Source organism: Streptomyces sp. NPDC029292 (assembly GCF_055569295.1).
On the sequence record NZ_JBVHXR010000003.1, the window covers coordinates 487,512 to 544,040 of the forward strand.

Annotated in this window: 51 protein-coding genes (1 of these 51 cut by a window edge); 37 read left to right on the forward strand and 14 right to left on the reverse strand. The window is 71.0% G+C overall.

The features are described 5' to 3' along the window. Positions 1-176: 176 nt before the first annotated feature. On the reverse strand, positions 177-677 hold the full coding sequence (gene bldD / locus ACZ4WS_RS10485; RefSeq protein WP_067366005.1) for a transcriptional regulator BldD: 501 nt from the start codon (positions 675-677) through the stop codon (positions 177-179). 253 nt (positions 678-930) lie between these two features. Here bldD and pyrR point away from each other — a divergent pair, with 253 nt between their 5' ends. From pyrR to ACZ4WS_RS10555, 14 genes are all read left to right on the forward strand, one after another. Further along, complete coding sequence (gene pyrR / locus ACZ4WS_RS10490) at positions 931-1,521, forward strand: bifunctional pyr operon transcriptional regulator/uracil phosphoribosyltransferase PyrR (protein WP_467979036.1); 591 nt, start codon at positions 931-933, stop codon at positions 1,519-1,521. Positions 1,522-1,614: 93 nt separating this feature from the next. Beyond that, positions 1,615-2,592, forward strand: coding sequence for an aspartate carbamoyltransferase catalytic subunit (locus ACZ4WS_RS10495; protein WP_467979037.1), 978 nt, complete (start codon positions 1,615-1,617; stop codon positions 2,590-2,592). Between the two features lie 4 nt (positions 2,593-2,596). Beyond that, entirely contained in the window at positions 2,597-3,883 is a 1,287-nt protein-coding gene (locus tag ACZ4WS_RS10500) for a dihydroorotase (RefSeq protein ID WP_467979039.1), read from the forward strand. 14 nt (positions 3,884-3,897) lie between these two features. After that, positions 3,898-4,449 (forward strand): PH-like domain-containing protein, encoded by a 552-nt coding sequence (locus tag ACZ4WS_RS10505; protein ID WP_467979278.1) that lies wholly within the window; start codon positions 3,898-3,900, stop codon positions 4,447-4,449. Then, positions 4,446-5,588, forward strand: coding sequence for a glutamine-hydrolyzing carbamoyl-phosphate synthase small subunit (gene carA, locus ACZ4WS_RS10510; RefSeq protein WP_467979041.1), 1,143 nt, complete (start codon positions 4,446-4,448; stop codon positions 5,586-5,588). Before ACZ4WS_RS10505 ends, carA begins: the two co-directional genes overlap by 4 nt. Then, positions 5,581-8,889, forward strand: coding sequence for a carbamoyl-phosphate synthase large subunit (gene carB / locus ACZ4WS_RS10515; RefSeq protein ID WP_467979042.1), 3,309 nt, complete (start codon positions 5,581-5,583; stop codon positions 8,887-8,889). The genes carA and carB overlap by 8 nt, the downstream gene beginning before the upstream one ends. 99 nt (positions 8,890-8,988) lie before the next feature. Continuing rightward, a complete protein-coding gene (locus ACZ4WS_RS10520) occupies positions 8,989-10,095 on the forward strand; it encodes a quinone-dependent dihydroorotate dehydrogenase (RefSeq protein ID WP_467979043.1) in 1,107 nt (368 codons plus the stop codon). After that, a complete protein-coding gene (gene pyrF, locus ACZ4WS_RS10525; RefSeq protein WP_467979044.1) occupies positions 10,092-10,934 on the forward strand; it encodes an orotidine-5'-phosphate decarboxylase in 843 nt (280 codons plus the stop codon). The genes ACZ4WS_RS10520 and pyrF overlap by 4 nt, the downstream gene beginning before the upstream one ends. Before the next feature lie 310 nt (positions 10,935-11,244). Next, a complete protein-coding gene (locus tag ACZ4WS_RS10530) occupies positions 11,245-11,568 on the forward strand; it encodes an integration host factor (protein ID WP_016638838.1) in 324 nt (107 codons plus the stop codon). 37 nt (positions 11,569-11,605) lie between these two features. Further along, complete coding sequence (gene gmk, locus ACZ4WS_RS10535) at positions 11,606-12,163, forward strand: guanylate kinase (protein ID WP_467979046.1); 558 nt, start codon at positions 11,606-11,608, stop codon at positions 12,161-12,163. Between the two features lie 37 nt (positions 12,164-12,200). Next, complete coding sequence (rpoZ, locus tag ACZ4WS_RS10540; RefSeq protein ID WP_003982715.1) at positions 12,201-12,473, forward strand: DNA-directed RNA polymerase subunit omega; 273 nt, start codon at positions 12,201-12,203, stop codon at positions 12,471-12,473. Between the two features lie 116 nt (positions 12,474-12,589). Next, positions 12,590-13,792 (forward strand): bifunctional phosphopantothenoylcysteine decarboxylase/phosphopantothenate--cysteine ligase CoaBC, encoded by a 1,203-nt coding sequence (gene coaBC / locus ACZ4WS_RS10545; protein ID WP_467979280.1) that lies wholly within the window; start codon positions 12,590-12,592, stop codon positions 13,790-13,792. A gap of 240 nt (positions 13,793-14,032) precedes the next feature. After that, positions 14,033-15,241, forward strand: a complete 1,209-nt coding sequence (gene metK, locus ACZ4WS_RS10550; protein ID WP_467979048.1) for a methionine adenosyltransferase — start codon at positions 14,033-14,035, stop codon at positions 15,239-15,241. 451 nt (positions 15,242-15,692) lie between these two features. Then, positions 15,693-17,840, forward strand: a complete 2,148-nt coding sequence (locus ACZ4WS_RS10555) for a primosomal protein N' (protein WP_467979049.1) — start codon at positions 15,693-15,695, stop codon at positions 17,838-17,840. A gap of 97 nt (positions 17,841-17,937) precedes the next feature. On the opposite strand, the gene ACZ4WS_RS10560 is transcribed toward ACZ4WS_RS10555, so the two are convergent. Next, the gene (locus tag ACZ4WS_RS10560) at positions 17,938-18,480 is read right to left on the reverse strand and encodes a hypothetical protein (RefSeq protein ID WP_467979051.1); all 543 of its coding nucleotides are present in this window, start codon (positions 18,478-18,480) and stop codon (positions 17,938-17,940) included. Positions 18,481-18,870: 390 nt separating this feature from the next. Here ACZ4WS_RS10560 and fmt point away from each other — a divergent pair, with 390 nt between their 5' ends. Together fmt and ACZ4WS_RS10570 are read left to right on the forward strand one after the other, a co-directional pair. Next, positions 18,871-19,803, forward strand: a complete 933-nt coding sequence (gene fmt, locus ACZ4WS_RS10565) for a methionyl-tRNA formyltransferase (protein WP_467979052.1) — start codon at positions 18,871-18,873, stop codon at positions 19,801-19,803. A gap of 52 nt (positions 19,804-19,855) precedes the next feature. Beyond that, a complete protein-coding gene (locus ACZ4WS_RS10570) occupies positions 19,856-21,289 on the forward strand; it encodes an RsmB/NOP family class I SAM-dependent RNA methyltransferase (protein ID WP_467979054.1) in 1,434 nt (477 codons plus the stop codon). Between the two features lie 31 nt (positions 21,290-21,320). Here ACZ4WS_RS10570 and ACZ4WS_RS10575 read toward each other — a convergent pair whose 3' ends face one another. From ACZ4WS_RS10575 to ACZ4WS_RS10585, 3 genes are all read right to left on the reverse strand, one after another. Next, positions 21,321-22,502 carry a GDSL-type esterase/lipase family protein gene (locus ACZ4WS_RS10575; protein ID WP_467979055.1) on the reverse strand — a complete coding sequence of 394 codons (1,182 nt, stop codon included), beginning with the start codon at positions 22,500-22,502 and terminating at the stop codon, positions 21,321-21,323. A 149-nt stretch (positions 22,503-22,651) separates the two neighbouring features. Next, complete coding sequence (locus ACZ4WS_RS10580) at positions 22,652-23,221, reverse strand: TetR/AcrR family transcriptional regulator (protein WP_467979057.1); 570 nt, start codon at positions 23,219-23,221, stop codon at positions 22,652-22,654. A 156-nt stretch (positions 23,222-23,377) separates the two neighbouring features. Then, positions 23,378-25,570, reverse strand: a complete 2,193-nt coding sequence (locus ACZ4WS_RS10585) for an MMPL family transporter (RefSeq protein WP_467979059.1) — start codon at positions 25,568-25,570, stop codon at positions 23,378-23,380. Positions 25,571-25,704: 134 nt separating this feature from the next. Here ACZ4WS_RS10585 and rpe point away from each other — a divergent pair, with 134 nt between their 5' ends. The 6 genes from rpe to ACZ4WS_RS10615 all read left to right on the forward strand — a co-directional run bounded on the left by rpe (position 25,705) and on the right by ACZ4WS_RS10615 (position 30,462). Continuing rightward, entirely contained in the window at positions 25,705-26,391 is a 687-nt protein-coding gene (gene rpe / locus ACZ4WS_RS10590; RefSeq protein WP_467979061.1) for a ribulose-phosphate 3-epimerase, read from the forward strand. Positions 26,392-26,501: 110 nt separating this feature from the next. Further along, positions 26,502-27,515, forward strand: a complete 1,014-nt coding sequence (locus ACZ4WS_RS10595) for a sugar-binding transcriptional regulator (protein WP_467979281.1) — start codon at positions 26,502-26,504, stop codon at positions 27,513-27,515. Positions 27,516-27,580: 65 nt separating this feature from the next. Next, positions 27,581-27,997, forward strand: coding sequence for a guanyl-specific ribonuclease (locus ACZ4WS_RS10600; RefSeq protein WP_467979062.1), 417 nt, complete (start codon positions 27,581-27,583; stop codon positions 27,995-27,997). After that, positions 27,994-28,371: a barstar family protein gene (locus ACZ4WS_RS10605; protein ID WP_467979064.1), complete on the forward strand. Its 378-nt coding sequence runs from the start codon at positions 27,994-27,996 to the stop codon at positions 28,369-28,371. The genes ACZ4WS_RS10600 and ACZ4WS_RS10605 overlap by 4 nt, the downstream gene beginning before the upstream one ends. A 107-nt stretch (positions 28,372-28,478) precedes the next feature. Next, a complete protein-coding gene (locus tag ACZ4WS_RS10610) occupies positions 28,479-29,921 on the forward strand; it encodes a GuaB1 family IMP dehydrogenase-related protein (protein ID WP_467979282.1) in 1,443 nt (480 codons plus the stop codon). A 145-nt stretch (positions 29,922-30,066) separates the two neighbouring features. Then, complete coding sequence (locus ACZ4WS_RS10615; RefSeq protein WP_467979065.1) at positions 30,067-30,462, forward strand: hypothetical protein; 396 nt, start codon at positions 30,067-30,069, stop codon at positions 30,460-30,462. Positions 30,463-30,464: 2 nt separating this feature from the next. On the opposite strand, the gene ACZ4WS_RS10620 is transcribed toward ACZ4WS_RS10615, so the two are convergent. Genes ACZ4WS_RS10620 through ACZ4WS_RS10630 form a run of 3 tightly spaced genes read right to left on the reverse strand, consistent with a single transcriptional unit; the run spans position 30,465 to position 33,318 of the window. Next, entirely contained in the window at positions 30,465-31,409 is a 945-nt protein-coding gene (locus ACZ4WS_RS10620) for a GDSL-type esterase/lipase family protein (protein WP_467979067.1), read from the reverse strand. Further along, complete coding sequence (locus tag ACZ4WS_RS10625; RefSeq protein ID WP_467979068.1) at positions 31,406-32,209, reverse strand: SDR family NAD(P)-dependent oxidoreductase; 804 nt, start codon at positions 32,207-32,209, stop codon at positions 31,406-31,408. Before ACZ4WS_RS10625 ends, ACZ4WS_RS10620 begins: the two co-directional genes overlap by 4 nt. Then, positions 32,206-33,318, reverse strand: coding sequence for an LLM class flavin-dependent oxidoreductase (locus ACZ4WS_RS10630; protein ID WP_467979070.1), 1,113 nt, complete (start codon positions 33,316-33,318; stop codon positions 32,206-32,208). The genes ACZ4WS_RS10625 and ACZ4WS_RS10630 overlap by 4 nt, the downstream gene beginning before the upstream one ends. Positions 33,319-33,644: 326 nt before the next feature. Here ACZ4WS_RS10630 and ACZ4WS_RS10635 point away from each other — a divergent pair, with 326 nt between their 5' ends. Both ACZ4WS_RS10635 and ACZ4WS_RS10640 read left to right on the forward strand, forming a co-directional pair. Further along, positions 33,645-35,147, forward strand: coding sequence for an amino acid permease (locus ACZ4WS_RS10635; protein WP_467979072.1), 1,503 nt, complete (start codon positions 33,645-33,647; stop codon positions 35,145-35,147). A gap of 10 nt (positions 35,148-35,157) precedes the next feature. Continuing rightward, a complete protein-coding gene (locus tag ACZ4WS_RS10640; protein ID WP_351148992.1) occupies positions 35,158-35,610 on the forward strand; it encodes an Lrp/AsnC family transcriptional regulator in 453 nt (150 codons plus the stop codon). Positions 35,611-35,721: 111 nt separating this feature from the next. On the opposite strand, the gene ACZ4WS_RS10645 is transcribed toward ACZ4WS_RS10640, so the two are convergent. Continuing rightward, a complete protein-coding gene (locus tag ACZ4WS_RS10645) occupies positions 35,722-36,462 on the reverse strand; it encodes a GntR family transcriptional regulator (RefSeq protein ID WP_467979074.1) in 741 nt (246 codons plus the stop codon). Between the two features lie 211 nt (positions 36,463-36,673). Between ACZ4WS_RS10645 and ACZ4WS_RS10650 the strand changes: the two genes are divergently transcribed. The 8 genes from ACZ4WS_RS10650 (at position 36,674) to ACZ4WS_RS10685 (ending at position 45,534) form a co-directional block, all read left to right on the forward strand. Beyond that, positions 36,674-37,831, forward strand: coding sequence for an ABC transporter substrate-binding protein (locus ACZ4WS_RS10650; RefSeq protein WP_467979076.1), 1,158 nt, complete (start codon positions 36,674-36,676; stop codon positions 37,829-37,831). Next, on the forward strand, positions 37,828-38,748 hold the full coding sequence (locus ACZ4WS_RS10655; protein ID WP_467979078.1) for an ABC transporter permease: 921 nt from the start codon (positions 37,828-37,830) through the stop codon (positions 38,746-38,748). Before ACZ4WS_RS10650 ends, ACZ4WS_RS10655 begins: the two co-directional genes overlap by 4 nt. Then, positions 38,736-39,548 carry an ABC transporter permease gene (locus tag ACZ4WS_RS10660; protein WP_467979079.1) on the forward strand — a complete coding sequence of 271 codons (813 nt, stop codon included), beginning with the start codon at positions 38,736-38,738 and terminating at the stop codon, positions 39,546-39,548. Before ACZ4WS_RS10655 ends, ACZ4WS_RS10660 begins: the two co-directional genes overlap by 13 nt. A 4-nt stretch (positions 39,549-39,552) precedes the next feature. Continuing rightward, positions 39,553-40,626 (forward strand): ABC transporter ATP-binding protein, encoded by a 1,074-nt coding sequence (locus ACZ4WS_RS10665; protein ID WP_467979081.1) that lies wholly within the window; start codon positions 39,553-39,555, stop codon positions 40,624-40,626. A 28-nt stretch (positions 40,627-40,654) separates the two neighbouring features. Next, positions 40,655-42,139 (forward strand): HAD-IA family hydrolase, encoded by a 1,485-nt coding sequence (locus tag ACZ4WS_RS10670; RefSeq protein WP_467979082.1) that lies wholly within the window; start codon positions 40,655-40,657, stop codon positions 42,137-42,139. Positions 42,140-42,352: 213 nt separating this feature from the next. Then, complete coding sequence (locus ACZ4WS_RS10675) at positions 42,353-44,662, forward strand: sensor histidine kinase (protein WP_467979083.1); 2,310 nt, start codon at positions 42,353-42,355, stop codon at positions 44,660-44,662. Beyond that, a complete protein-coding gene (locus ACZ4WS_RS10680; protein WP_467979085.1) occupies positions 44,652-45,143 on the forward strand; it encodes a roadblock/LC7 domain-containing protein in 492 nt (163 codons plus the stop codon). Before ACZ4WS_RS10675 ends, ACZ4WS_RS10680 begins: the two co-directional genes overlap by 11 nt. A 7-nt stretch (positions 45,144-45,150) precedes the next feature. Next, positions 45,151-45,534, forward strand: a complete 384-nt coding sequence (locus tag ACZ4WS_RS10685) for a DUF742 domain-containing protein (RefSeq protein WP_467979087.1) — start codon at positions 45,151-45,153, stop codon at positions 45,532-45,534. Between the two features lie 84 nt (positions 45,535-45,618). Here ACZ4WS_RS10685 and ACZ4WS_RS10690 read toward each other — a convergent pair whose 3' ends face one another. After that, complete coding sequence (locus ACZ4WS_RS10690; protein WP_467979088.1) at positions 45,619-46,173, reverse strand: Repetin; 555 nt, start codon at positions 46,171-46,173, stop codon at positions 45,619-45,621. Between the two features lie 297 nt (positions 46,174-46,470). Between ACZ4WS_RS10690 and ACZ4WS_RS10695 the strand changes: the two genes are divergently transcribed. Continuing rightward, positions 46,471-47,298 carry a carbon-nitrogen hydrolase family protein gene (locus ACZ4WS_RS10695; RefSeq protein ID WP_467979090.1) on the forward strand — a complete coding sequence of 276 codons (828 nt, stop codon included), beginning with the start codon at positions 46,471-46,473 and terminating at the stop codon, positions 47,296-47,298. A gap of 72 nt (positions 47,299-47,370) precedes the next feature. Beyond that, positions 47,371-49,080 carry a flavin monoamine oxidase family protein gene (locus tag ACZ4WS_RS10700; RefSeq protein ID WP_467979092.1) on the forward strand — a complete coding sequence of 570 codons (1,710 nt, stop codon included), beginning with the start codon at positions 47,371-47,373 and terminating at the stop codon, positions 49,078-49,080. 25 nt (positions 49,081-49,105) lie between these two features. Here ACZ4WS_RS10700 and ACZ4WS_RS10705 read toward each other — a convergent pair whose 3' ends face one another. After that, a complete protein-coding gene (locus ACZ4WS_RS10705) occupies positions 49,106-50,035 on the reverse strand; it encodes an LLM class F420-dependent oxidoreductase (protein WP_467979093.1) in 930 nt (309 codons plus the stop codon). Positions 50,036-50,127: 92 nt separating this feature from the next. Then, positions 50,128-50,802 carry a DUF5995 family protein gene (locus ACZ4WS_RS10710; RefSeq protein WP_467979094.1) on the reverse strand — a complete coding sequence of 225 codons (675 nt, stop codon included), beginning with the start codon at positions 50,800-50,802 and terminating at the stop codon, positions 50,128-50,130. Between the two features lie 173 nt (positions 50,803-50,975). Between ACZ4WS_RS10710 and ACZ4WS_RS10715 the strand changes: the two genes are divergently transcribed. After that, complete coding sequence (locus ACZ4WS_RS10715) at positions 50,976-52,079, forward strand: glycoside hydrolase family 6 protein (RefSeq protein ID WP_467979283.1); 1,104 nt, start codon at positions 50,976-50,978, stop codon at positions 52,077-52,079. Here the strand turns inward: ACZ4WS_RS10715 and ACZ4WS_RS10720 are convergent. Next, positions 52,061-53,476, reverse strand: coding sequence for a uracil-xanthine permease family protein (locus tag ACZ4WS_RS10720; RefSeq protein WP_467979096.1), 1,416 nt, complete (start codon positions 53,474-53,476; stop codon positions 52,061-52,063). The genes ACZ4WS_RS10715 and ACZ4WS_RS10720 overlap by 19 nt on opposite strands. 121 nt (positions 53,477-53,597) lie before the next feature. Between ACZ4WS_RS10720 and ACZ4WS_RS10725 the strand changes: the two genes are divergently transcribed. Both ACZ4WS_RS10725 and ACZ4WS_RS10730 read left to right on the forward strand, forming a co-directional pair. After that, entirely contained in the window at positions 53,598-54,863 is a 1,266-nt protein-coding gene (locus ACZ4WS_RS10725; protein ID WP_467979098.1) for an alginate lyase family protein, read from the forward strand. A gap of 93 nt (positions 54,864-54,956) precedes the next feature. Next, entirely contained in the window at positions 54,957-55,418 is a 462-nt protein-coding gene (locus tag ACZ4WS_RS10730; protein WP_467979100.1) for an acyl-CoA thioesterase, read from the forward strand. On the opposite strand, the gene ACZ4WS_RS10735 is transcribed toward ACZ4WS_RS10730, so the two are convergent. Next, positions 55,378-56,529: the 3' portion of an MFS transporter gene (locus ACZ4WS_RS10735; RefSeq protein ID WP_467979102.1), read on the reverse strand. Its footprint extends 60 nt past the window's final position; 1,152 of the gene's 1,212 nt are visible here — the last part of the coding sequence; its start codon lies off the right edge, out of view; it ends in the stop codon at positions 55,378-55,380. The two genes, ACZ4WS_RS10730 and ACZ4WS_RS10735, sit on opposite strands and share 41 nt — an antisense overlap.

Consider the following 56,529-nt stretch of genomic DNA (forward strand, 5'->3'; position numbering starts at 1 on the left):
TCTCCCCCCCCCACACCCCCCCCCCCCCCCCCCCCCCCCCCCTCCCCCCCCCCCTCCCCCCCCCCTCCCCCCCCCACCCCCCCCCCCACCCCCCCCCCCCCCCCCCCTCGCCCCCCCCCCCCCCCCCCCCCCCCCCCCCCCCCCCCCCCACGTTTCTGCTGAGGCGCTGGTTGGGGTCAGCCCTCGTCGTGGGAGACGGCGCGGCGCGCGTCCGCGTCCAGGACACCCCAGCTGATCAGCTGCTCGGTGAGGACCGAGGGCGACTGGTCGTAGATGACGGCGAGGGTGCGCAGGTCGTCCTGGCGGATCGACAGCACCTTGCCGTTGTAGTCGCCGCGCTGGGACTGGATCGTCGCCGCGTAGCGCTGCAGGGGACCCGCCTTCTCGGCCGGCACGTGGGCAAGGCGCTCAAGGTCGAGAACCAGCTTCGGCGGCGGCTCGGCCGCCCCGCCCGGCGTGGTGCCCGGCAGCAGCTCCTGCACCGGAACCCCGTAGAAGTCCGCCAGCTCCGCGAGGCGCTGCACGGTGACGGCGCGGTCGCCGCGCTCGTACGAACCGACCACGACCGCCTTCCAGCGTCCCTGGGACTTCTCCTCGACGCCGTGGAGGGAAAGGCCCTGCTGGGTGCGGATGGCGCGGAGCTTGGCCCCGAGCTGTTTGGCGTATTCGCTGGACATATAGCTCCCCGGACGCTGTATCAACGTGCGGCTCCGCCGCGCGGCTGGTGACTCTTGTGACTCACAGTGAGGTTACGCAGCGTTACTCTTCCCCGTCAAGCCGAATGGTCCGGACCGACCCTCCCGTGGGAGTCACCGGCGGTGGCTTGAAGGGTGGTGATCAGGCGCGTTGCCGGACTGGTACCGTGGATGGCGCAATTCCGACGTCCTTTAATGATCCGTCCCGTGAGGCGGAGAAGGAGGTCCGTTTCGTATGGACACAGAGCAGGACAAGCAGCAGTACGAGTCCGATGCGCGGCCCGTTCTCGAAGGCCCCGACATCGCGCGGGTGCTCACCCGCATCGCCCACGAGATCGTCGAGCGTGCCAAGGGTGCCGACGACGTGGTGCTCCTCGGCATTCCGACCCGAGGCGTCTTCCTCGCCCAGCGGCTCGCCGCAAAGCTGGAGGAGATCACCGACCGAAAGATCCCGGTCGGTTCCCTCGACATCACGATGTACCGCGACGACCTGCGCATGCACCCGCCGCGTGCGCTGGCCCGTACCGAGATTCCCGGTGACGGCATCGACGGCCGCCTGGTCGTCCTCGTCGACGACGTGCTCTTCTCCGGCCGCACCATTCGCGCGGCGCTCGACGCGCTGAACGACATCGGCCGCCCGCGCGCCGTGCAGCTCGCGGTCCTCGTCGACCGCGGCCACCGCGAACTGCCCATCCGCGCCGACTACGTCGGCAAGAACCTCCCCACGTCGTTGCGGGAGACGGTCAAGGTCCAGCTCGCCGAGGAGGACGGTCGCGACACCGTGCTGCTCGGTGCGAAGCGGACCTCCCCGGGCGAGCAGCAGTAGCCCTCCGGCGTACGTCACTTCCGTACGCCTCCCCGGGTGCGCCCCTGCCTGCCCGAATTCTCCCGACCTGAACTGCCTTACGGAGCCTGACAGATGCAGCGTCATCTCATCTCGGCCGCCGACCTCACCCGCGACGACGCCGTCCTGATCCTCGACACCGCCGAGGAGATGGCCAGGGTCGCCGACCGGCCGATCAAAAAGCTGCCGACCCTGCGCGGCCGCACCGTCGTGAACCTCTTCTTCGAGGACTCGACCCGTACCCGGATCTCCTTCGAGGCCGCCGAGAAGCGCCTCTCCGCGGACGTCATCAACTTCACCGCCAAGGGTTCGAGCGTCTCCAAGGGCGAGTCCCTGAAGGACACCGCCCAGACCCTCGAAGCCATGGGCGTCGACGCCGTCGTCATCCGGCACGGCGCCTCCGGAGCCCCGTACCGGCTCGCCACCTCCGGCTGGATCGACGCCGCCGTCATCAACGCCGGTGACGGCACCCACCAGCACCCCACCCAGGCCCTGCTCGACGCCTTCACCATGCGCCGCCGCCTCGTCGGCCGGGACGCCGGGATCGGCCAGGACCTGTCCGGCAAGCGCATCACGATCGTCGGCGACGTCCTGCACAGCCGGGTCGCCCGCTCGAACGTCGACCTGCTGCACACCCTCGGCGCCGAGGTCACCCTCGTCGCCCCGCCGACCCTGGTGCCCGTCGGCGTCGAGACCTGGCCCTGCGAGATCTCCTACGACCTCGACAGCACGCTCTCCAAGTCGGACGCGGTGATGATGCTGCGCGTGCAGCGGGAGCGGATGAACGCGGCGTTCTTCCCGACCGAACGCGAGTACTCGCGGCGCTACGGCCTCAACGGTGAGCGCATGGCGAAGATGCCCGAGCACGCCATCGTGATGCACCCCGGCCCGATGGTCCGCGGCATGGAGATCACCGCCGAGGTCGCCGACTCCGAGCGCTGCACCGTGGTCGAGCAGGTCGCCAACGGCGTCTCGATCCGGATGGCCGTCCTCTACCTGCTGCTCGGCGGCAACGAGCCCGCCGTCACCCACACCCGTACCGAGGAGAAGTAAGACCATGAGCAAGATCCTGATCCGTGGTGCGAAGGTGCTCGGGGGCGAGCCGCAGGACGTTCTGATCGACGGCGCTGTCATCGAGGCGGTCGGTACCGGCCTCTCGGACGAAGGCGCCGAGGTCGTCGAGGCCGACGGCAAGGTGCTCCTTCCGGGGCTCGTCGACCTGCACACCCATCTGCGTGAGCCGGGCCGTGAGGACTCCGAGACCGTGCTCACCGGTACGCGGGCCGCGGCCGGCGGCGGCTACACCTCCGTGTTCGCCATGGCCAACACCTTCCCGGTCGCCGACACCGCCGGTGTCGTCGAGCAGGTCTACCGGCTCGGCCAGGAGCACGGCTACTGCGACGTGCAGCCCATCGGCGCCGTCACCGTCGGCCTGGAGGGCAAGAAGCTCGCCGAGCTGGGCGCGATGCACGAGTCCGCGGCCGGGGTCACGGTCTTCTCGGACGACGGCAAGTGCGTGGACGACGCGGTGATCATGCGCCGGGCCCTGGAGTACGTGAAGGCCTTCGGCGGCGTGGTCGCGCAGCACGCGCAGGAGCCGCGGCTCACCGAGGGCGCCCAGATGAACGAGGGTGTCGTCTCCGCAGAGCTCGGGCTCGGCGGCTGGCCCGCGGTCGCCGAGGAGTCGATCATCGCCCGCGATGTCCTCCTCGCCGAGCACGTCGGATCGCGCGTGCACATCTGCCACCTGTCGACGGCCGGTTCGGTCGAGATCGTGCGCTGGGCCAAGTCCCGGGGTATCGACGTGACCGCCGAGGTCACCCCGCACCACCTGCTCCTCACCGACGAGCTGGTGCGCACGTACAACCCGGTCTACAAGGTCAACCCGCCGCTGCGCACCGAGCGTGACGTGCTCGCCCTGCGCGAGGCGCTCGCCGACGGCACGATCGACATCGTCGCCACCGACCACGCCCCGCACCCGCACGAGGACAAGGACTGCGAGTGGGCCGCGGCCGCCATGGGCATGGTGGGGCTCGAGACCGCGCTGTCCGTCGTCCAGCAGACGATGGTCGAGACGGGGCTGCTCGACTGGGCCGGTGTCGCCGACCGCATGTCCTTCAAGCCCGCCGCGATCGGCCGGGCGAAGGGCCACGGCCGTCCCGTCTCGGCAGGTGAGCCCGCGAACCTCACCCTGGTCGACACGGCATACCGTGGGGCCGTGGACCCCGCGGGCTTCGCCTCGCGCAGCCGCAACACCCCCTACGAGGGCCGTGAGCTGCCGGGCCGGGTCACGCACACCTGGCTGCGGGGCAAGGCCACCCTCGTCGACGGGAAACTCGCGTGACACCTCTGATCTCGATGGCCGCCGAACAGAAGTCGGCGGAAGTGACCGACTGGGCCGCCCGGGTCGGCTGGCTCGTGGGCCTCGCGCTGTTCGTCGCCCTCGTCTACTGGCTGATGCGCGAGGGCTGGAAGTGGCGCGGCACCCTCCAGGGTGACCTGCCGGAGCTGCCCACCGCGCCGTCCGAGCCCGGTCCGGCGAGACTGACGATGAGCGGCCGCTACCACGGCTCCACCACGGCCGGGCAGTGGCTCGACCGCATCGTGGCACACGGCCTGGGTACCCGGAGCCGGGTGGAGCTCACGCTGACGGACGCGGGACTGGACGTCGTACGCCCCGGAGCCGCCGACTTCTTCATCCCGGCCGAGGCACTGCGCGAGGCCCTGCTCGGCAAGGGAATCGCCGGGAAGGTGCTCAGCGAGGGCGGTCTGCTCGTCGTCACCTGGGCGCACGGCGACAAGCTGATCGACTCGGGCTTCCGCTCGGACCGCGCGGCGGAGCACCACGAGTGGGTCGACACCCTGAACAACATGATCAACAAGAGCATCGACACGGAAGGCGCACGATGACGACCTCCACCAGGGGAGCCGCGAAGGTTCCCGCCGTACTCGTCCTGGAGGACGGCCGGTTCTTCCGCGGCCGTGCCTACGGGGCCGTGGGGGAGACCTTCGGCGAAGCGGTGTTCTCCACCGGCATGACCGGCTACCAGGAGACCCTCACCGACCCGTCGTACCACCGCCAGGTCGTCGTGATGACCGCCCCGCACGTCGGCAACACCGGCGTGAACGACGAGGACCCCGAGTCGCAGCGGATCTGGGTCGCGGGCTATGTCGTGCGCGACCCCGCGCGTGTGCCCTCCAACTGGCGTGCCAAGCGCTCGCTGGACGAGGAACTGCGCAAGCAGGGCGTCGTCGGCATCAGCGGCATTGACACGCGTGCGCTCACCCGCCACCTGCGCGAACGCGGCGCCATGCGCGTCGGCATCTTCTCCGGCAACGCGCTGCCCGACGAGGGCACGATGCTCGCCGAGGTGCGCCAGGCGCCCGAGATGGAGGGCGCGAACCTCGCCGCCGAGGTCGCCACCAAGGAGAAGTACATCGTCCCCGCGATCGGTGCGAAGAAGTTCACCGTCGCCGCCGTCGACCTGGGCATCAAGGGCATGACCCCGCACCGGATGGCCGAACGCGGCATCGAGGTGCACGTGCTGCCCGCGACGGCCACCGCCGAGGAGGTGTACGCCGTGAACCCCGACGGCGTGTTCTTCTCCAACGGCCCCGGTGACCCGGCGACCGCCGACGGCCCGGTGGCCGTCATGCGGGAAGTGCTGGCTCGCAAGACGCCGCTCTTCGGCATCTGCTTCGGCAACCAGATTCTCGGCCGCGCGCTCGGCTTCGGCACCTACAAGCTGAAGTACGGCCACCGCGGCATCAACCAGCCCGTGCAGGACCGTACGACCGGCAAGGTCGAGGTCACCGCGCACAACCACGGCTTCGCCGTCGACGCCCCGCTCGACAAGGTGTCCGACACCCCCTACGGCCGCGCCGAGGTCTCCCACGTCTGCCTGAACGACCAGGTCGTCGAGGGGCTCCACCTCCTCGACCAGCCGGCCTTCAGCGTCCAGTACCACCCCGAAGCGGCAGCGGGCCCGCACGACGCGGCCTACCTGTTCGACCGCTTCGTAGAGCTCATGGAGGGCCAGCGTGCCTAAGCGCACCGATATCCAGTCCGTCCTGGTCATCGGCTCCGGCCCGATCGTCATCGGCCAGGCCGCCGAGTTCGACTACTCGGGAACCCAGGCGTGCCGCATCCTGCGCGCCGAGGGCCTGCGAGTCATCCTGGTCAACTCCAACCCGGCGACGATCATGACCGACCCGGAGATCGCCGACGCCACGTACGTCGAGCCGATCACCCCCGAGTTCGTCGAGAAGATCATCGCCAAGGAGCGTCCGGACGCCCTTCTGCCCACCCTCGGTGGTCAGACGGCACTGAACACCGCGATCTCCATGCACGAGCAGGGTGTCCTGGAGAAGTACGGTGTCGAGCTGATCGGCGCCAACGTCGAGGCGATCAACAAGGGCGAGGACCGCGACCTCTTCAAGGGCGTGGTCGAGGCCGTCCGCGCGAAGATCGGGCACGGCGAATCCGCCCGGTCCGTGATCTGCCACTCCATGGACGATGTCCTCAAGGGCGTTGAGACGCTGGGCGGTTATCCCGTCGTCGTCCGGCCCTCCTTCACCATGGGCGGCGCCGGCTCCGGCTTCGCGCACGACGAGGAGGAGCTGCGCCGCATCGCGGGGCAGGGCCTCACGCTCTCCCCGACCACCGAGGTGCTCCTGGAGGAGTCCATCCTTGGCTGGAAGGAGTACGAGCTTGAGCTGATGCGCGACAAGAACGACAACGTCGTGGTCGTCTGCTCCATCGAGAACTTCGACCCCATGGGTGTGCACACCGGCGACTCGATCACCGTCGCGCCCTCGATGACGCTGACCGACCGCGAGTACCAGCGCCTGCGCGACATCGGTATCGCGATCATCCGTGAGGTCGGCGTCGACACCGGCGGCTGCAACATCCAGTTCGCGGTCAACCCGGACGACGGCCGGATCATCGTCATCGAGATGAACCCGCGTGTGTCGCGTTCGTCGGCTCTCGCCTCCAAGGCGACCGGCTTCCCGATCGCCAAGATCGCCGCGAAGCTCGCCGTCGGCTACACGCTCGACGAGATCCCGAACGACATCACCGAGAAGACGCCGGCGTCCTTCGAGCCGACGCTCGACTACGTGGTCGTCAAGGCCCCGCGGTTCGCCTTCGAGAAGTTCCCAAGCGCCGACTCCACCCTCACCACGACCATGAAGTCGGTCGGCGAGGCCATGGCGATCGGCCGCAACTTCACCGAGGCGCTGCAGAAGGCGCTGCGCTCGCTGGAGAAGAAGGGCAGCCAGTTCACGTTCGTGGGCGACCCCGGCGACAAGGCTCTTCTTTTGGAAGAGGCCGTGCGCCCCACCGACGGCCGGATCAACTCCGTCATGCAGGCCATCCGCGCGGGCGCCACGCCCGAGGAGGTCTTCGAGGCGACGAAGATCGACCCGTGGTTCGTCGACCAGCTGTTCCTGATCAAGGAGATCGCGGACGAACTGGCCGCCGCCGACAAGCTGGACCCCGAGCTGCTGGCGGAGGCCAAGCGGCACGGCTTCTCCGACGCGCAGATCGCCGAGATCCGCGGGCTGCGCGAGGACGTCGTGCGCGAGGTGCGGCACGCGCTCGGTGTCCGCCCGGTCTACAAGACGGTCGACACCTGCGCCGCCGAGTTCGCGGCCAAGACGCCGTACTTCTACTCCTCGTACGACGAGGAGACGGAGGTGGCGAGTCGTGAGAAGCCCGCGGTCATCATCCTGGGTTCCGGCCCGAACCGCATCGGCCAGGGCATCGAGTTCGACTACTCCTGCGTCCACGCCTCCTTCGCGCTGAGCGACGCGGGCTACGAGACCGTGATGGTCAACTGCAACCCCGAGACCGTCTCCACGGACTACGACACCTCCGACCGCCTGTACTTCGAGCCGCTGACGCTCGAAGACGTGCTGGAGATCGTCCACGCGGAGACGCTGGCCGGTCCGGTCGCGGGTGTGATCGTGCAGCTCGGCGGCCAGACCCCGCTGGGTCTGTCGCAGGCGCTCAAGGACAACGGCGTGCCGGTCGTGGGTACGTCCCCCGAGGCGATCCACGCCGCCGAGGACCGCGGTGCCTTCGGGCGGGTTCTCGCGGAGGCGGGTCTCCCGGCCCCCAAGCACGGCACGGCCACCACCTTCGCCGAGGCCAAGGCCATCGCGGACGAGATCGGCTACCCGGTCCTCGTACGGCCTTCGTACGTCCTCGGCGGGCGCGGTATGGAGATCGTGTACGACGAGACGCGGCTGTCCTCGTACATCGCCGAGTCGACCGAGATCAGCCCCTCCCGGCCCGTCCTGGTCGACCGCTTCCTCGACGACGCGATCGAGATCGACGTCGACGCCCTGTACGACGGCGAGGAGCTGTACCTCGGCGGCGTCATGGAGCACATCGAGGAGGCCGGTATCCACTCCGGCGACTCGGCGTGCGCGCTGCCGCCGATCACGCTCGGCGGGTTCGACATCAAGCGCCTGCGGGCCTCCACGGAGGCCATCGCGAAGGGTGTCGGGGTCCGTGGCCTGATCAACATCCAGTTCGCGATGGCGGGCGACATCCTGTACGTCCTCGAAGCCAACCCGCGCGCCTCGCGCACCGTGCCCTTCACCTCGAAGGCGACCGCGGTGCCGCTGGCGAAGGCCGCCGCCCGGATCTCGCTCGGCGCCACCGTCGCCGAGCTGCGCGCCGAGGGGCTGCTGCCCGCGGTGGGCGACGGCGGAGAGCTGCCGCTCGACGCGCCGATCTCCGTCAAGGAGGCCGTCATGCCGTGGTCGCGGTTCCGCGACATCCACGGGCGCGGCGTCGACACGGTGCTCGGCCCGGAGATGCGCTCCACCGGTGAAGTCATGGGCATCGACTCGGTGTTCGGCACGGCGTACGCCAAGTCGCAGGCGGGCGCGTACGGTCCGCTGCCGACCAAGGGCCGCGCCTTCATCTCCGTCGCCAACCGCGACAAGCGTTCGATGATCTTCCCGGCGCGTGAACTGGTCGCCCACGGCTTCGAGTTGCTCGCCACGTCCGGCACGGCCGAGGTGCTCAAGCGCAACGGCATCAACGCCACCGTCGTGCGCAAGCAGAGCGAGGGCGAGGGCCCGAACGGCGAGAAGACCATCGTCCAGCTCATCCACGACGGCCAGGTCGACCTCATCGTCAACACGCCGTACGGCACCGGTGGCCGCCTCGACGGCTACGAGATCCGTACGGCCGCCGTGGCGCGGTCCGTGCCGTGCCTGACGACGGTCCAGGCGCTCGCCGCCGCCGTCCAGGGCATCGACGCGCTCAACCACGGTGACGTGGGCGTGCGTTCACTCCAGGAACACGCCGAGCATCTGACCGCGGCCCGCGACTAGCAGCCCTGAGGGGGACATCGGAAACGGTGTCCCCCTCTTCATGAGGCCCCTTCAAGGGGTCGTACGACCCCTTCGTCGGGCTCTTTCGAGGACATGATCATGTACAAGCTCTTCTTCAACCTCGTCTTCAAGCGCATGGACCCGGAGCAGGCCCACTACCTGGCCTTCCGGTGGATCCGCCTCGCCGTCCGCGTCCCCGTCCTGCGCACCTTCATCGCCGCCGCGCTCGCGCCCCGCTACAAGGAGCTGCGCACCGAGGCGTTCGGGCTGCGGATGCACGGTCCGTTCGGGCTCGCGGCCGGCTTCGACAAGAACGCCGTCGCCATCGACGGCATGTCGATGCTCGGCTTCGACCACATCGAGATCGGCACGGTCACGGGGGAGCCGCAGCCGGGCAATCCCAAGAAGCGGCTGTTCCGCCTTGTGCCGGACCGGGCGCTGATCAACCGCATGGGGTTCAACAACGAGGGCTCCGAGGCCGTCAGCGAGCGCCTGGGGGCCCGTACGCCCGTCTTCAAGACCGTCGTCGGCGTCAACATCGGCAAGACCAAGGTCGTCCCCGAGGAGGAGGCCACCGGCGACTACGTGAAGTCGACCGAGCGGCTCGCCCGGCACGCCGACTACCTCGTGGTCAATGTGAGCTCGCCGAACACCCCGGGCCTGCGCAATCTTCAGGCCACGGAGGCGCTGCGCCCGCTGCTGAGCGCCGTCCGTGAGGCCGCCGACCGTGCCGTGACCGACCGCCGCGTGCCGCTCCTCGTCAAGATCGCTCCCGACCTCGCCGACGAGGACATCGACGCGGTCGCCGACCTCGCCGTGGAGCTCGGCCTGGACGGGATCATCGCCACGAACACCACCATCGCGCGCGAGGGACTCGGTTTGAAGTCCGAACCCTCTCTCGTCAAAGAGACCGGCGGACTCTCCGGTGCGCCGCTGAAATCGCGCTCCCTGGAGGTGCTGCGCCGCCTCTACGCGCGCGTGGGCGACCGGATCACCCTGGTGGGCGTCGGTGGCATCGAGAACGCCGAGGACGCCTGGCAGCGCATCCTGGCCGGCGCCACGCTGGTGCAGGGCTACAGCGCCTTCATCTACGAGGGCCCCTTCTGGGGCCGCGCCATCCACAAGGGGCTCGCCGCCCGCCTCCGTACGAGCCCGTACGCCACCCTCGCCGACGCGGTCGGCGCCGACGTGAGGAAGTCCGCATGAGCCTGGAACCCTTCGGCGCACGTCTTCGCCGCGCCATGGACGAGCGCGGCCCGCTGTGCGTCGGCATCGACCCGCACGCCTCCCTGCTCGCCGACTGGGGCCTAGGCGACGACATCGCGGGCCTGGAGCGCTTCAGCCGCACCGTCGTCGAGGCGCTGGCCGAGCGGGTCGCCGTCCTCAAGCCGCAGAGCGCGTTCTTCGAGCGGTTCGGGTCGCGTGGCATCGCCGTGCTGGAGAAGTCGGTCGCGGAGGCGCGGGCCGCCGGGGCCCTGGTCGTCATGGACGCCAAGCGCGGCGACATCGGCTCGACCATGGCCGCGTACGCGGAGACCTTCCTGCGCAAGGACGCGCCGCTCTTCTCGGACGCCCTGACGGTGTCGCCGTATCTGGGCTACGGCTCGCTGAAGCCCGCGGTGGAGCTGGCGCGCGAGAGCGGTGCCGGCCTCTTCGTCCTCGCGCTCACCTCCAACCCGGAGGGCGGCGAGGTGCAGCACGCCGTCCGTGCGGACGGCCGGAACGTCGGAGCGACGATGCTCGGGCACCTGGCCGACGAGAACGCCGGGGAGACGCCCATGGGCTCCTTCGGCGCGGTCGTCGGGGCCACGCTGGGCGATCTCTCCTCGTACGACCTGGACATCAACGGACCGCTCCTCGCGCCCGGAATCGGCGCCCAGGGGGCCACCGCGGCCGATCTGGCGGGCGTCTTCGGAGCGGCGGTGCGCAATGTCGTCCCGAACGTGAGCCGGGGTGTTCTGCGTCACGGTCCCGACGTGGTCGCGCTGCGCGAGTCCGCGGCGGGCTTCGCGGAGGAGATCAGGGCAGCTGTGGCGGCTGCCTGAGTGCTCCGAGAGCCGCGGGACAGTCCTCCGATGAGTGTCTTCGGAGCGCCTCGAGTCCGAATACATCCTCAAATCCGGGGCGGTATGTCGGAAATGTCCGGCTCCAGGGAGGCTGACCAGGACTTTTCCGCTGTTCTCGCTGACTCTGGCGGACTTGCCCGCTAGTCTCCGTCGAGTGGGGGCACCTCCCACGCTTTTAAGGCAGTGGGGGAGAACGGGCAAGCGTGTTGCTCGTAGCTCCCCAGGTGTGGGGCGACTAGGTTCCTCACCGGTCCGTATCCGACAGATCGACATCCGAGGTGACGTAGGCGTGGCTCTTCCGCCCCTTACCCCTGAACAGCGCGCAGCCGCGCTCGAAAAGGCCGCCGCGGCTCGCCGGGAGCGGGCCGAGGTCAAGAATCGACTCAAGCACTCCGGCGCCTCCCTTCACGAGGTCATCAAGCAGGGCCAGGAGAACGACGTCATCGGCAAGATGAAGGTCTCCGCTCTCCTCGAGTCCCTGCCGGGCGTGGGCAAGGTCCGCGCCAAGCAGATCATGGAGCGACTCGGGATCTCCGAGAGCCGCCGCGTACGCGGCCTCGGTTCGAACCAGATCGCTTCCTTGGAGCGAGAGTTCGGCGGCTCCGGCGCCTGAGTCCTGGGCATACCGGGATTGCTGGAATAATCGCTGCATGAGTGAACGTCCGCGGCTGACCGTGCTCTCCGGCCCCTCAGGGGTCGGCAAGAGCACGGTCGTCGCTCATATGCGCAAGGAACACCCCGAGGTCTGGCTCTCGGTGTCGGCGACGACCCGCAAGCCGCGCCCCGGTGAGAAGCACGGAGTCCACTACTTCTTCGTCTCCGACGAGGAGATGGACAAGCTGATCGCCAACGGCGAGCTCCTGGAGTGGGCCGAATTCGCCGGCAACCGCTACGGGACGCCCCGCGCGGCCGTCCTCGAACACCTGGAGGCGGGCGTGCCCGTCCTCCTGGAGATCGACCTCCAGGGCGCCCGGCAGGTCCGGGAGTCCATGCCGGAGGCCCTGCTCGTGTTCCTGGCTCCGCCCTCCTGGGAGGAGCTGGTGCGCAGGCTCACCGGCCGGGGCACCGAACCGCCCGAGGTGATCGAGCGCCGCCTGGAGGCGGCCAAGATCGAACTGGCGGCCGAGCCGGAGTTCGATGTCACCCTGGTCAACACCTCTGTCGAGGACGTGGCGCGTGAGCTGCTAGCCTTGATGGAAGTTGTTTGATCTTTCAGGTCTTTTTCCACCTTTCGGAAGGCAGAGCGTGTCCTCTTCCATCACCGCGCCCGAGGGCATCATCAACCCTCCGATCGACGAGCTCCTCGAGGCCACCGACTCGAAGTACAGCCTCGTGATCTACGCGGCCAAGCGTGCCCGTCAGATCAACGCGTACTACTCGCAGCTCGGCGAGGGCCTCCTCGAGTACGTCGGTCCGCTCGTCGACACCCACGTCCACGAGAAGCCGCTCTCGATCGCCCTGCGCGAGATCAACGCGGGCCTGCTGACGTCCGAGGCCGTTGAGGGCCCCGCGCAGTAGTCACTGTTTGTTTCCTCATCCCAGGCCCGGCGGCGCGACTGTCGGGCCTGTGGTGTGTCATGGAGTCGTACGTCTTCGAGCCGGGGCGTGCGTGTCTCGAGTGCGGGGAGGCCCTGGTGGGCAAGCCGAAGGTCGTTCTGGGGGTCAGCGGTGGCATCGCCGCGTACAAAGCCTGTGAGCTGCTGCGAAGGCTGACGGAGTCGGGCCATGACGTGCGCGTCGTACCCACCGGGTCCGCGCTGCACTTCGTCGGCGCCGCCACCTGGTCCGCGCTCTCCGGCCACCCCGTCTCCACCGAGGTCTGGTCGGACGTCCACGAGGTCCCGCACGTCCGCATCGGGCAGAACGCGGACCTGGTGGTCGTGGCCCCCGCGACCGCCGACATGCTCGCGAAGGCGGCCCACGGCCTGGCCGACGACCTCCTCACGAACACCCTGCTCACCGCCCGCTGTCCGGTGGTCTTCGCGCCCGCCATGCACACCGAGATGTGGGAGCACCCGGCCACCCAGGAGAACGTGGCGACGCTGCGCCGCCGCGGCGCCGTTGTCATCGACCCCGCGGTGGGGCGCCTGACCGGTGTGGACACCGGCAAGGGGCGGCTGCCCGAGCCTTCGGAGATCTTCGAGGTCTGCCGCCGCGTCCTGGCCCGGGGGGTGACCGAGCCGGATCTCGCCGGGCGTCATGTCGTCGTCAGCGCGGGCGGCACCCGCGAGCCCCTCGACCCCGTCCGCTTCCTCGGCAACCGCTCCTCCGGCAAGCAGGGATACGCGCTCGCCCGCACCGCCGCCGTGCGGGGCGCCCGGGTCACCCTGATCGCCGCGAACACCGGGCTGCCGGACCCGGCCGGTGTGGACGTCGTAGCGGTCGGGACCGCGGTGCAGCTGCGCGAGGCCGTGCTGAAGGCCGCCTCGGACGCCGACGCCGTGGTGATGGCGGCGGCGGTGGCGGACTTCCGCCCGGCCGCGTACGCGGCCGGAAAAATCAAGAAGAAGGACGGTCAGGAACCGGAGCCGATCGTGCTGGTCCGCAATCCGGACGTCCTCGCGGAGATCTCGAAGGACCGCGCCCGTCCCGGCCAGGTGGTCGTCGGCTTCGCCGCCGAGACGGACGACGTCCTGGCCAACGGTCGTATGAAACTCGAACGCAAGGGCTGTGATCTCCTCGTCGTGAACGAGGTGGGGGAGCGCAAGACCTTCGGTTCCGAGGAGAACGAGGCCGTGGTGCTCGGAGCCGACGGGAGCGAGACCCCGGTGCCGTACGGACCCAAGGAAGCCCTGGCCGATACCGTGTGGGACCTCGTGACGCGCCGACTGGGGTGAATGTCTCATTCGCCTCAACGGACGCACCAAAGCGCGTGAAAACGGGTGCGGCGCCCCTGGCGGAGGTCGTTCGTGATGGCGCAGAATGCCCGTGCCGCAGGTCACAGCGCTTCCGAGAAGCGAGACAGGGGGACCTGTGGGCGAGCGCGACCGATAAACTGTTCTCGGACGACGCCGAGCGCAGCTCTCGTCCCGTCCGCCAATGATCAGCCAGCAGCCGCTGCAACCACAGGGAGCGTTGTGTCCCGTCGCCTGTTCACCTCGGAGTCTGTGACCGAGGGTCACCCCGACAAGATCGCTGACCAGATCAGCGACACCATTCTCGACGCGCTTCTGCGGGAGGACCCGACGTCCCGGGTCGCCGTGGAGACGCTCATCACAACCGGCCTGGTGCACGTGGCCGGCGAGGTCACGACCAAGGCGTACGCGCCGATCGCCCAGCTGGTCCGCGACAAGATCCTGGAGATCGGCTACGACTCGTCGAAGAAGGGCTTCGACGGAGCCTCCTGTGGCGTCTCGGTGTCGATCGGCTCGCAGTCGCCGGACATCGCGCAGGGCGTCGACACGGCGTACGAGAACCGGGTCGAGGGCGACGACGACGAGCTCGACCGGCAGGGTGCGGGCGACCAGGGCCTGATGTTCGGGTACGCGACCGACGAGACCCCGAACCTGATGCCGCTCCCCATCCACCTGGCGCACCGCCTGTCGCGCCGCCTCTCGGAGGTCCGCAAGAACGGGACCATCCCGTACCTGCGCCCCGACGGCAAGACCCAGGTCACCATCGAGTACGACGGCGACAAGGCGGTCCGCCTGGACACGGTCGTCGTCTCCTCGCAGCACGCGAGCGACATCGACCTGGACTCCCTCCTCGCGCCCGACATCCGCGAGTTCGTGGTCGAGCCGGAGCTCAAGGCCCTCCTCGACGACGGCATCAAGCTGGACACCGAGGGCTACCGCCTCCTGGTCAACCCGACCGGCCGCTTCGAGATCGGCGGCCCGATGGGCGACGCCGGCCTGACCGGCCGCAAGATCATCATCGACACGTACGGCGGCATGGCCCGCCACGGCGGCGGCGCCTTCTCCGGCAAGGACCCGTCCAAGGTCGACCGCTCCGCCGCCTACGCCATGCGCTGGGTCGCCAAGAACGTCGTCGCCGCGGGCCTCGCCTCCCGCTGCGAGGTCCAGGTCGCCTACGCCATCGGCAAGGCCGAGCCCGTCGGCCTCTTCGTCGAGACCTTCGGTACCGCCAAGGTCGACGCCGAGAAGATCGAGACCGCCATCACCGAGGTCTTCGACCTCCGCCCGGCGGCCATCATCCGCGATCTCGACCTGCTGCGCCCGATCTACTCCCAGACCGCCGCGTACGGCCACTTCGGCCGCGAGCTGCCCGACTTCACGTGGGAGCGCACGGACCGCGTGGACGCGCTGCGCAAGGCTGTCGGCCTGTAGGACCGCTTGTGTGTCGGTGAGGCCCGGTGTCCCTTGGGGGGTACCGGGCCTCACCGCGTCACTCCTCGGGCTCCGGGGAGGTTTCTCCGACGTCGACCGTGCCCGCTCGCGCCCGACCGAAGCGCTGCCTGAGCTGGTCGACGACCTCCGACTTGTCATGAGCTCGGGCCAGATCGATGAGCGACGTGATCGTCCGCGTACGGCGCCGTCGGCGGGGGCACCAGATGCTCGAAGGCCGGAGCTGACGTCATGGCTCCCGGTGTGATGGTTGCGGGTACTTCCGGGTGATGTCCCCTGGCAGGTTCGAATCCTGCCGCCGGTCCGGGATCCGGTCCTGGACAGGTATGGCCGAGTGGCCCATGGCAGAAGCCCCCTCAGGGCGTTCGCGATCCGCGGCCGACTTGATCTCGGGCGCGCGGCGGTGTCAGTGGGGTCTGGTAGGAATGTTGCTGTGAGCAGCGCGAATGGGCGGGGTGAGGGTGGTGCGGAGGGTGCGCCGCCCGAGCAGCTTGCGTTGATTCGGGAGGGGATACGGGGGGCCAAGGCACCCAAGGCGAAGCCGCGGACCTGGCGGGGGGCCGCTCTCGCCAAGGAGTTGCCCGTCGCGCGCGTGCTGGTCGACAAGGGCGTGCTGCATCTTGATCGTTACTTCGACTACGCCGTGCCCGAGGAGCTTGATGACGAGGCGCAGCCGGGCGTGCGGGTTCGGGTGCGGTTCGGGGCCGGACGGCATCGGGTGCGGGAGGGACGGCGCGAGGGCGGGGGGCTGATCGACGGGTTTCTCGTCGAGCGGCTCGCCGAGTCCGACTACGCCGGGCCGCTCGCCGCGCTGGCCCAGGTGGTGTCTCCCGAGCCCGTGCTCGGGCCCGAGCTGCTGGGGCTCGCGCGGGCCGTCGCCGATCGGTACGCGGGCAGTCTCGCCGATGTGCTGCAGCTCGCCGTGCCGCCGCGGAACGCGCGGGCCGAGGGGAAGCCCTCGCCCGCGCCGCTTCCCGTTCCCAGCGTGCCCGCGGCCGGGTCCTGGGCGAGGTACGGACGGGGAGCGGCCTTTCTGGAGTCGCTCGCGGCGGGCGGGGCGCCACGAGCCGTGTGGAACGCGCTGCCGGGGCCCGGCTGGGCCGAGGAGATCGCCCGAGCTGTGGGTGCCACGCTCGCCTCGGGGCGGGGCGCGCTCGTTGTCGTACCCGATGGGCGGGCTGTCGCTCGTGTTGATGCCGCGCTTTCCTCGTTGCTGGGGGAGGGGCGGCACGCGGTGCTCACCGCCGAGGCCGGGCCGGAGAAGCGCTATCGGGAGTGGCTCGCGGTGCGTCGGGGGTCCGTACGGGCTGTTGTCGGGACCCGGGCCGCCATGTTCGCACCCGTACGGGATCTGGGGCTCGTCGCCATCTGGGACGACGGGGACGGCAGCCACAGCGAGCCGCACGCGCCGCAGCCGCATGCGCGGGAGGTGCTGCTGCTGCGGGCGGCCCATGACAAGTGCGCCTTTCTGCTGGGGAGTTGGGGCTGCACCGTCGAGGCCGCGCAACTCGTCGAGAGCGGGTGGGCGCTGCCGCTGGTCGCGGAGCGGGAGCAGGTGCGGGGGGCCGCGCCACTCGTGCGGACCGTGGGGGACGGGGATCTCGCGCGGGACGAGGCCGCTCGGGCCGCGCGGCTGCCGACGCTCGCCTGGCAGGTTGTCAAGGAGGGGTTGAAGCACGGGCCCGTGCTCGTACAGGTGCCTCGGCGGGGGTACGTACCGCGGATGGCCTGTGCGCAGTGCCGGGCGCCCGCGCGGTGCCGGCACTGCGCCGGGCCGCTGGAGGCGCACGACGCCGGGGCGTTGCGGTGTGCGTGGTGCGGGCGGGACGAGGCTGCCTGGCACTGTCCCGAGTGCGGTGGCTTCCGGCTGCGGGCCCAGGTCGTGGGGGCGCGGCGGACCGCCGAGGAGCTGGGGCGGGCGTTTCCGGCCGTGCCCGTGCGGACGTCGGGCCGGGAGCAGGTGCTGGACACGGTGCCGGGTGCGCCCGCGCTCGTCGTGAGCACGCCGGGGGCCGAGCCCGTGGCCGAGGGCGGGTACGCGGCCGCGTTGCTGCTCGATGGCTGGGCGATGCTCGGGCGGCCCGATCTGCGGGCCGGTGAGGACGCGTTGCGGCGGTGGATCGGGGCAGCGGCGCTCGTGCGGGCGCAGGGGGCCGGGGGCACTGTGGTGGTCGTGGCGGAGCCGACCTTGCGGCCCGTGCAGGCGCTCGTACGGTGGGATCCCGTGGGCCACGCGGTGCGTGAGCTCGCCGAGCGCGCCGAGCTGGGGTTTCCGCCAGTGTCCCGGATGGCGGCCGTGTCCGGGACACCGGAGGCTCTCGCCGGATTTCTCGCGGCGGCCGAACTTCCTGATGATGCCGAGGTGTTGGGGCCCGTACCACTGCCCGTCACGGACGCCGGGCGGCCGCGTCGGCCGGGGGCGCCTCCTCCGGGGGAGCTGTGGGAGCGGGCTCTCATCCGCGTACGGCCGGGGAGTGGCGCCGCGTTGGCGGCCGCGCTGAAGACCGCGCAGGCGGCGCGGATGGCGCGCGGGGGGAGTGAGCCCGTACGGATTCGGATTGATCCGCCGGACATCGGGTGAGTCAACTGTGGTGGGGGCGTGGGTTTGGGGTCGTGAGCGTGGGGCTGCCTCCCGGGCTTTGCGGCGCCGGGAGGCAGATGCGGATCAGCTGTTGCGATCAGCCGTTGCGCGGGCCCGGGAACGCCGTGGGCCTCACCTCTTCGCGGAGCGTGGGGCTGCCCGCCGTCGGCTGGGTCGGCATGGAGCGGGCCGCGGGGACCGTCGGCACCGTGGGCATACCGGTGTTGACGGCGACCGCGCGGCTGCCCGACGGCTCCGTGGCCCGCTCCGCCTCGGCGGCGGCCTGGGCCGCGGCGCGACGGGCGCCGTAACGGCGGTGCACCGCCTGCTTGGTGACCCCGAGGGCCGAGCCCACCGCGTCCCACGAGAAGCCCAGTGAGCGGTCGAAGTCCACGGCGGCCGTGACCAGGGTCTCGACGCTGTCCCGCAGCTCCTGGGCGAGGCGGACGGTCGGGGCGGGGGCGCGTCCGTAGACGACGAAGCCCGTGGAGGGGCCGGAGCGGCGCGGGCGGTAGACGTTGCCCAGTTGGGCGGTGAGCGTGCGCAGTGCGTCCACCTGCCGGCGGACCCGCTCGATGTCCCGCACCAGCAAGTGCAGGCTTGCCCGAGCCTGGGCGTCGTGGGTTGCGTGGTCGGCCATGAACAAGCCTCTCGAACCGGCGTTGAAAAGGATCGGGCCGCGATTGCGGCCCGATGTGGTCAACTCTTTCTTGACCAACGCGTCTCGGGGTGAGTGGTCACGCTGCGGGGGCGTAAGGGCATATGCACGGGGCGCATTCTGGGGCGTACGCCCCCGCTGAGGGGTTGACTCGCCTCACCCTCCGGCCTTGGCTCATTTGTTCTCCCACTCGCACCGTCCGGAAGAGCGCGGACCGCGGCGGCGTGAGCCCCGTCCGGGCGTGGCGCCGGCAGAACACCCGAGCCCCCGAGGCCGCGTGCCGCTTAGACTGGTGCGCTGCCCCGCACTCCGCTCCAACCGGCATGCGTGCGGGGGGTAAAGAACTCCCGCCCGAGAGGCCAACCGCCACCCATGAAGCTCGTCTTCGCAGGTACCCCCGAGGTCGCCGTTCCCGCTCTGGACGCCCTGATCGCCTCCGGGCGGCACGAGGTGGCCGCCGTTGTCACCCGGCCCGATGCGCCGGCCGGGCGGGGGCGCAGGCTAGTCGCGAGTCCGGTCGCCCAGCGGGCGGAGGAGGCCGGGATCGAGGTGCTGAAGCCGGCGAAGCCGCGGGACGAGGAGTTCCTGGCGCGGCTGCGGGAGATCGCGCCGGACTGCTGTCCTGTGGTCGCGTACGGGGCGCTGCTGCCCCGGGTCGCCCTCGACATCCCCGCCCACGGCTGGGTCAACCTGCACTTCTCGCTGCTGCCCGCCTGGCGCGGCGCCGCCCCCGTGCAGCACGCGGTCATGGCCGGCGACGAGATCACCGGTGCCTCCACCTTCCTCATCGAGGAAGGGCTCGACTCGGGGCCCGTGTACGGGACCGTCACCGAGGAGATCCGGCACACCGACACCAGCGGGGACCTGCTCACGCGACTCGCCTTCGCCGGGGCCGGGCTGCTCGCCGCGACCATGGACGGGATCGAGGACGGCACCCTCAAGGCCGTGCCGCAGCCCGCCGACGGCATCACCATGGCGCCGAAGATCGCCGTCGAGAACGCCCACATCGACTGGGCCGCCCCGGCGCTCCGCGTCGACCGGGTCGTACGAGGCTGCACGCCCGCCCCCGGCGCGTGGACCGTCTTCCGCGGCGAGCGGCTCAAGCTCATCCAGGTGGCCACCGTGCCCGAGCGCACCGACCTCGCCCCGGGTGAGCTGGCCGTCGGCAAGAACAACGTGTACGTCGGGACCGGTTCGTACGCCGTCGAGCTGCTGTGGGTGCAGGCCCAGGGCAAGAAGCCGATGCGTGCGGCCGACTGGGCGCGGGGAGTTCGGATCGCTTCGGGCGAGACCGTCGGCGCGTGAGCGGACGTAGGCTGGACGGGTCGAACCATCCAGGATCCGGAGCACCTTTTTCGTGAGTGAGCAGTCCCGTCGGCCGAGCAAGCCCGGCAAGCCCTACCGCCGCCCCCAGAAGGACCCGGTCCGCATGCTTGCCTTCGAGGCGCTGCGGGCCGTGGACGAGCGGGACGCGTACGCGAACCTCGTCCTGCCGCCGCTGCTGCGGAAGGCGCGCGAGAAGGGCGACTTCGACGGGCGGGACGCGGCGCTGGCGACGGAGCTGGTGTACGGGACGCTGCGTCGGCAGGGCACCTACGACGCCGTCATCGCGGCGTGTGTCGACCGTCCGCTGCGCGAGGTCGATCCGCCGGTGCTCGACGTGTTGAGCCTGGGGGCTCATCAGCTGCTCGGTACGCGGATTCCGACGCACGCCGCCGTCTCCGCCTCCGTCGAACTCGCCCGGGTCGTGCTCGGCGACGGGCGGGCCAAGTTCGTCAACGCCGTGCTGCGGAAGGTCTCGCGGCACGATCTCGACGGTTGGCTGGAGCAGGTCGCGCCGCCCTACGACGACGACCCCGAGGACCATCTCGCGGTCGTGCACTCGCACCCGCGCTGGGTCGTCTCCGCGCTGTGGGACTCGCTCGGGGGCGGGCGTGCGGGCATCGAGGATCTGCTCGAGGCCGACAACGAGCGGCCCGAGGTGACCCTCGTCGCCCGGCCCGGTCGCTCCAGCGCCGAGGAACTCCTCGACGCGCTCGGCGAGGAGTCCGCGCTCCCGGGACGCTGGTCGCCGTACGCCGTGCGGCTCATCGAGGGCGGCGAGCCGGGCGCCATCGACGCCGTACGGGAGGGCCGTGCGGGCGTCCAGGACGAGGGCAGCCAGCTGGTGGCGCTCGCCCTCGCGAACGCGCCGCTCGACGGGCCCGACAAGGCATGGCTGGACGGCTGCGCCGGCCCCGGCGGCAAGGCCGCCATGCTGGCCGGTCTCGCCGCCGAACGCGGCGCCGTGCTGCTCGCCTCCGAGAAGCAGCCGCACCGGGCCGGCCTCGTGGCGAAGGCGCTCGCCGGGAATCCCGGCCCCTACCAGGTCATCGCCGCCGACGGCACCCGTCCGCCGTGGCGGCCCGGCACCTTCGACCGCGTGCTCATGGACGTGCCCTGTACGGGCCTGGGCGCCCTGCGCCGCCGTCCAGAGGCCCGCTGGCGGCGCCGCCCCGAGGACCTGGACGGCTTCGCGCCGCTCCAGCGCGGGCTGCTGCGCACGGCGCTCGACTCCGTACGGATCGGCGGCGTCGTCGGGTACGCGACCTGCTCTCCGCACCTCGCCGAGACCCGCGCGGTCGTCGACGACGTGCTCAAGCACTACGACGGCGGTTCCGCCGAGCTGCTCGACGCCCGCCCGCTCCTGCCGGGCGTACCGGCTCTGGGCGACGGGCCCGACGTACAGCTGTGGCCGCATCTGCACGGCACGGACGCGATGTACCTGGCTCTGATCCGCCGGACGGCGTGAGCCGACGACGGCTCTGATCCGCTGGACTGGCTCAGCTGCGGTCGGTGAAGACGCCGTTGGCGGTGAAGGCCAGCTTGGCGAAGCGTTCGCCGATGCGGCGGTGGGTGGCGGCGTCCGGGTGGAGCTGGTCGGGCAGCGGCAGCTCTGCGGAGTCGGCCTCACCGTAGAGGGCGCGGCCGTCGAGGTAGTGCAGGTTCGGGTCGTCGGCCGCCCGCTGGGCCACGATCCGCGCCAGCTCGTCGCGGATGACGCCCAGGGTCAGTTTCCCGCTCGCGCGCTCCGCCGGATCGCCGGCGGCCCGGAACCGCAGTTGCCCGGTGCTGAGGGCCTCGAAGTCCGGGACGCTGGGGCCGGGCGTGTCTTCGTGGATGGGGCACAGGATGGGCGAGACGACCAGCAGCGGTGTGGTGGGGTGCCCTTCGCGGATGGTGTCGAGGAAGCCATGGACGGCGGGGGTGAAGGCGCGCAGGCGCATCAGGTCGGTGTTGACCAGGTTGATGCCGATCTTGATGCTGATCAGGTCGGCGGGGGTGTCCCGCAGGGTGCGGGCGGTGAACGGGTCGAGCAGGGCGCTGCCGCCCAGGCCCAGGTTGATCAGCTCCACGCCGCCGAGGGAGGCGGCGAGTGCGGGCCAGGTGGTGGTGGGGCCGGCGGCGTCGGAGCCGTGGCTGATCGAACTGCCATGGTGCAGCCACACCTTGCGGCCCAGGTCCCGTGCGGGCTCGATGGGGGCGTCGGTGCGCAGGGCGACGAGTTCGGTGGTCTCGTTGTGCGGCAGCCAGATCTCGACGTCCTTTGCACCGTCGGGCAGATCCGTGAAGCGGAGGGTGCCGACCGGACCGGGCCGGGTCGTGGCGGATCCGGTGGTCATGTCGATGGTCAGGGTGTTGCCGCCGGTCACGCCGGCCTGGCCGGCCAGGCGGCCGTCGACGAGCAGGTCGTACATGCCGTCCGGGCGGGGCGGGGCGCCCACGTAGACCCGCTTGGTGGGCAGCGTGTCCAGTTCGACGGCGGTGGCCCGGGTACGGAAGACCAGCCGTACGCCGGAAGGCTGGGCCTCCGCCATGGCCAGCTGTCCGTCGGCGCACTGGGCGCGGGCCCACGCGGGCAGCCGGTGCGGCAGCACACCATGAGCGGTGCGTTCCAGGTCGAGGGCGCCGCGCAGGATGTCCGCGGTGACGGGCGTGGTGATCCAGTGGTGGTCGGTGTGCATGGTCCCAGCCTGTTGATCAAGTGGTTGGATTGTTCGGATGCGGTCCTGTGCCGATGCGGCCTTGCGGCTCTGCGGTCCTGTGCCGATGCGGTTCCGCGCCGTCCCTGTGCCCTGCGGCCGACAGCCCTCCGGCCGATGCGGGGCCCTGGTCACGGTGCGGGCCAGTTCCGCAGCAGGGCGTCGAGGGCGTCCAGCATCCGTGACCAGGTTTCCTGCGTGTCGGGGGCGCTGTGGCTGAAGCCTCCGCCCATCTCCAGGCTGATGTAGCCGTGGAAGACGCTGCCCAGCATCCGGACCGCGTGGGTCTGGTCCGGCTCCGTCAGGTCGTAGCCGCGCAGGATCGCCCGCGTCATCTGCGCATGCCGGCCGCCGGCACTGGCGGCCGCCGCCTCCGGGTCGAGCCTCAGCTGGGCTGCGGCGTAGCGGCCGGGATGCTCCCGGGCGTAGTCGCGGTAGACGTTCGCGAGGGCGGTCAGGGCGTCCTTGCCGGCCCGCCCGGCCAGGGCGGAGGCGCCCCGGTCGGCGAGTTCCTCCAGGGCGAGCAGAGCGATCCTGGTCTTGAGGTCCTGGGAGTTCTTCAGGTGCGAGTAGAGACTCGCGACCTTGACGTCGAACCGCCGGGCGAGTGCCGAGACGGTCACCTGGTCGAAGCCGACCTCGTCGGCCAGTTCCGCTCCCGCCCGGGTCAGGCGTTCCGTGGTCAGTCCTGCGCGCACCATGCCCGTCCTCCCATTCGGCATAACCGAGTATGCATTTGCCTAACACCTCTAGGCAAATGCACCTGGCCTTTAGGGATTCGCTGACTGAACCGAGAGCTGACTGAAGAGGAGAGCAGGCTGAACCGGAGATCCGTACGGCCTGGGTGGGCTACCTCGTCACCGCTGGTCCGCCGAGGGCCCTCCGGGCCGCGCCGCCGGTTCCGGAACCTCCCGCGGAGTCATCGCGGGCCGCGCCGAGCCGTGCTCGTGCGCCAGGCGGTGCGGCCACCACACCTTCGGCCCGGCGTCCAGGAACAGCGATGTCACCAGGATCGACCGCACGACGAAGGTGTCGAGGAGCACGCCCAGCGCCACCGCGAAGCCGATCTCCGCGAAGGCGACCATCGGGAGGGTGCCGAGGGCGGCGAAGGTGCCGGCCAGGACCAGGCCCGCGGACGTGATGACCGCGCCCGTCGCCGCCAGGCCGGTCACGACGCCCGCGCGGGTGCCCTGGCGGCCCGCCTCCTCGCGGATGCGGGTGGTCAGGAAGATGTTGTAGTCGATGCCGAGGGCGACCAGGAACACGAAGACGAACAGCGGGAAGTCCGTCTGCTCGCCCGCGTAGTCGAAGACGTGCCGGAAGGCGAGCGCGCTGGCGCCCAGCGCTGCCGCGAAGGACAGCACGACCGTGCCGATCAGGAGCAGCGGCGCCACCAGGGCGCGCAGGAGCACGCCGAGGATCAGCAGCACGACCAGCAGGACCGCCGGGATGATCAGGATGTTGTCGTGGGTCGTCGCCGCTTCCATGTCCAGTAGGGCTGCCGTTCCGCCGCCCACCCGTGCGTCGGCGCCGGGCACGGCGTGCACCGCGTCGCGCACGCGCTCCACGGTCTGTTTCGCGGCCTTGCTGTCTGCGGGAGCGGTCATCGTCGCCTCGAACAGCACCTTGCCGTCGTACGAGGGTTTCGTGCCCGCGGGCACGGTGACGCTGTTCGGCACCACACCCTTCGTACCGGCCACCGCGCCGCGGACCTGGTCGCCCTGCGCCTGGCCGGAGACGATGACCAGGGGGTCACCGCTGCCCGCCGGGAAGTACTTCGCGGACACCTCCTGCCCGACGATCGAGTCCGGCTTGTCGGCGAACGCGTCCGCGTTGCTGATCCCGTTCGCGCGGAGTTGCAGCAGGCCGAGGGAGAGAGCCGCCAGGGCGAGGGCGGTGGCGGCCCAGACGACGCGCGGGCGGCGGGCGATACGGCGCCCCATGCGGGCCCAGACGCCGCTCGCGGTCGGGTCGGACGAGCCGAAGTGCGCAATGGCGGGCCAGAAGACCCAGCGGCCGAAGACCAGCAGCAGGGCCGGGAAGAGCGTCAGCATGGCCAGGAGGGCGATGGCCACGCCGATGGCCGCCACCGGGCCCAGGCCCCGCGTCGAGTTCATCTCGGCGGCCAGCAGTACCAGCATGCTCAGGACGACCGTCGCGCCGGACGCCAGGACGGCAGGGCCCGCGCGGTGGAGGGCGAGGGCCATCGCCTCGTGGCGGTCCTCGTGGCGGCGCAGCTCCTCCCGGTAGCGGGCGACCAGGAGCAGCGCGTAGTCCGTGCCCGCGCCGAAGACGAGGACCGTGAGGATGCCCGCGCTCTGTCCGTTGACGGTCAGGCCCGCGTGTTGCGCGAGGAGGTAGATCAGCGCCTGGGCGGTGAACAGCGCGGCGACCACACCGATCAGCGGGACGAAGATCAGGGTCAGGCTGCGGTAGGTGAGCAGCAGCATCACGATCACGACGCCCATCGCGGAGAACAGCAGCGTCGAGTCGATGCCCTCGAAGGCCTTGGAGAAGTCGGCAGAGGTGCCGCCGGGCCCGGCGATGTGCACGGCCAGCCCGTCGCCGCCCCTGCCGACCTGGTCACGGAGGGAGTCGACGGCGGGCGCGATCTCCTCCCAGCCCTTCTTGTCCATCGTGATCGGCACATAGATCTGGGCGGCCTCGGGCGCGGACGCGTTGTCGTAGACCGGTCCGCGTGTCTCGGCGCCGCGCACGCCGTGTGCCGTCAGCCCCTTGATCTGCTGGGCGTCCTGGGCGATCCGCCGCTTGTCCTGGGCGGTCAGCCCGCCCTCGCGGGCGTACACCACTACCGCGGGGATCTGCTCCGGCCGGAACTTGTCGGAGGTGTCGAGGACTTGGGTGGACTCGGCGGAGCCCGGCAGCCAGGAGGCCGCGTCGTTGTCCTGGGCGCCGGTGAGCTTCGAGGCGAGCGGCGCCGCCACCACGAGCAGCACCAGCCACAGGCCGACGATCAGCCACTTGCCGCGCCGCCCGCACACGACGCCGATGAGTCCCCGGCGCACAGGGCGCTCTTTCCCGTCCGTCATGGCCACCCCCGTAGCCGTCACTGGTGCCGGTCGGCCGCCCAGCATGGCATGCCGGACCGTCGGACAACATCCGCAGAACGGCCCAGGTCTGGACCGAGGAGAGCAACCGGCCCGGGACATGGCAGGCTTGGGGCATGGCCGTGCAGATCAACCCCAGCATCCTGTCCGCCGACTTCTCCCGCCTTGCCGAGGAGGCACAGGCGGTGGAAGGCGCCGACTGGCTCCATGTCGACGTCATGGACAACCATTTCGTACCGAACCTCACGCTCGGTGTGCCGGTCGTAGAGTCCCTCGCCCGTGCGACGGACACGCCGCTGGACTGCCATCTGATGGTCGAGGACCCCGATCGGTGGGCGCCCCAGTACGTGGAAGCGGGTGCCGGTTCCGTCACCTTCCATGCCGAGGCGGCGGCCGCGCCGGTGCGACTCGCCCGCGAGATCCGGGCCAAGGGCGCCCGCGCCTCCATGGCGCTCAAGCCCGCGACCCCCATCGAGCCGTACGAGGATCTGCTCCCCGAGCTCGACATGCTGCTGATCATGACGGTGGAGCCCGGCTTCGGCGGCCAGGCGTTTCTTGACATCATGCTTCCGAAGATCCGCCGCACCCGCGAGCTGATCAGCAAGCACGGCCTCGAATTGTGGCTCCAGGTCGACGGCGGCGTGTCGGCCTCCACCATCGAGCGGTGCGCGGAGGCGGGGGCCGACGTCTTCGTCGCCGGTTCGGCGGTGTACGGGGCATCGGACCCGGCCCAGGCGGTACGTGCATTGCGCACCCAGGCTCAGTCGGCGACGGCCCACGCGGCATGGGCGTGCGACCACTGAACCAAGGGAACGTGAACGGGGCCCATCAGGGCTGATCAAGTACGCCGGATCTGCAAGGATGAACGGCGAATCCAGAGTGTGACAGCAGTGAGGAGAGCGCCGTGTCGGGTATGTCGGCGGGCCGGTCAGCCATGCGGATGGGACCCGCTGAGCTGGTGCAGGCGGCGGCCATGGCCCGCCGCTTCTACCTCGAGGGCAAATCCAAGATCCAGATCGCCGAGGAGTTCGGCGTCAGCCGCTTCAAGGTGGCCCGGGTCCTGGAGACCGCTCTCGAAAGGGATCTCGTACGGATCGAGATCCGGGTGCCCGCCGAGCTGGACGCGGAGCGCTCCGACGCGCTGCGCGCCCGCTACGGCCTCAGGCACGCGGTCGTGGTCGAGTCCCCGGCCGAGGCCGAGGAGTCGTCGCCCGACCCCGAGAACCTCGGCGAAGTGGCCGCCGACCTGCTCGGCGAGCTCGTGAACGAGGGCGATGTGCTCGGCCTCGCCTGGGGCCGCTCCACGATCCACATGGCGGCGGCCCTCGACCGGCTCCCGCCGTGCACCGTGGTGCAGCTGACGGGTGTGTACGACGCCGGGACCGCCGAGCGCGGCTCGGTGGAGGCGGTGCGGCGCGCCGCCCAGGTGTCGGGCGGCGACGCCCACCCCATCTACGCGCCGATGCTGCTGCCCGACGCGGCCACCGCGGCCGCGCTGCGCAACCAGACGGGCATCGCCCGCGCCTTCGAGTACTTCGACAAGGTGACGGTCGCCTGCGTGTCCATCGGTTCCTGGGAGCCGGGCATCTCCACGGTGCACGACATGCTCAGCGACGAGGAGCGCGCCCATTACGCGTCCCTCGGTGTCGCAGCCGAGATGTCCGCGCACCTCTTCGACGCCGAGGGCCGACGGGTCGGCCGTGACCTGGGCGAGCGCTGCATCACGGTCGAGGCCGACCGGCTGCGCCGCATCCCCGAGGTCGTCGCGATCGCGGGCGGGCAGCGGAAGGCCGCGGCCATCGACGCGGTGCTGCGGTCCGGGCTCGTCACCAGCCTGGTGACGGACACGTCGGCCGCGGACTATCTGATGACGGCGGGACCGACGCCGCGTCCGGCCCTCAACCGGGCGGACCCGGACGGGCCGTGACCTCTTAGGGCCCTTCAAGGCCCATTGACGCGCCGCTCGGGGGCGGCCGTGGCAGCATCGACGTCATGCTGCTGCGGTCCGTCCCCCGTGCGTTCGCGGGCCTGTTCGTCTGCCTGGCCGTCCTGCTGACGGGCTGCTCGTCGACGGACACCAGTACGTCGTCGGCCGCGTCGCCGGCCGTTTCGCCCCCGTCCTGGGCCGGCGACATGCAGACCGTCCCCGCATCCCGGCTCCCCGCCGAGGCACGCAGGACCCTCGCCCTCATCGACCAGGGCGGCCCCTTCCCGTACGCCAAGGACGGCGTCGTTTTCGGGAACTTCGAGCGGCTGTTGCCGAAGCACCCGCGCGGCTACTACCACGAGTACACGGTCAAAACACCCGGGGAGCGCGATCGCGGAGCCCGGCGCATTGTCACCGGACAGGGCGGTGAGATCTACTACACCGATGATCACTACAAGTCGTTCAGGGCGGTGCTGAGATGACTCACGGGCCCTTCGCGGACGTGTGCCGCGCGGCAGGATGGCAGGTCACCGAGCTCGACCTCACCGGAGTCAGGGACAAGCGCGGCTTCATGGAGCGCTGCGCCCGCGCGCTCGACCTGCCCGAGTGGTTCGGCCGGAACTGGGATGCACTCGCGGACGTCCTGGGCGACCCCGATTTCGGGCCCGCGACCCCGGGCAGACTGCTCGTGGTGACCGGCTGGCGGCCCTACGCGGTCGGGCGGCCCGAGGAGTGGGAGATCGTCCAGGAGGTCCTGGCGTCGGCCGCCGGGCACTACCAGGAGCACGACGCGACTCTGTCCGTGGTCCTCTCCCTTGGAGGATCCGACCAACTGCCCTCTGACCAGCCTGGATGATCTGTCCGGGGACCGCATACCGGATGACATGGGACAATGAAGTACGTGCTCTTCCCCCTGGCTGACCTGTCCGGGGGCCACCTCTGATCGACTGGGATGTGCAGCACGTGCGTTTCCTCAATGACATCCAGCCCCCGTACGACCTGACGTATGACGACGTCTTCATGGTGCCCAGCCGCTCCGCGGTCGGCTCGCGTCAGGGCGTGGACCTCGCTTCCCTGGACGGCTCGGGTACCACGATCCCGCTGGTCGTCGCCAACATGACCGCCATCGCGGGCCGCCGGATGGCCGAGACCATCGCCCGCCGCGGTGGCCTCGTCGTCATCCCGCAGGACATCCCGATCGAGGTCGTCACCGAGGTCATCTCCTGGGTCAAGGGACGCCACCTGGTGCTCGACACCCCGATCGTCCTCGCCCCCCACCAGACCGTCGCCGACGCGCTGGCGCTGCTGCCCAAGCGCGCGCACAACGCGGGCGTCGTCGTGGACGAGGACGGCCGGCCCCTCGGCGTGGTCACCGACGCCGACCTCACCGGCGTGGACCGCTTCACGCAGCTGACCGAGGTCATGTCCCGGGACCTGCTGCTGCTCGACGCGGACATCGACCCGCGCGAGGCCTTCCACAAGCTCGACCACGCCAACCGCCGCTACGCCCCCGCCGTGGACGCGGACGGCAAGCTCGCCGGCATCCTGACCCGCAAGGGCGCCCTGCGCGCCACGCTCTACACCCCGGCCACCGACGCCGGCGGCAGGCTGCGCATCGCCGCCGCCGTGGGCATCAACGGCGATGTCGCGGGCAAGGCCAAGCAGCTGCTCGACGCGGGCGTCGACACGCTCGTCATCGACACGGCGCACGGCCACCAGGAGTCGATGATCAGCGCGGTCCGGACGGTGCGCGCGCTCGACCCGCACGTGCCGATCGCGGCGGGCAACATCGTCGCCGCCGAGGGCGTGCGCGATCTGATCGAGGCGGGCGCCGACATCATCAAGGTGGGCGTGGGGCCCGGCGCCATGTGCACCACCCGCATGATGACCGGCGTCGGCCGCCCGCAGTTCTCGGCCGTCCTGGAGTGCGCCGCCGAGGCGAAGAAGTACGGCAAGCACGTGTGGGCCGACGGCGGTGTCCGCCACCCCCGTGACGTCGCCATGGCGCTCGCCGCGGGCGCGTCCAACGTCATGATCGGTTCCTGGTTCGCCGGTACGTACGAGTCCCCGGGCGACCTCCAGCAGGACGCCGACGGGCGCCTGTACAAGGAGTCGTTCGGCATGGCGTCGGCCCGCGCCGTCAAGAACCGCACCAGCGACGAGTCGGCGTACGACCGCGCCCGCAAGGCGCTGTTCGAGGAGGGCATCTCCACCTCGCGCATGTTCCTCGACCCGTCCCGCCCGGGCGTCGAGGACCTGATCGACTCGATCATCGCGGGCGTCCGCTCCTCCTGCACCTACGCGGGCGCCAACTCCCTCGAGGAGTTCGCCGAGAACGCGATCGTCGGCATCCAGAGCGCGGCCGGCTACGCCGAGGGCAAGCCGCTGCACGCCAGCTGGAGCTGACGCGCTCCGCTCTCGTACGGCCCCTGTTCCCGCCGCCGGGAAGAGGGGCCGTACGTGTGTCCGGCGGTCGGTGCGCTCGGGCTGATGAGCGTCGCTGCCGTCAGGCCCTCTTGACGTCAAGACCGCTTGACGCGACGCTGAAGACATGACGACACCGCAGAACATCGAGCCGCAGTACACCCTGCTGACCGCTGTGGCCCGCCTCGACGAGCTGCGGGTACGGGAGTCGCTCGCCGGGGCCGGCAGCGACGCCGAGGCGCTCGACCGGGGCGCGCTTCTCGAACTCCTGGCGCTGAGCGAGGTGGTGGCCCGCAAGGCGGCGTACGGCCGTCAGCTCACCGTCCGCGCGGCCCGCGAGTCCGGTGCCTCCTGGTCGCAGATCGGCGCGGCCCTCGGCACCAGCAAGCAGGCCGCCTGGGAGGCTCACACCCGCTGGATCGACGCGCAGGCGGCGGCGTACGGGCGGCCCGGGCAGATGGGCTTCGACGAGGAGGACGTGGCGCAGGCGCGGGCCCTGGCCGGGGATCCGGACGAGCGCTGACGTCAGCGGGCCGCTCGCAGGGCCTTCACCACCGCCTCCGCCAGCCGCGCGTGTCCTGCGTCGCCGGGGTGCACACCGTCCACCAGGTGTGCGGCCTCCAGGAGGTGACCTCCGGGCACCACGGGAAGGTCGCGTGCGGCCTGTTCCACCGCCTCGCGCAGGTCCGTCAGCGTGGCGCCGAGGCGGTTCGGGGTCGCGTCCGCGTCCGGGCGTACGACGGGGGAGACCACCAGCAGCGGGACGTGCGGGTGTCCCTGGCGGACCACCGTCAGGAAGGCGCGTGCCGTCTCGTAGAGCAGCGCGGCCGAATGCGGTGGCCGCGCCCAGCAGTTGGTGCCGAAGGCGACGGTGATCAAGTCGGCGTCGAGTGAGGCCAGTTGCTCGGCCGAGGCGAGTTCACCGCGTGCCGCGCCCGCGTAGCCCAGGTTGACCGTGTCGACGCCCAGCGCGCGTCCGGCGATCGCGGGCCAGGCGAGATGCGGGCGGGAGGCCGCCCAGCCCTCGACGATCGAGTCGCCGTAGGCGAGCCAGCGCGGGCGTTCGGGAGCGGGTTCCGTGGTGCCCGTCCCGGCGTCGACGGCACGGATCACCGGACACAGCGTCTCCGGCAGATGGACCGTGAACTCGCCGTCGGAGGAGGGCAGTTCAAGGGTCACCGTGTCGTCGTCCGTCGGGTGTGCCGGGGCCTCGTCCGCCACCTCGTCGCCCGACAGCAGGGTGAAGACGGGGGTGCAGGCGCGGTACGCGTCCGCGAGAGACGGCCCCGTCGCCGCGTACCGGATCCTCAGCGCGGACACCCCGCGGCACTTCAGCTCCAGCCGTACGCCCGCCGGTACGAGCGCCCGCGACCAGGTGTCGGCGGGGAGCCGGTCCCGGTCGGCCGGGTCGGCGCGGAGCGGGCGGCCGTCGTCCGACCACCAGGCGATCCCGCGCAGGAGGTCCTTCATCGCGGGCCCCCGATCGTCGGGTACGGGAACTTGACCGTGACGCCGCCGTCCACGACGAGGGTCTGACCGGTGACGTACGAGGAGAGCGGGGAGGCCAGGAAGAGCAGGGCCGAGGCGATGTCGGCGGGTTCGGCCATGCGGCCGAGCGGGGCGTTCTCGGTGTTGCGGCGGCGGCCCTCCTCGCCGAGCAGCCCCGCGACCCGCGGGGTCCACACCGCCCCGGGCGCCACGGCGTTGACCCGGACTCCGCGCGGTCCGAGTTCCACCGCCGCCGAGCGGACCAGCGACACCAGACCGGCCTTCGCGGCGCCGTACGCGGCGTGCAGCGGTGCCGAGGTGAGGCCGGAGACGGAGGCGACGAACACGAGAGGGCCGCCACCGGAATCGGCGACCGCCGCGCCGCCGTACTGCACGGCGAGCCAGGCGTGCCGCAGCACCATGTCGAAGTGCCAGTCCCAGCTCTGGTCGTCCATCGCGGCCAGGGTTCCGTACTGGGCCATGCCGACGATGTCGACGACTCCACCGACCGGGCCCAACTCCCGTACGGCGTAGGCGAAAAGGTCCCGTACGGCCTCCCGCCGCGTGACGTCGGCGGCGTACGGCACCCCGTCGGTCTCGGCCGCGACGCTCTCCGCGCGTTCCTTGTCCACGTCGACGCAGAGCACCCGCGCTCCCGACGCGGTGAGGGCGTGCGCGGTCTGGCGGCCGATGCCGTTGCCCGCGCCGAGGAGGACGAACGCGCGGCCGTCGAGGCGGAGCATCGAGGCGTAGTCGGGGACAGGGGTGGTGTCCAGGGTCATGACGCCGCCCTGGGGCGGTAGCCCGCCAGTTCCGGGACGACTTCCTTGCCCAGGATCTCGATCGTGCGGCGGATCTCCTGGTGCTCCAGATAGCCCCACTGGACATAGCAGATGAGCTGGTCGATGCCGAGGTCGGCGTAGTGCTTCGCCTTGCGGACGATCGTCTCCGCGTCACCGATGAGGATCATGTCGCCGTCGTTGAACTCCCTTACGGGGACGGTCCCTTGGATGATCGGGTTGAGGAGCGGGAAGGCGCGCTCGCGTTCCTCGGGGGAGAGGTGCGGCAGCTCCCAGTCGAGGGTGAAGCGCGCGAGGTTCTCGTACCACCAGGCGACCGAGTCCCAGACGCGTTTGCCCGGGCGGTCCGTCGCGTGGACGAGGGTGTACGCGGCGACGCGGTTCGTCGTGACGTCCGTGATCGGGTGGGGTGTGCGTGCGGCCTCGCGGTAGGCGGCGACCTGGCGGGCCATCGCCTCCAGCGGCTGCATGATCGAGAAGGACAGCAGGCCGAGGCCGCTCGCGCCCGCCACCTCGGCCGAGCCGGGCGAGGTCGCCGCCATCCAGCAGGGCGGGTGGGGGTCCTGGACCGGCTTCGGGGTGACCATGCGCCGCGGGAAGGCGAAGCGCGGCGACTCGTACGCGAAGTACTCCTCGCGCCACATCCCGGTGACGATCTCGATGGCCTCGCGCCAGTCCTCCCGGGACCTGGGACGGTCCACGCCGAAGGCCGTCTGCTCCATGGGCGTCGAGCGGCCGGTGCCCCACTCCACCCGGCCGTCCGAGAGCACGTCGACGGCGGCGACCTTCTCCGCGATCCGCTGCGGGGGAGTGAAGCCGAAGGGCGTGAGGGTCACACCGAAACCCAGCCGGATGCGCTCCGTCAGCCCGGCGAGGTGGCCCAGCAGCACCTCCGGCGCGGGGCAGTGCGAGCGGCCCTCGCGGAAGTGGTGCTCCACCGCCCACACCGTGCGGAACCCCATCCGGTCCGCGAGCCGGATCTGCTCCACGGCCTCCCGGTACGCCCGCTGCTCGGCCGCGCGCTGACCGTACGGGTGCGGTCCCTTCCAGGGCTTCGGTACGTCGATCTCGTACAGGACATCCAGGTCCATGCCGTGCCTCCCGTATCGAGTGGCGAGCACCATGAAACAGACCTGACGAGGTGTCAATCCATTCGGCTTCCGGAACCGCGCCGTCCCACCGAAAGGCGCCTCACACAACCATCGAAAGGCCCCGCGCAACGAACACGCGCCGAGATGCGATGAACGCAACGATCTTGCGGAGATGCGCAAGGTTGCTGCATTACGCCCGTGAAGGCATGACTCGTAAGGTCAAGCGCTGTACATGGCGTGGCGGGGACCCCGCTCGGTGGGTCCCCGCTCCCAGGGGTGCCGCCGGTCCCCGCCGTCCCGACCGGCAGCGATGAAGGAGCCAGCGCGTGCTCGACCAAGGCGCACCCCCGCAGTCCCGCACACAGACCGCCCCACCGTCCCCGGGCATCGGCGTGCGCCTCATGCGCCGCAAGCCCGTGGAGCGCCTGGTCGCCGAGGGTGGCCAGGGCGAGGGCGGCAGCCTGCGGCGCTCCCTCGGCCTGTGGCAGCTGACCATGATCAGCATCGGTGCCACGCTCGGCACCGGCATCTTCGTCGTCCTCGGTGAGGCCGTCCCCAAGGCCGGTCCCGCGGTCACCCTGTCCTTCGTGATCGCCGGTCTCACGGCGCTCTTCTCCGCCCTCTCGTACGCCGAGCTGGCGGGCACCATCCCGGTCTCCGGGTCCTCGTACTCGTATGCGTACGCAACGATGGGCGAGCTGATCGCCTGGATCTGCGGGTGGTGTCTGGTCCTCGAGTACGGCGTGTCCGTCGCCGCCGTCGCCGTCGGCTGGGGCGAGTACCTGAACGAGCTGCTCGACGGCACGATCGGGATCACCATCCCGGCCGCGCTGTCCGCGCCGCCCGGCGACGGGGGCATCTTCAACCTGCCCGCGCTGATCGTGGTGCTGCTCGCGATGGCCTTCCTGCTCGGCGGGGCCAAGGAGTCCGCGCGCGCCAACACGATCATGGTATGTGTGAAGATCGCCGCGCTGGTGCTGTTCTGCGCGATCGGCATCCAGGGCTTCCGGTCCGGCAACTATGAGCACTTCATGCCGCTCGGCATGGCGGGTGTCAGCGCCGCCGGCGCCACGCTCTTCTTCTCCTACATCGGCTTCGACGCCGCCTCCACGGCCGGTGAGGAGGCGAAGAACGCGCAGCGCGACCTGCCGCGCGCGATCATGCTCTCGCTGGTCATCGTGACGGCGCTGTACGTCGTCGTCGCGGCCGTCGCCGTCGGCGCGAAGCCCTGGAAGCGGTTCAACGACTCGGAGGCCGCGCTCGCCGAGATCATGAAGAACGTCACCGGGCAGACCTTCTGGGGCACGCTGCTCGCGGCCGGTGCCGTCATCGCGATCGCCAGCGTCGTCCTGACCGTGCTCTACGGTCAGACCCGCATCCTGTTCGCCATGTCGCGCGACGGGCTCGTGCCCAAGGTCTTCTCGCGCGTCCACCCGAAGAGCGGAGTACCGCGCGCCAACACGGTCATCGTGTCGCTGTTCTGCGGAGTGCTCGCCGCCGCGATCCCGCTCGGCCAGCTCGCCGACGCCACCAGCATCGGCACGCTCTTCGCCTTCGCGCTGGTCAACATCGCCGTCGTGGTGCTGCGCCGGACGCGCCCGGACATGCGGCGCACTTTCCGGGTGCCGCTGTCGCCGGTGCTGCCCGCGATCGGCTTCGCGCTGTGCGTCTGGATGATGGGCAGCCTCTCGACCGTCACCTGGGTGGTCTTCGGCGTCTGGATGGCCGTCGGGCTCGTGTTCTACTTCAGCTACGGCTATCGCCGGTCCCGTATGGCAACCGTAGAAGCAACCGCAGCAACCACCGCAGAACCACTCGCAGAAAAGTGAACCACCCGCAGTGCTGAACGATCTCGACGAACGCATCGTGCACGCCCTCGCCGAGGACGCCCGCCGCTCCTACGCCGACATCGGGCAACTGGTCGGCCTGTCCGCGCCCGCCGTGAAGCGGCGGGTGGACCGGCTCCGTGCCACCGGCGCGATCACCGGATTCACCGTGCGGGTCGACCCGGCCGCGCTCGGCTGGGAGACCGAGGGGTTCGTCGAGATCTACTGCCGGCGGAACACCTCGCCGGAGACGATTCAGCGGGGACTTGAGCGGTATCAGGAGGTCGTGGCCGCGTCTACCGTCACGGGGGACGCGGACGCGGTCGTGCAGGTTTTCGCCTCCGACATGCGGCATTTCGAGCGAGTGCTTGAGCGGATCGCGGGCGAGCCGTTTGTGGAGCGGACGAAGTCCGTGCTGGTGCTTTCGCCGTTGCTGCGGAGGTTTTCGTCCGGATCGCCGACGTAAGCGCTCCGCTGGGGGCACGCTTTTCGGCTGCGGGCCGGTGGGGGCTGGTCGCGCCCACGCGGCGGAGCCGCAAAAATGTCAGAGCCCCGCGCCCCTTTGGGGCGCTCCTGTTCACTCCGCCGTTTTGCGCGCCAGCGCGTTGTTCCCGATCGAGTTGTGCACACTGAAGCTCACGGCGTCCGAGCGGTAGCGGTCGTCGGACCACTCCACCGGGCGCCCTTCGCGTGTGGTGGTGACCCGGCGGACCCGTAGGAGTGGGCTGGTGCGGCGGACGTCGAGCAGGTCGGCGTCCTGGGCGCCCGCCGCGACCGCGTCGATGACGTGCTCGCCGTAAGCGAAGACCAGGCCCTCGTCCTCGAACAGCCGCTGGGTGACCGAGGGGCACTCCGGTTCGATCCGCTCGACGGCGGGAGCGATCCAGTCCGCGTATACGGTCCGCTCCAGGAGCACCGGCTCGCCGTCCAGGCCGCGGACGCGCAGGACGTGCAACACGGTTGTCCTTTCGCGCAGTTGGAGTCGGACGGCGTCCTCCGTCGTAGCCGGCCGGTACTCCTGTGCCACTACGTGTCCCGTCGCCTCGCGCCCCATCGCCCGCGCCCACTGGGCGAAGCTGCGCAGCTCGGCGAAGCTCTGGCTGCGGCGGCTGGCCAGGACCACGCGGCGGGCGCCCTGGCGCGATCCGATGAGCCCCTCGGCGGTCAGCGCCGCGACGGCCTGGCGGACCGTGCCGCGCGAGACGCCGTAGTGGGCCGCGAGGTCCGTCTCCGCGGGCAGCAGACTGCCCACCGTGTACTCCTCGCGGTCGATCGCCCGCCGCAACTCGTCGGCGATCTCCTCGTGTCGCGCCGCCATGCTTCCCCTCTGAGTCGACTGCTGTGCACAGCGTGACCAGCCTAATCGAGATCCGAAGGTGATCTGTGCGGGCCGGGATTGTGCAGGGAACCGGGGGTCACGGTTTCGCCAAAGTTTACGAACAGGACACCATCGGCGGGCCTACTGGGGCCAACTTGTTCAGACAAGTTCTCCGTCCCACCACACCCTCGTGCGTACTCCTGGAGAGACCGTGACCGTGTTCCTGCCGAGGACCGCCGTCCTCACCGGCGGCCTCGCCGTCGCCGCCGCACTCGCTCTGAGCGCCTGTGGCGCCGCCCCCGACGACAAGGCGACCACCGCCAACGGCAAGAGCGCGGCCACCGCGACCTCGGCCGCCGACTTCGGTGGCCTCGACGCCCTGGTCAAGGCCGCCAAGAAGGAGGGCACGCTGCACGCGATCGCGCTGCCCCGCGACTGGGCCAACTACGGCGCCCTGATTGACGGATTCAAGAAGAAGTACGGCATCAAGGTCGAGGTCGAGAACCCGGACGGTTCCAGCCAGGACGAGATCAACGCGGTGACGTCCAGGAAGGGCCAGGACCGGGCGCCCGACGTGCTCGACCTGGGCAGCTCCTTCGCGCTCAGCGCCGCCCAGCAGGGGCTGCTCGCGCCGTACGAGGTCGCGTCCTTCGGTGACATCCCCGAGGGGCAGAAGGACCCGAAGGGGCAGTGGTACAACGACTACGGCGGCTACATCTCCATCGGCTGCGACGCCAAGCGCGTGAAGACCTGCCCGACCACCTTCAAGGACCTGCTCAAGCCGGAGTACAAGGGCCAGGTCGCGCTGAACGGCAACCCGACGAAGTCGGGCTCGGCCTTCGGCGGCGTGTACGCGGCTTCCCTCGCGAGCGGCGGCTCCTTCGACGACATCCAGCCCGGCCTCGACTTCTTCGCCAAGCTGAGGAAGAACGGCAACTACACGCCGGTCGAGTCCACCCCGGCCACGGTCGAGAAGGGCGAGACGCCGATCAGCATCGACTGGGACTACCTCAACGCCGGGTACGCGGACGAGTTCAAGTCCAAGGGCGTCGACTGGAAGGTCACGGTCCCGACGGACGGCGAGTTCTCCCAGTACTACTCGCAGGCGATCAACAAGGACGCCCCACACCCGGCCACCGCGCGCCTGTGGCAGGAGTACCTCTACAGCACCGAGGGCCAGAACCTCTGGCTCAAGGGGTACGCCCGCCCCGCCCTGATGTCCGCCATGGAGAAGGCCGGCACGCTCGACAAGAGCGCCGCCGCCAAGCTCCCCCAGGTCTCGGGCACGCCGAGCTTCCCGACCGAGGCCCAGCAGAGCAAGGCCAAGGGCGTCCTCGCCCAGGGCTGGGGCGAGGCCGTCTCCGGATGACCACCGTCCTCACCGAGGCCGCGGCCGAGGGCGAGGGCGACGTGGCCCCCGCTGCTGCTGGACAGCAGCAGCGGGGGCGCCGCGCCCCCGGTTGGCTCGCCGTCGTCCCGCTGCTCGTCTTCGTGGCGATCGCCTTCGGGATCCCCGCCCTGGCCATGCTGAACGGTGCCTTCACCGTCAAGGACCAGGCCACCGGCGCCACTTCGTACACCGCGGCGAACATGACCGCGTCGGTGCAGGGCGCCTATCTCACGGCGATCCTCGGCAGCGTCAAGCTGTCCGCCGTCTCCGCGGGCATCGCGACCGTCCTCGGACTGCCGCTCGCCCAGGCCGTGGTGACCTCCCGCTTCCGTGCCCTGCGCGAGGCGGTCCTCACCGCGTCCGGTGTCCTCGCCAACTTCGGCGGCGTCCCGCTGGCCTTCGCGTTCGTCGCCACGCTCGGCAACGCGGGCGTCCTGACCCAGCACCTGGGCCTGAAGGACAAGGGCTGGAACCTCTACAGCTTCTGGGGCCTGGTCATCGTCTACCTGTACTTCCTGATCCCGCTGATGGTCCTCACCATCACGCCCGCCCTCGACGGCCTGCGCTCCCAGTGGCGCGAGGCCGCGCAGAACAACGGCGCCACCTCCGTCCAGTACTGGCGGCACGTCGCCCTCCCCGTCCTCGCGCCCTCGCTGCTCGGCGGCCTCGTGCTCCTGTTCGGCAGCGCCTTCGCCGCGTACGCCACCGCCGCGGCCATGGTGGGCAGCGCGGTCCCGCTGGTCACCCTGCAGATCGCCGACGCCATCTCCGGGAACGTGCTGGTCGGCCAGGAGAACGTGGCGCTCGCCCTCAGCCTCGACATGGTCCTCATCGCGGGCCTGGTCATGGCCGTCTACCTGCCCCTGCAACGACGGAGTGCGCGATGGCTCGCCTGAACCTGTGGCGCTGGGTCGTCCTCGGCTGCGCCGCGCTGTACTTCCTGATCCCGCTCGCCGCGTCGGTGGTCTTCACGGTCGACGTGCCAGGACAGGGCGTCACCTTCGACGCATACAGCCAGATCGTCTCCGCCGACGGCTTCGTCTCCAGCCTGCTGCTCTCACTGGAACTGGCCGTCGCCACCATCGCCGTGGTGCTGCTCCTGATGGTGCCCGCCATGGTCGCGCTGCGGCTCGGCGCGCCCCGGCTGCGGCCGGTCGTCGAGGTGGTGTGTTCGCTGCCGCTGGTCGTCCCGCCGATCGCGTTCGTCGCCGGGATCTCCACCGTGCTGAAGTGGGGCCCCGAACACCTCTCCCGGACCCCGCTGTTCCAGACGTTCGTGGCCCTGCAGAACCCCGACTTCCCGTTCGTGCTCGTCCTCGCGTACGTCGTGATGGCGCTGCCGTTCGTGTACCGGGCCCTGGACGCCGGGCTGCGCGCCATCGACGTACGCACCCTCGTGGAAGCCGCCCGCAGCTGCGGCGCGGGCTGGCCGCAGGCGCTGGTCCGGGTCGTGCTGCCCAATCTGCGCGGGGCGTTGCTCAACGCCTCCTTCCTCACACTGGCGCTCGTCCTCGGCGAGTTCACGGTCGCCCAGCTGCTGGGCTTCCAGCCGTTCGCCGTGTGGATCTACAGCGTCGGCGGCTCGCAGGCCCAGCTGTCCGTCGCCGTCTCCGTGCTCAGCCTGCTCGTCACCTGGGCACTGCTCCTCTCGCTCGCCGGGCTCGGCGGGCGCTCCCGTACCGCTCCCCGGGGATGAACACATGACTGTCACCACCCTTCACAAGACCGCTGAGAAGGCTGCCACCATCGAATTCCGGGGCCTGCGCCGGGAGTTCGGCCCGACCGTCGCCCTCGACGGGTTGGACCTCACCGTCCGGCCCGGCGAACTCCTCGCCCTCCTCGGCCCTTCCGGCTGCGGCAAGACCACCGCGCTGCGCATGCTCGCCGGGTTCGAACACCCCGACTCCGGCGAGGTGTTGGTCGACGGCAAGGACGTCACGCGCGTCCCGGCACACCGCCGCGACGCCGGGATGGTCTTCCAGTCGTACAGCCTCTTCCCGCACCTGAGCGCCCTCGACAACGTGGACTTCGGGCTGCGGATGCGCAAGGTGCGTACGTCCGAACGGAGGTCCCGCGCCGCCGAGCTGCTCGACCTCGTGGGTCTGGCCGACAAGGGCGAGCGCTTCCCGCACCAGCTCTCCGGCGGCCAGCAGCAGCGCATCGCGCTGGCCCGCGCCCTCGCACTGCGGCCGCGGGTCCTGCTGCTCGACGAGCCGCTGTCCGCCCTCGACGCGAAGGTGCGGCTCACGCTCCGCGAGGAGATCCGCCGCCTTCAGCAGGAACTCGGCATCACCACCCTGTTCGTGACGCACGATCAGGAAGAGGCGTTGTCCATGGCGGACCGCGTCGCCGTGATGCGGGCCGGGCGGCTCGAACAGTGCGCGGCGCCCGCCGAGTTGTACGGGCGTCCCGCCACCGCCTTCGTCGCCGAGTTCGTGGGCACGATGAGCCGGATTCCGGGGCGGCTGGACGGCGGGACGGTCGAGGTGCTCGGTCAGCGGCTGCCGGTGGACGGGGACGCGCCCGCCGTACAGGAGGTGGATGTGCTCGTACGGCCCGAGGCGGTGCGGGTGAGCGCGGACGACGCGGGCGACGCGCGGGTCGTGGCCACCGCGTTCCTCGGGGCGGCCACCCGCGTCACCGTGCGGCTCGCCGACGCCACCGAGGTCAAGGCCGACCTGCCCACGCACGAGGCGGCGGCGCTCGGATCGGGTGCCGCGGTGACGGTGACGCTGCCGGAGCGGCCGGTGCTGGTCGCCGAGCGCGCGAACTGAACACCCCCCACTGACGAAAGAGAGCACCGTGACCCACCGCGCCACTTCCCGACTCCCGCTCCAGGCCGTCCTGTTCGACATGGACGGCACGCTCGTGGACACCGAGCGGCTGTGGTGGGAGGCGGTGGAGCAGGTGGCCGACGGGCTCGGGCGTGAGCTGACCGGGGCCGACCAGCCGGAGGTGCTCGGGCGGCCCGTCGAGTACACCGCCGCCTGGCTGGGCGGGATCACGGGCGCCCCCGCCGAGGACATCGCCGCCGAGCTGCACCGGCAGTTCGCCGACCGCGTCCGCACCGGAATCGTGCCCCGACCGGGGGCGACCGAGCTGCTCGACGCCCTGGCCCGCGAGGGCGTACCCACCGCCCTGGTGACCGCGTCGCCGCGCGCGGTCGCCGACACGGTGCTCGACGCTCTCGGCGCCGGACGCTTCGCCGTCTCCGTCACCGCCGACGACACCGAGCGCACCAAGCCCGACCCCGATCCGTACCTCGCCGCCTGCCGCGCCCTCGGTGTCGACCCCGCCGCGTGCGTCGCCGTCGAGGACACCCAGACGGGCGTCACCTCCGCCGAGGCGGCGGGCTGCGCCGTGCTCGCGGTGCCCTCCCTCGCGCCGATCGCCCCCGCGGCGGGGCGCACCGTCCTGGCCAGCCTGGAGGAGGCCAGCCCGGCACGGCTGCGGGCCATGGTCGTGCCCCGCGAGCTGCGGGTGATGAGCTGGAACCTCTGGTACGGCGGCACCAAGGTCGACGACTACCGCGAGAAGCAGGTCAAGGTCATCGCGGAGACGGGCGCGGACGTGGTCGGCCTCCAGGAGACGTACGGGAACTCGGCGCAGGAGCTCGCCGACGCCCTCGGCTGGTGCCACCACCGGGCGGGCGAGAACCTCGGCGTCATCAGCCGCTACCCGATCATCGCCCGGCTCGGGGATCCGGACGTCGGTTTCTACGGGGGGACCGGCGTCCGGATCCGGCTGGACGGCGGGCAGGAGGTCGACGTCTGGAGCGCCCACCTCGACTACACGCCGTACGGGCCGTACGAGGCCGCCTTCGACCAGCTCCCGGCGGACGAGCTCATCGCCCACGAAGCCGTCCGGCTGGAGCAGATGAGGGAGATCCTCCGGCAGATCGCCGAGACCGCCACCGACGCCAGCCCCGTGGTGCTGGTCGGTGATTTCAACGCCCCCTCGCACCAGGACCGGCCGGACGTCGAGTGGCCCGTGACCAAGGCCGCCGAGGAAGCGGGTCTGCGCGACTCCTACCGCGAGGCCCACCCCGACCCCGTACGGGATCCGGGGCACACCTGGTCGCCGATCCACATCGAGCACGAGGACGGCAGCGGGAGGCCCGAGCCCCAGGACCGGATCGACTTCGTCCTGCATCGCGGCCTTCGCGTACTCGACTCCCGCACGTTCGTCAGCGGCACCCCGCGCCCCTGGCCCGACGTCGCCGGCAACGACTGGCCGTCGGACCACGCCGCGGTCGTCACCACCTTCACCGTGCCCCGCAGCGACTGACCGGGCACGCACCGCGTATTGAGCGGATCGAGCACTCCCCACGTATTGAACCGAGAGTCAGTCCAGGAAGTCATTGCGGTCCGGGTACGCCATCCCGTAGGTTGATCCGCGCTCGCTACCAGCGGGTAACACCAGTGGGTAACCACGAGTAACGCCGATGGGTAACCCAACGTCGCCCGGCCACCCGACCGTCCCGCCGTCCTGGGGAGACCCATGCGCTGGCCCTTCGGCCGTCCCGCCACGGTCCGTACGCGCATCGTGGCGCTCGCACTCGCTCCGGTGATCGCTCTCATGGCGCTGTGGAGCTTTGCCATGGTGTCCGTCACCGGCGAACTGCGCGCGCTCGTCCGGGTCCAGGGGGTGTACGACGCCTTCGGTACACCGGTCGACACAGCGGTCGGCCAGATCCAGACCGAACGGCGGCTCGCGGCCGCGTACTTGGGGGCGGACCACGGTACGGCGGCGGCCCTCGGCCTGATGGAGCAGCAGCGCCGCACCGACCGCGCCGTGACCGCCATGCGGGACGCGATCCGGGACGGGGACCGCGACCGGCTCTCCGACCGGCAGCGGCAGGTGCTCGACGCCATGCTCGACTCCGTCGACGGGCTGGAGGGGCTGCGCGAGCGCGTGCTGTCCCGCGACATCTCCTGGGACCGGGCCGTCAGCGAGTACGGCGCTCTGGTGGAACCGGGCTTCGACGTCCAGTCCGCGCTCACCGCGCTCCAGGCCGGACGGCTGGCGCGTGAGGCCCAGGTCGTCATCGAGCTGGTGCGGGTGCGGGAGTTCGTGTCACGCGAGGACGCCCTCGTCGCCGGGGCGCGGGCCGCCGGATCGCTCACCGACCGCCAGTACGACACGCTCACCGCGACGATCGAGGACCGCCGGATCTTCGAGCGGACGTATGTGCCCGACCTCCCCGCCGACTCGCGCGCACTCTTCGCGGAGTTCCAACGCGGGGACCTCCACCGGCAGCTGACCCGGGGCGAGGACGCCCTGCTGCGGGCCGGTGCGCAGCGTGCGGGCGAGGCCGTCGCGGCCGGCTCCTGGCGCACCACCACCGACCGGGCCGTCAAGCGCTACATGCAGCTGTGCACCCGGTCGGCCGTCAACTCCGCCGAGCGCGGGCGGGAGTTCGCCTACCGGGAGCTGGCCAAGGCCGCGATCGTCGGAGTGCTCGGGCTCGCCGCCGTAGCACTGTCCCTGTGGTTCGCCGTGCGTGGCGCCCGTCGTATCTCGCGCCGCCTGGAGACGCTGCGGGACGCCGCCGACATCCTGAGCACCCGCCAACTGCCGGATGTGATGAGGCGGTTGAGCGCGGGCGAGGACGTGGACGCCGCCACCGAGGCACCGCCCCTGGCCGACGGGGAGGCGGGGACCGACGAGATCGGCCAGGTGGGCCGTTCCTTCAACACCGCCCGCCTCGCGGCCGTCGAGGCCGCCGTCAAGCAGGCCACCCTGCGCCGCGGGCTGTTCGCCGTGCTCCTCAACATCGCCCGCCGCAACCAGGCGCTCGTCCACCGGCAGCTCAAACTCGTCGACACGCTGGAGCGGCGCACCAACGACCCGGACGTCCTGGACGACCTGTTCCGGATCGACCACCTCACCACCCGCATGCGGCGCCACGCGGAGAGCCTGATCATCCTCTCCGGCGCGGCGCCCGGCCGCAGATGGCGGCGGCCCGTGCCGATCGCCCACGTGGTGTCCTCCGCGGTGAGCGAGATCGAGGAGTACGCGCGCGTGGTGATCCCGCCGATGGAGGAGGTGGGTGTCGCGGCGGACGCCGTCGCCGATGTCGCCCATCTGATCGCCGAACTCGTCGAGAACGCCACTGTGTTCTCGCCGCCCCACACCCAGGTCACCCTGCGCACCGGCCGGGCCGGGGGCGGTTTCGTCCTGGAGATCGACGACCGGGGCCTCGGTCTCGGACCCGATCAGATCGAGGAGGCCCACCGCACCATCACCACGCCGGACGACTTCGACCCGACCCGGCACGACCGGCTGGGGCTGTACGTGGTGGGCAGGCTCGCCGCACGGCACGGCATCGAGGTCACGCTGTGCCGGTCGCCGTACGGCGGTACGACGGCAGTGGTGCTGCTGCCGGGGGCGGTCCTCGCGCCGGTCGAAGCCGAGCGGCCGGAGGCGGTGGCGGACACGGACCCGCGGGACCGGCAGGCGCTGCCTTCCCGGAGGGGGACCGCGGTCCTCGAGAAGCAGCGCGAGGTGGAGCAGGAGCGGGAGCGGGGGCAGGTGCTGGGCCTGGGCCGTGCAGCGGAAAGCAGTTCGGCCCCGGGTGCGCCTGCCCTGCCCACCCGCGTCCGCCAGACCTCCCTCGCTGCCGAGCTGCGCACCGAAAGTCTGGCAGCCGACGAGACGCCGGAGCGCGAGGTCTCCCCCGAGGAGGTCCGCGCGGTCTTCGGCGCCTTCCAGCGCGGCCGGGACCGCAGCCGCAAGGGCCTGCCCACCGAACCCGGCCCCGCGCGAACCGACACCGAGGAAGGAACGGACGCCGACGATGCGCCCTGACCAGACCCCCGAGCAGCCCGCCCAGGTCTCCGAGCCCCCCGCTACCACTCCTGAACCGCCCGGTGCCACCCTCGAAGCGCCCGGCACGGACCTCGGCTGGCTGCTCGAAGACCTCGTGGCGAGGACCCACCACGTCCGCCAGGCCGTGCTCCTCACCGCCGACGGCCTCCCGCTGAGCTGCTCGGACGGCATGCGGAAAGGGGACATCGAGCATCTCGCCGCCGTCTGCTCCGGTTTCCACAGCCTCGCCCGGTCGGCCGGCGAGCGCTTCGACGCGGGAGAGGTGCGCCAGACCATGGTGATGCTCGACGACGGCTACCTCTTCATCACCCCGGCGGGCGACGGCAGCCGGCTGGCCGTCCTCAGCGAGGTTCAGACGGACGTCGGACAGCTCGCCCACGAGATGGAGCTGCTCGTCCGCCGCGTCGGCCGCCACATGGCCGCCGCCGTCCGGTCGGCCGCCGACCCGGCAGGCCCCTGATCCGGCCGTGACCGACGACCACTGGTACGAGGACGAGACCGGGTCGATGGTGCGGCCCTACACCATGACACGGGGCCGGACCCGGCCCTCGGACCGGCACACGATCGATCTGATGTCGCAGGTCACAGCCGTGGAGACGGACGAGGGACAGCCGGGCGTCGACCACGCCCGTGCCGCCCTGCTCGACCTGGTGCGCAGCCGCGGCCCCCGGCCGGTCGTCGAACTCGCCGCGGACGCCGATCTGCCCCTGACCGTCGTACGCGTGCTGCTCGGCGACCTGGCCGAGGCCGGTCTGGTGCGCATCGACGCACCGCGGCGAACGGTGGCGGGCGGGCCGGCGGCCGACCGCGAGCTGCTGCTCGAAATCGTGGAGCGGCTGCGCGAGCTGTGACAACAGGCCCCGAGCCGCGATCCCCGAGCTCTGACGACGGGACGTGAGCCGCGAGCCGCCAGAACCGGCCCCTGGCCGTGGGAACTAGAACGTGGGCTGCCAGGGGACGACCGTGAAATCGCCGGTGCCCTGCTTCACCTTCTCGAAGGGCGCGGAGCCCACGCACTGGGGCAGGCCCTTCGTCTCGACGCGATTACCGGTCGCGGCCCAGCTGTAGCCGAGCCGGTCGCGGTGGCCGAGCTCGTGCACGGTGATACCGACCCGCTTGCCCTTGGCGCCCGGCAGGTCGGAGGCGGTGACCACCCCGGACACCACGGCCACCTTGCCGCCGGTGATCAGGCAATCGACTTTGGCCTTGGCCCAGGCCCCGTCGCCATCGGCGTAGTGGCTCCACTCGAAGGTGCCGGTCGCCTTCATCGGGTCGTCGTTGTCCTTGGCCGCGAGGTGCGCTTCGAAGGAGAAGGTGATGTCGTCGCCCGCCGACCGGTACAGCTTGGCGGTGCCGGTGAGGGCGGCGGCCTCTCGCTGCTTCTCCTGATGCCCGGTGTCGGCGGCGCCGGCGGATCCAGCCGCCCCGGCGGAGAGGAGCACGGCGGCGCCGAGCGCGATGACCTTCGTACGACGGTTGAGGCGGCTCACGACGGTCCTTGCTGCGGGTGAAACGGACAGTCACCACTGTTCCGCCGGCGCCCGGCGGCCACATCGTGCCGTGGGCGTCACCACCCCTGCGCCGTGCGGCGGGGGCCATGCCTGTGACCTGCGCCTCAAGGGGGACCGGGACTCCTCCGGAGGGCGCGCAACGAATCGCCGTCGGGTCGCCGGTGCACGCAATGATTCGTTCAGTGGCGCGCAACGGGTCCTTCTTGTCCGGCCGAGCCCGCCGCCCGTACCGTCTATCTGTCCCCTCAAACCCCTCCGTACCGGTGAGGATCACGCATGCGCACAGCCCTGCTCCAGAGCTCGGGCCGCCCCGGCTCGGTCGTCGAGAATCTCAAGGTCCTCGACGAGGCCGCGGGCCGTGCCGCCGCCGCGGGAGCCGGGCTGATCGTGGCGCCGGAGATGTTCCTCACCGGGTACGCGATCGGCGACGACATCGCCCGCCTCGCAGAGCCGGCCGACGGCGACTCCGCCGACGCGATCGCCGAGATCGCCACCCGGCACGGCGTGGCCGTCGCCTACGGCTATCCCGAGCGCGACGGCGAGCGAAGCGAGATGGGGGTCCCCCCGGCCGAAGGCTGGGGGAAGGTCTTCAACTCCGCGCAGCTGATCTCCGCCGACGGCACCCGCCTCGCGAACTACCGCAAGACCCACCTCTTCGGCTGCTTCGAGCGCGACCACTTCACGCCCGGCGAGCAGCCGGTCGTCCAGGCGGAGCTGAACGGGCTCCGGGTCGGCCTCATGATCTGCTACGACGTCGAGTTCCCGGAGAACGTCCGCGCGCACGCCCTCGCCGGCACCGACCTCCTGCTCGTGCCGACCGCGCAGATGCACCCGTTCCAGTTCGTCGCCGAGTCCGTCGTCCCGGTGCGGGCCTTCGAGAACCAGATGTACGTCGCGTACGTCAACCGCACCGGACCGGAAGCGGAGTTCGAGTTCGTCGGACTCTCCACGCTGGCCGGGCCCGACGGCGTCGCCCGCACCCGTGCGGGCCGCGGCGAGGAACTGGTCTTCGCCGACGCCGACCCCGTCTTCCTCGCGGCCTCGCGCGAGGCGAACCCGTATCTGAAGGACCGCCGCCCCGGCCTCTACGGGTCCCTGATCTGACGAGCAGCGTCAGCTGACGATCACTCAAAAAGCCTCCCCCTCACCAGCTTTCGCGCAAGGAGTCCGTACCCCATGACGTCCACCGTGCCCAACGCCGTCCAGCACGCCGACGTGCAGCAGCCGCCGATCACCATGTTCGGCCCGGACTTCCCGTACGCGTACGACGACTTCCTCGCGCACCCCGCGGGCCTCGGCCAGATACCCGCGACCGAGCACGGCACCGAGGTCGCGGTCGTCGGCGGCGGCCTGTCCGGCATCGTGGCCGCGTACGAGCTGATGAAGATGGGCCTCAAGCCTGTCGTCTACGAGGCCGACGAGATCGGTGGGCGCCTGCGGACCGTGGGCTTCGAGGGGTGCGACCCGTCCCTCACCGCCGAGATGGGCGCCATGCGCTTCCCGCCCTCCTCCACCGCCCTCCAGCACTACATCGACCTGGTGGACCTGGAGACCCGGCCGTTCCCCAACCCCCTTGCCGAGTCCACGCCCTCGACGGTCGTCGACCTCAAGGGTGAGTCGCACTACGCGACCAGCGTCGACGACCTGCCCCAGGTCTACCGCGACGTGATGAACGCCTGGAACGCCTGCCTCGAAGAGGGCGCCGACTTCTCCGACATGAACCAGGCCATGCGCGAGCGCGATGTCCCGCGCATCCGCGAGATCTGGTCGAAGCTCGTCGAGAAGCTCGACAACCAGACCTTCTACGGCTTCCTGTGCGAGTCGGACTCCTTCAAGTCCTTCCGGCACCGCGAGATCTTCGGCCAGGTCGGCTTCGGCACCGGCGGCTGGGACACCGACTTCCCGAACTCCATCCTGGAGATCCTGCGCGTCGTCTACACCGAGGCCGACGACCACCACCGCGGCATCGTCGGCGGCTCCCAGCAGCTGCCGCTGCGCCTGTGGGAGCGCGAGCCGGAGAAGATCGTGCACTGGGCGTACGGGACCTCGCTGGCCAAGCTGCACGACGGCACCCCGCGTCCGGCCGTCACCCGCCTCCACCGCACCGCCGGCAACCAGATCACGGTGACGGACGCGAACGGCGACATCCGCACCTTCAAGGCGGCCATCTTCACCGCCCAGTCCTGGATGCTGCTCTCCAAGATCGCCTGCGACGACTCGCTCTTCCCGATCGACCACTGGACGGCGATCGAGCGGACCCACTACATGGAGTCGAGCAAGCTCTTCGTGCCCGTCGACCGGCCGTTCTGGCTGGACAAGGCCGTCGACGACAGGGGAAATCCGACCGGCCGGGACGTCATGTCGATGACGCTCACCGACCGTATGACGCGCGGGACCTACCTGCTGGACGAGGGTCCGGACAAGCCCGCCGTCATCTGCCTCTCCTACACGTGGTGCGACGACAGCCTGAAGTGGCTGCCGCTGTCCGCGAACGAGCGGATGGAGGTCATGCTGAAGTCGCTCGGCGAGATCTACCCGAAGGTCGACATCAGGAAGCACATCATCGGCAACCCGGTGACCGTGTCCTGGGAGAACGAGCCCTACTTCATGGGCGCGTTCAAGGCCAACCTGCCGGGCCACTACCGCTACCAGCGCCGTCTGTTCACGCACTTCATGCAGGACGCGCTGCCCGAGGACAAGCGGGGCATCTTCCTCGCGGGCGACGACATCTCCTGGACGGCCGGCTGGGCCGAGGGCGCCGTGCAGACCGCGCTGAACGCGGTCTGGGGCGTCATGCACCAGCTGGGCGGGACGACCGACCCGACCAACCCCGGCCCCGGCGACGTCTACGACGAGATCGCGCCGGTCGAGCTGCCCGAGGACTGAGGCCGGACCGGGTTCGTCTCAGGGCTCAGACACCGGCCGTCCGGGCCGCCGTGTACACCTCGGCGGCCACGTCCTTGAGCTCCTCGGCGTCCCGCATCGAGCCCTGGAGGTCGAGGAAGATCTCGTCGAGGCCGACCTCGGCGTGCGCCGCCAGGTCCTCCACGATCTGGTCGACGCTGCCCTGGAAGGGGTGGCGGTGGGCGCCGTCGTACGCCTTCGCCGAGTACCGCGCATTGATGCGCAGCGCCGTCCGGAGCGGCTCCGTGCGTCCGCGCTCGGCCGCCAGGTCCTGCAACTGACGCCACTGCGCGGCCAGTTGCCCGGCGCCCATGCCCACCGGCATCCAGCCGTCGGCATGGTCGACGAGCCGTCGCCGCGCCTTCTGGGTGCTCGCGGCCAGCAGGATCGGGATCGGCCGGGCGGGCTTGGGTCCGACCGCGGCCGACGCGATCTTGGTGAGCTTGCCGTCGTAGACCACCGGATCGGGGCCCCACACCGCGCGGCACACCTCGATCACCTCGTCCAGGACCTGGCCGCGCTCCTCGAAGGGCCGCACCGACGCCGCCGCGTACTCGTCGTGCGACCAGCCCGTGCCGAGGCCCGCGACGACCCGGCCGCCGCTCGCCGCGTCGAGCGTGGCGAAGGCCTTGGCGAGCTGGAACGGCACGTGCAGCGGGGCGACCAGCACGCTGGTGCCGAGCCGGGCGCGCTCGGTGACCGCGGCCGCGAGGGTCAGCGTCACGAGGGGCTCCGAGACGCCTCGGTACCCCTCCGGCCAGGGCAGCCCCTCGATGCCGTACAGCCCCTGGGTCGCGGGCTCCGGGAACAGGGCTCGCTCGAACACCCACAGGCTCTCGTAGCCGATCCGCTCGGCTGTGCGGGCCACGTCGGGGACGTCCCGTCCGAGGTCGTACTGCTTCATCTGGGGGAGGCTGAGACCGAGCCGCGTCGCCATACCTGTTTGCTCCTTCGCATCCGGGTGTGCCGAAGGATCAACGTACAGCGATCTCACGGGAGTTCCGGGAGGCTCGGGCAGGAGTGGCCGGATCAGTCCGGCAGGGGCGTGAGCAGCATGCGCCCCGCGAAGCCCACCGCGGTGTCGAGGCGGTGGGCGAACTCCCCGGCGAGATCGGGGAGTCCGCGCAGCGCCCACAGCGCGCGGGCGGCCGACCATGTGGCGTCGCGGGCCCGCTCCAGGCTCCAGGAGCCGAGCAGATGGGTGAGCGGATCGGCAATCTGGAGGAGGTCGGGGCCCGGCATCAGATCTTCGCGGATGCGCTCCTCCAGCGAGACGAGGAGGTCGCCCACGCGGTCGAACTCGTCCTCCAGGTCGGCCGGTTCGCAGCCGAGCGTACGACAGGCGTCCACGACGGCGAGCGCCAGATCGTGCCCGATGTGCGCGTTGATACCCGCGAACGCGAACTGCAACGGGCGTACACCGGGATGGCGCCGGAACTGCAGCAGCGGCCGCCAGCAGGCGGGCGGACACCCCTCCTCGGCCACCGTCAGATACCGCTCGGCGAACCGCACGTCCAGCGTGATCGCGGCCCCGGGATCCGGGAACTCCCCGGCGTCCAGACGCCGGTCGACCTCCTCGGTGACGGCGAGGTAGACGCGGTTGAAGACCGCGACCCCGTCCCACTCAGGGAGTGTCGCGTCCAGGATGCGCATGCGGGAGACGACCGCATCCACGGGAGTGATGAACTGTTGCAACTGCGCCATGGGGGCAGCGTCCCAGTCCTAGGCTGGCCGGAGCGCCGCCGTGCCGGACGCTTCCCCAGAACGGGGGAACGCGTCCGTGGCGGGAGTGGGGGGAGCAGTACGTGTCAGGCTTACGTGCCCAGCGCCTGGCCGCACGCAAGGCCGAGCGCAGACGTGCCGCCCGGCGCGGTGCCATGGTCGCGGCGGCCTCGGTGGTGGTCGCGGTCGGCAGCGCGACGGGCATGATGTCCGCGCTCGACGGCGGGCGCCCCTCGGACGACGCCAAGCCCCTGGTGACCCGCTCACCCAGCCTCCAGCCGCTGCCCGCCGTACCCACCCCTTCGGCGACCGGCGCGTCGGCATCCGCGTCGAAGTCCTCATCCGCGAAGCCGAGTCCGAAGCCCTCCGTCACCAGGAAGAAGCCGGAGACCGTGACCGCCCTGCTCTACCGCCACTCCGACTCCCAGGTCCTCGACTGGGTCGAGTCCCACCCCGGCGACTCCCGGCGCGCGGTGATCGAGTCGCGGATAGCCGACCGCCCTGCCGCGGTCTGGTTCGCGGACTTCGCGCCGTCCACCATCACCGCGCGGGTCAGGGCGGTGACGTCGGCGGCCGCCGGACAGGGCCGGGTGCCCGTCGTCGTGCCCTACGCCATCCCGCAGCGCGACTGCGGCGGAGCCTCGGAGGGCGGGGCGCCCGACCTCGCCGCCTACGACGGCTGGATCGACAACTTCGCGGCGGGCCTCGGCTCCGGCGAGGTCATCGTCGTCCTGGAGCCCGACTCGATCGCCCAGTCCGACTGCCTCCCGGTGGGCGAACGGGCGGCCCGCTTCGCCTCGTTGGCCCGCGCGGGCCGCGTCCTGAAGTCCGCGAACCCCAAGGCCCGCGTCTACTACGACGCGGGCCACTCCGACTGGAACCCGGCCGCCGGCCAGGCCGCGCTCCTCACCCAGGCGGGCGCCGCCTCGGCCGCCTCCTCCGACGGCATCTTCACCAACGTGTCCAATTTCCACCGTACGAGCGCGGAGATCACGTACGCCCGGCAGGTGCTGTCCGCCCTCGGCGGCCCCGCAAGCCTGGGCGCCGTCATCGACACCAGCCGGAACGGCAACGGAGCCCCGGCCGACGGCGAGTGGTGCGATCCGGCGGGCCGGAAGATCGGACAGGCGCCGACCCTGAGTACCGGGGAGGTACGGATCGACGCCTATCTGTGGGTGAAGCTGCCGGGCGAGTCGGACGGCTGCAAGGGCACGCCGGGGACTTTCTCGGCGGAGTACGCCTATGAGCTGGCGCGCTGATCCTCCGCCTTGCCGTTCGACTCCTCGGCCTTGTCGTACGACGACGTGCCGGAATCCAGCAGCGGCTCCTGCGTCTTGAGGTGAGCCGGAGCCATCGCCCGCAGCGCGTGGTACCCGGTGATCACGACGAGCGTGCCGAGCGCGATACCGCTCAGCGAGAAGGTGTCCGTGAACTTCATCGTCACGTTGCCGACGCCGATGATGATGCCCGCGGCGGCCGGCACCAGGTTCAGCGGGTTGCGCAGGTCGACCTTGGCGTTGAGCCAGATCTGGGCGCCGAGCAGGCCGATCATGCCGTACAGGATGACGGTGATGCCGCCGAGGACACCGCCCGGGATCGCCGCCACGACCGCGCCGAACTTGGGACAGAGGCCGAACAGAAGGGCGAAGCCCGCGGCGGCCCAGTAGGCGGCCGTCGAGTAGACGCGGGTCGCCGCCATCACGCCGATGTTCTCGGAGTACGTGGTGTTGGGCGGGCCGCCGACCGCCGTGGAGAGCACCGACGCGACGCCGTCCGCGGAGATCGCGGTGCCCAGCTCGTCGTCCAGCGGGTCGCCGGTCATCTCGCCCACGGCCTTGACGTGGCCCGCGTTCTCGGCGACCAGCGCGATGACGACCGGCAGCGCGACGAGGATCGCCGACCACTGGAAGGACGGGCCGTGGAAGGACGGCAGGCCGATCCAGTCCGCCTTGCCGACGCCCGAGAGGTCCAGGCGCCAGTGGTCCGTGAGCTTGCCGCTGGCGTCCACCGAGTGGATCTTCCCGAAGATCCGGTCGAAGGCCCAGGAGATCCCGTACCCGAAGACCAGGCCCAGGAAGATCGCGATCCGTGACCAGAAACCGCGCAGGCACACCACGGCCAGACCGGTGAACAGCATCACGAGCAGCGCCGTCCACTGGTCCTGCGGCCAGTACGTGGACGCGGTCACCGGCGCCAGGTTGAAGCCGATCAGCATGACGACCGCGCCGGTCACGATCGGCGGCATCGCGGCGTGGATGATCCGCGCCCCGAACCGCTGCACCGCGAGGCCCACCAGGAACAGCGCGACGCCGACCACGAGGACCGCGCCCGTCACCGTCGCGCTGGTGCCGCCCTGCGCCCGGATCACGGCGGCGACGCCCACGAAGGAGAGCGAGCAGCCGAGGTAGCTGGGCACCCGGCCGCGGGTCGCGAGCAGGAAGATGACCGTCGCGACGCCGGACATCATGATCGCGAGGTTGGGGTCGAGGCCCATCAGGACGGGTGCGACGAAGGACGCCCCGAACATGGCCACCACATGCTGGGCTCCGAGCCCGACCGTGCGCGGCCAGGAGAGGCGTTCATCGGGGCGGACGACCGCTCCCGGGGCGGGCGTGCGCCCGTCACCGTGCAGTTTCCAGCGCACGCCGAGGTCCATGGTGTCGCTTCGCTTTCTCTGTACGTGAATCTGTCCGGACCATTGTCACGGCTAACCGGTGGTCCTACGCTCGCACGGTCCTACTCATGAACTGCGTTCATATTTCTGATCGGAGTGCTCTGTGAGTGCAAGACCCCGACTGGGCGTGCTCGTAGCCGCCGTGGTCGCCCTGGCGGTCGTCGTCGTCCCCTCCGCCTCGGCGCACGCCACGCCCAGAGTCCCCAGGACCGCGGTCCTCGACGGCGCCCGCCTGCAGCAGACCAAAGTCCGCCTGGATCACGGCGATACCCAACTTGCCCGCACACTGAGGGACTTGACGGCCCGCGCCGACAACTGGCTGGACCAGGGCCCCTGGACGGTCGTCGACAAGCCGAAGCCCGCCCCCGGCGGCGACGTCCACGACTACCTCAGCCAGGCCCCGTACTGGTGGCCCTCGCAGCCCAGGACCGCCGACAATCCCTGGGGTTGCCCCTACGTCCAGCGCGACGGGCAGCGCAATCCCGAGGTCGACACCGGCACCGACCGCCAGGACGTGGAGAAGGTCTTCGACTCGACGTACGACCTCTCGCTGGCCTGGTACTACACGGGTAAGAAGCAGTACGCCGAGAAGGCCGCCGCCGTCCTGCGCACCTGGTTCCTCGCCCCGGACACCCGGATGAACCCGAACCTGAATCACGGGCAGTTCATCCCCTGCAAGTACGACGGCCGGGCCATCGGCATCATCGACTTCTCGCAGTCCTACACGAGCGTCCTGGACGCCATCGCGATCCTGGACACGGGTGCCCCCGGCTGGTCCAGGACCGACCGCACCGCGATGCGCGCCTGGAATGTCGACTTCCGCGACTGGCTGGCGAACAGCGCCTTCGGCAAGGAGGAGGGCGCCGCCAAGAACAACCACGGCACCTTCTACGACATGCAGCTCGCCGCCCTGGCGTACGCGACCGGCGACACGGACCTCGCCCGGCAGACCGTCCTCGACGCGCGCGCCCTGCGGATCGACCCGCAGATCGCCGCCGACGGCAGTCAGCCCCAGGAGCTGGCCCGCACCCGCAGCTGGCACTACTCCACCTTCGACCTGGTCGCCTACACCCGGCTCGCGGCCATCGGCCGGCACGTCGGTGTGAACCTGTGGTCGTACCAAGGCCCGGACGGGCAGAGCCTGTTCAAGGCGGTCGACTATCTGCTGCCCGCCGCGACGGGAGCCGAGCCGTGGGCCCACCCGGAGCTGGAGTTCCACCGGTTCGCGGCGAGCGACGTCGTGCACGCGGCCGCCGACGCGGGGGACCGGGCCGCACGGGCCGCGGTCCCGGAGCTCGAAGCGCCGCCCGGCGGTGACCTGTGGGCGCTGCGGCCCGCCGCGGAGCAGCTGGACTCGATCGCGGGCTGACCTGCTGGGCGGGGTCTCCTGAGCGTTTGCTTAGGATGGGGTGTCCTTTTCAGCCACATCTCTCTCGTCCCGTACGTCTCAGGAGCCCCGCCCGTGACCGCCGAAGCCCCGACCGCCCCTGCCCTCGCGTACGGGCGGCTGATTCCCGCCACCGTCCACTTCGACGACCTGGACGCGCTCGGGCTGCTGCACAACGCCCGTTACCCGGTGATGGTCGAGCGCGCCTGGACCGCGCTGTGGAGCGAGCGCGGCTTCGCCGGCTTCGAGGGCGACTGGGAGGCGGCGGGTGACTTCTGCAACGCAGTCAAGGAGCTGCGGATCAGCTATGAGGCCCCGATCAACCGGCCGGGCGCGTACGCCGTCCACATCTGGCTGGAGCGGCTCGGGAACACCGGACTGACGTACGGCTTCCGCTTCTGCTCGGCCGATGGCGCGATGACGTACGCGCACGGCACCCGGGTCCTCGTACGGCTCGACGCCGGGACGCTGCGCCCGACGCCGTGGAGCGACCGGTTCAGGGCCTTGGGCCGGGAACTGCTGCGCTCGCAGGGCTGACCTTCGGGCGGTCCCGGTCGCCCGCGCGCAGCACACCCGCGAACGCGGCGAGCCCGCACGCCAGCACCGTCACCAGTCCGAACGACACCACCAGACTCGTCGCCTGCGCCAGCGTGCCGATCGCGCTCGGCGCGACCAGGCCCGAGGTGTATGTGATGGTGGCGACGCCCGCGATGGCCTGGCTGGGGTTGGGGCCGCTGCGCCCGGCCGCCGCGAAGCAGAGCGGGACGACGACCGCGATGCCCAGGCCCAGCAGCGCGAACCCGGCCATCGCCTCCGCGGGATGGTTCGAGACCACGATCAGCAGCCCGCCGAGTACGGCCAGGACACCGCCCGCCCGTACGGTGCGTACCGCGCCGAAGCGGTTCACCACCGTGTCGCCCACGAGCCGGGCCACCGCCATGGTCAGCATGAAGCCCGTCGTCGACGCCGCCGCGAGACCGGCCGAGGTGCCCAGCTGATCGCGCAGATAGACCGCCGACCAGTCCAGGCTCGCGCCCTCCGCGAACACCGCGCAGAACCCGACCGTGCCGATCAGCAGCGCAGACCGGGGCGGCAGCGCGAACCGGGGCGGCGGCTCCTCGTCCTCGTTGGGCTGCAGATCCAGCACCCAGCGACATGCGGCCACGCCGAGCAGCGTGAGGGCCGCTGCCGCCAATGCGTGGTGCAGGCGCGCGTCCGAGCCCAGGTGCGCGGCGAGCGTGCCCGCCGCCGAGCCGGTCAGGGCGCCCGCGCTCCACATGCCGTGCAGCCCGGACATGATCGACTTGTCGAGTCCGCGCTCGATTTCGACGCCCAGCGCGTTCATGGCGACATCGGCCATGCCCGCCGTGGCGCCGTAAGTGAACATGGCCAGGCACAAGGTGAGCAGGTTCGGCGCGAGGGACGGCAGGGTCAGGGCCAGCGTCCACAGCGCGATCAGCCCGCGCAGTGCCGAACGGGATCCGAAGCGATGGCTGATGCGTCCCGCCAGCGGCATCGAGACGGAGGCGCCGAACGCCGTGAAGGCGAGCGCGAAACCCAGCTGGCCCGTGCTGATGCCGGCGTGGTCCTGGATCCACGGGACGCGGGTCGCGAACGAGCCCGTCACCGCGCCGTGCACCGCGAACAC

Excerpts from the sequence above, each read along its gene's own strand:
- bldD (WP_067366005.1), bottom strand. The coding sequence starts at position 677 with ATGTCCAGCGAATACGCCAAACAGCTCGGGGCCAAGCTCCGCGCCATC.
- pyrR (WP_467979036.1), top strand. The coding sequence starts at position 931 with ATGGACACAGAGCAGGACAAGCAGCAGTACGAGTCCGATGCGCGGCCC.
- ACZ4WS_RS10495 (WP_467979037.1), top strand. The coding sequence starts at position 1,615 with ATGCAGCGTCATCTCATCTCGGCCGCCGACCTCACCCGCGACGACGCC.
- ACZ4WS_RS10500 (WP_467979039.1), top strand. The coding sequence starts at position 2,597 with ATGAGCAAGATCCTGATCCGTGGTGCGAAGGTGCTCGGGGGCGAGCCG.
- ACZ4WS_RS10505 (WP_467979278.1), top strand. The coding sequence starts at position 3,898 with ATGGCCGCCGAACAGAAGTCGGCGGAAGTGACCGACTGGGCCGCCCGG.
- carA (WP_467979041.1), top strand. The coding sequence starts at position 4,446 with ATGACGACCTCCACCAGGGGAGCCGCGAAGGTTCCCGCCGTACTCGTC.
- ACZ4WS_RS10520 (WP_467979043.1), top strand. The coding sequence starts at position 8,989 with ATGTACAAGCTCTTCTTCAACCTCGTCTTCAAGCGCATGGACCCGGAG.
- pyrF (WP_467979044.1), top strand. The coding sequence starts at position 10,092 with ATGAGCCTGGAACCCTTCGGCGCACGTCTTCGCCGCGCCATGGACGAG.
- gmk (WP_467979046.1), top strand. The coding sequence starts at position 11,606 with ATGAGTGAACGTCCGCGGCTGACCGTGCTCTCCGGCCCCTCAGGGGTC.
- ACZ4WS_RS10560 (WP_467979051.1), bottom strand. The coding sequence starts at position 18,480 with ATGGCCGACCACGCAACCCACGACGCCCAGGCTCGGGCAAGCCTGCAC.
- fmt (WP_467979052.1), top strand. The coding sequence starts at position 18,871 with ATGAAGCTCGTCTTCGCAGGTACCCCCGAGGTCGCCGTTCCCGCTCTG.
- ACZ4WS_RS10575 (WP_467979055.1), bottom strand. The coding sequence starts at position 22,502 with ATGCACACCGACCACCACTGGATCACCACGCCCGTCACCGCGGACATC.
- ACZ4WS_RS10580 (WP_467979057.1), bottom strand. The coding sequence starts at position 23,221 with ATGGTGCGCGCAGGACTGACCACGGAACGCCTGACCCGGGCGGGAGCG.
- ACZ4WS_RS10585 (WP_467979059.1), bottom strand. The coding sequence starts at position 25,570 with ATGACGGACGGGAAAGAGCGCCCTGTGCGCCGGGGACTCATCGGCGTC.
- rpe (WP_467979061.1), top strand. The coding sequence starts at position 25,705 with ATGGCCGTGCAGATCAACCCCAGCATCCTGTCCGCCGACTTCTCCCGC.
- ACZ4WS_RS10595 (WP_467979281.1), top strand. The coding sequence starts at position 26,502 with ATGTCGGCGGGCCGGTCAGCCATGCGGATGGGACCCGCTGAGCTGGTG.
- ACZ4WS_RS10600 (WP_467979062.1), top strand. The coding sequence starts at position 27,581 with ATGCTGCTGCGGTCCGTCCCCCGTGCGTTCGCGGGCCTGTTCGTCTGC.
- ACZ4WS_RS10605 (WP_467979064.1), top strand. The coding sequence starts at position 27,994 with ATGACTCACGGGCCCTTCGCGGACGTGTGCCGCGCGGCAGGATGGCAG.
- ACZ4WS_RS10615 (WP_467979065.1), top strand. The coding sequence starts at position 30,067 with ATGACGACACCGCAGAACATCGAGCCGCAGTACACCCTGCTGACCGCT.
- ACZ4WS_RS10620 (WP_467979067.1), bottom strand. The coding sequence starts at position 31,409 with ATGAAGGACCTCCTGCGCGGGATCGCCTGGTGGTCGGACGACGGCCGC.
- ACZ4WS_RS10625 (WP_467979068.1), bottom strand. The coding sequence starts at position 32,209 with ATGACCCTGGACACCACCCCTGTCCCCGACTACGCCTCGATGCTCCGC.
- ACZ4WS_RS10630 (WP_467979070.1), bottom strand. The coding sequence starts at position 33,318 with ATGGACCTGGATGTCCTGTACGAGATCGACGTACCGAAGCCCTGGAAG.
- ACZ4WS_RS10645 (WP_467979074.1), bottom strand. The coding sequence starts at position 36,462 with ATGGCGGCGCGACACGAGGAGATCGCCGACGAGTTGCGGCGGGCGATC.
- ACZ4WS_RS10655 (WP_467979078.1), top strand. The coding sequence starts at position 37,828 with ATGACCACCGTCCTCACCGAGGCCGCGGCCGAGGGCGAGGGCGACGTG.
- ACZ4WS_RS10660 (WP_467979079.1), top strand. The coding sequence starts at position 38,736 with ATGGCTCGCCTGAACCTGTGGCGCTGGGTCGTCCTCGGCTGCGCCGCG.
- ACZ4WS_RS10665 (WP_467979081.1), top strand. The coding sequence starts at position 39,553 with ATGACTGTCACCACCCTTCACAAGACCGCTGAGAAGGCTGCCACCATC.
- ACZ4WS_RS10675 (WP_467979083.1), top strand. The coding sequence starts at position 42,353 with ATGCGCTGGCCCTTCGGCCGTCCCGCCACGGTCCGTACGCGCATCGTG.
- ACZ4WS_RS10680 (WP_467979085.1), top strand. The coding sequence starts at position 44,652 with ATGCGCCCTGACCAGACCCCCGAGCAGCCCGCCCAGGTCTCCGAGCCC.
- ACZ4WS_RS10695 (WP_467979090.1), top strand. The coding sequence starts at position 46,471 with ATGCGCACAGCCCTGCTCCAGAGCTCGGGCCGCCCCGGCTCGGTCGTC.
- ACZ4WS_RS10700 (WP_467979092.1), top strand. The coding sequence starts at position 47,371 with ATGACGTCCACCGTGCCCAACGCCGTCCAGCACGCCGACGTGCAGCAG.
- ACZ4WS_RS10705 (WP_467979093.1), bottom strand. The coding sequence starts at position 50,035 with ATGGCGACGCGGCTCGGTCTCAGCCTCCCCCAGATGAAGCAGTACGAC.
- ACZ4WS_RS10710 (WP_467979094.1), bottom strand. The coding sequence starts at position 50,802 with ATGGCGCAGTTGCAACAGTTCATCACTCCCGTGGATGCGGTCGTCTCC.
- ACZ4WS_RS10715 (WP_467979283.1), top strand. The coding sequence starts at position 50,976 with ATGGTCGCGGCGGCCTCGGTGGTGGTCGCGGTCGGCAGCGCGACGGGC.
- ACZ4WS_RS10720 (WP_467979096.1), bottom strand. The coding sequence starts at position 53,476 with ATGGACCTCGGCGTGCGCTGGAAACTGCACGGTGACGGGCGCACGCCC.